Origin of the sequence: Comamonas avium, from assembly GCF_014836675.1 — a bacterium.
Taxonomy (GTDB): Bacteria; Pseudomonadota; Gammaproteobacteria; order Burkholderiales; family Burkholderiaceae_C; genus Comamonas; species Comamonas avium.
Genome location: NZ_JACSQK010000001.1, coordinates 146,663 through 204,333 on the forward strand (window position 1 = coordinate 146,663; position 57,671 = coordinate 204,333).

Sequence of the window (57,671 nt, forward strand, 5' to 3'; positions counted from 1 at the left end):
CAAGTCTTTCAATGACCACTTTAGAGTGGCTCGGCTGTCGGCTCAGGGGGGGCGATCTGCAGCTGTTGCCATCCGGCCCCAGGAGCAGTCGCTAGAACTGTCCCTCACTGTCAGGTGAAGGACAGTAAAAGTAGCCTTAACTGGCGCAGTGGCTCAATCTCATCGCCGCGTTGAGGACCGCAAGCACCGAAGCTTTCACAATATTGGCATCTTTTCCAGCACCGAATCTGGAACCCGCTACACCTGCGCAGCTCGCTTCAACAATCGCCACAGCGCATGCCTGCGCCCCTGTGCCCAAGCTTCGCTCCTCATAGCTGTCGATGCGTATGGGCAGATTCAGCGCTGCAACGGTGGCAGCGATTGGGCCATTGCCAGTACCAATGCTCGTCTGGGGCTGGCCTTGTTCATTCAACCACTGCAGTTCAATCCCTTGCCCGCTAGCATCTTCAAATAGCCGGTGGCTGATGTATTGCATCGACCCAGCGTTCGTGCAGGGTGCCAAATAGGTGCTCTGAAATACATCCCAGATCTGGTGACTGGACAGTTCCGTTTCACTGGCATCAGCCATCGCCTGAACAATGGAGCTGAATTCAATCTGCATACGCCTTGGCATCACAATGCCATGGTCGCGTTGCATAAGGTAGGCAATCCCTCCCTTACCGGACTGGCTGTTGACCCGGACAATGCTGTCGTAAGTACGACCCAGATCTTTGGGATCTACAGGCAGGTAAGGCACCCGCCACAGCGCACCAGGCTTTTGCGCCGCAAAACCTTTGGCAATTGCATCTTGGTGAGAGCCTGAGAACGCTGTGAACACCAGGTCGCCGGCATAGGGATGGCGTGGATGGATTGGCAACGCAGTGCATTCTTCCGCAATGCGTGCCAGGCCGGAAATGTCGGAAAAATCCAACCCTGGCGCAATGCCCTGGGTGTAGAGGTTCAAAGCCAGCGTCACCACATCCAGATTGCCACTTCGCTCGCCGTTTCCAAACAAGCAGCCTTCAACGCGCTGCGCACCAGCCAGTACAGCCTGCTCCGCGCAGGCCACGCCTGTGCCTCGATCATTGTGCGGATGGACCGACAGCACGACGTGTTCGCGCCGAGCCAGGTGCCTGCTCATCCATTCAATTTGGTCTGCAAACACATTGGGAGTAGACACCTCGACGGTGGTTGGCAGGTTGATGATCACTGGCCGCTGCGGCCCCGCATTCCATGCAGCAATGGCTGCGTTGCACACTTGCAGTGATACCTCCAGTTCTGCCATGCAAAAGGTCTCGGGCGAATACTGCAGCACCCATTCGGTTTGCGGGTGCTCTTGTGTCAGCCGTTTAAGCAGCTGAACGTGGTGCTCCACCATCGTGATGATCTGTGGCACCTCCATGCCAAAGACAATTTCTCGAAACGCTGGCGCAATTGCGTTGTACAGATGAACGATTACACGGCGCGCTCCAGCTACGCTTTGCACGGTGGTGGCGATTAGATCTTCACGCAATTGCGTAATAACCATCGGTGTCACGTCATCAGGAATCAAGTGCGCATCGATCAAGTGACGCACGATGTCAAAGTCTGTTTGCGAGGCCGACGGAAAACCTACTTCAATTTCCTTGAAACCTATGCGCACAAGCTCTTGAAACAGCCGCAGCTTGCGCTCGCGGTTCATGGGTTCAAACAATGCCTGGTTGCCATCACGCAAGTCGGTGGATAACCAAGTCGGAGCTTTTGTCAGCGTGCGCGATGGCCATTGGCGATCAGGCAAGTTAACGACAGGAAAGGCGCGGTATTTTTCACAGGGATTAGCCAGCATGGGAGCCTCGATATAGGTGGACTAAGTTGCTGAGTTTCCTGCTCCAAGGAGCTGGCTAATGTCGGGATCTGGGGAACCCAGCTTGGGACGATTCGCAAACGCATGCGGACAGACCCCGATCCAATGACAGGGCTGGTAGGCATAGCGAAAACGTGTGCGAAAAGTTCACTGGAAAAGACTTGTGTAAAGCAATGCCCGCACTTTAGACTTTCTTGAAAGAGGTATCTATCAAAAAATACCCATTCGTTTTATCAATTTGGACATTTAACTTATGGGCTTTGCTTCACCAGATCGCCAGGGACACGCGCTTGAGCCATGCCAAGCACAGACAGCTTCAGACCTGCCTGTCTCGGGTGTCGTGGAGTGCTACCCCGCAGCCCATGTCGTGCCCCCGCATAGCCATCCGCATGGGCACTTAATTTATGCATCTACCGGAGTCTTGCTCGTCAAGGCGGCTACCGGGCAATGGCTGGTCCCACCCACCACCGCGGTGTGGCTGCGCCCCTGCGTTGAACACGAGCTCATGGCAATGACTGCAGTCACCGCACATGGCATCTTCATTGCCGAGCACATCGCAAAAGAGCTGCCGCAGATGGATTGCGTCGTGAACGTATCGCCTCTGATGCGCGAAATCATCTCGGCCCTGGTCAACGGGCCTCTTGAGCCACCTTTGCAGCTGCGTGATGCACTTTTAGGTCAACTGCTTGTGCAAGAGTTGAAAACGGTAGGGCACCTGCCGTTTTATTTGCCGTGGCCCGATGACCAGCAGATGAGTGAAGTTTGCGAATACCTGATGCGACACCCCTCACATGCAAACAATGCCGACAGCATTGCTCAGCGCTATGCAATGACTTCCAAGACCCTGCATCGCCGCTTTTTGAAAAGTACGGGCATGAATTTCGGGCAATGGCGTCAAAAGATGCGCTTAATCAAGTCCATCGAGATGCTGCTGCAGGGAAGGGCAATCATCACTGTCGCAGCCCAAAGCGGCTACGACAGTCATAGCGCCTACTGCGTGGCGTTTAAAAAGACCTTCGGCTGTCCTCCCTCTGAGTTCATCGCAGCGGCGCGAAACATCAAAAACAATGCACAAGAAATGTCCCCCTAGGGCGGCTTTTCATCACTGCATTTGGCAAAAAGCAGCCCTCAAGGGCATCTCTGGAGAGGCGGTTTCCAGGCTGGTTGCAGCCGTTTAACTTCGAAGCGGCCAGTGACTGCGCACGCGCCAGGCAGTCACTGAACCCTGATGTTAGCCAGCAGGCGCTTCACCTCGGCGCATACGTTCGCAGATGTCTGCCAAGACCGTCGGCAAGTCCGCAATACTCCTCACAACGTAATGCGCGCCCGATTTTTGAAGCTTGGCCTCAGCCACAGCCACTCTGGCATTGATTTCAGCGGTTGGAGCCTTCGAGTATTCCTCGGCGCTGTAGCCAACTTCGTTTCCGGACAAGCTTAAGCCAACAGTCCACATGCCAGCATTAAGTCCTTCTTCAATACCGGGGACAGTGTCATCCACCTTCACGCAGGCACGCACATTGCTGATGCCCAAGGCCAGCACATTGGCCAGCGCCATATAGGGGCCGGGGCGGCCACCTGAGGATAGTTCATCACCAGCGACAACATGGTCTGCACAGATGCCGGCCTTGGCGGCCTGGGGCAGCAGCTGATTGAGAACTTCCCGGGGATAGCCAGAGCATGAGCCCACTTTCAGGCCATTGGCACGCAGCCATTGCAGCACTTGCACGGCCCCGTCAATTGGCGCAGAAAACTCTCCCACCTTGGCAATTTGCATGGGCATAAAGCGCGCGTAGATATCGTCCACATCAGCATTGCTTGGATTACGCCCAAACTTGCTGCTCCACTGCGCTGCAATACTAGGGTCTTGCAGCAGTTGATGGATATGGTCCCACTTGGACAAACCCATTGGCCCTCGCGCTTGTGTCAGCGTAATGGTGATACCAAATGTCGAAAATGCTTCTACAAAAATCTGCGTAGGTGCCAGTGAACCAAAATCGACCAGTGTCCCGGCCCAGTCAAAAATGACAGCTTGTAAAGGAGAGAGATCAACCGCTTGTGTGTCGAGCGTTTGAATTTCTGCGGCAGTGATGGCGTTCATGGATGGTTCTCTTGAAAAATCAAATTGTGGTGAAGGCAATAGCTATCAGGCACTTGCCAATCTGCAGATAAAGTTGCGACCTCGCGGGCCGTTTGCGGCTTTGTGGAGCATTTTTTTCCATGCACCCGGCTCGATCCCGTAATGCGTGGGATCTGTTGCAACACCGAGCTTTTGCAAGAAGTTGCACAGGCGTTTTTTGGCAATTGCCGGCTCGATGGTGTTGAAGATGGACAGCAGCGCTGCATCAACCTGCGCATCACTGCCTAAGGCCATCTCCAGCACTAACGGCAAGCTAAATGAGCAAGCGATACCGTGCGGTACACCGTGCTGCAGCGTGATGTCGTAAGACAGTGAATGCGCCAGCGCCGTTTTGGTGTTGGAGAATGCGAGCCCGGCCAGCAAAGCGGCCTGAGCCATGTCGCTTCGAAGCTGCACATTGCACAGATCGTCCATCAAGGCAGGTAGCGTCGCCATCACTTGGCGGGCAGCTTGCACCGCCAGCGATATGGAAACGGGGTTGCGATTGACGTTCCAGATCGACTCCAGTGCATGCGACAGCGCATCCAGCCCCGAGGCCAGGGTCGCACCGGCAGGCAAGCTGCGCATCAACCCAGCATCAATGATGGCGGCCTCAGGCCAGGTGCATGCTTGATGCAGTGAATGCTTGCGCCCGCCTGCTTGGTCCCAGATGGTGGCCCAAGGCGTGACTTCGCTGCCAGTACCTGCCGTTGTCGGGATAGCGATCAATGCCTTGTGTGCATTGGTTTGACTGGTCGCTGGTAATTGGCCTGCCTGTTCAAGCACCTCCAGCAATTGTTCAAACTTGCCGCTGGGGGTTGCGCACAACAATGCCTTCGCAGAGTCAATGGCACTGCCGCCACCTAAGGCCACGATGACAGGTACATCTGCATGCTCACGCTGCACTTGCTCATACAACGGAGCCAGCCATTGGACATCCGGGTTGGGGGCAATGGTGTCGATGACTCCGTGCAATTGCTCGCCGACCAGCTGCTGGGTACGTTCTATCATCCCGAGTTCATGCGCTTCAGGAAACGTCACCAGAATGCAGCTGCGACCTGCAAGCAATGCAGGCAATTTATCCAGGCTGTTGATGCCTGCAGTGACGTTTACGGGGTTGTGATACTTCCACACGGTCAGAGTCTTTTCAAATATTGAGGATGCAATTGGCCCTGTGCGCTGGAGCTGAGTGCACAGAAAGCTAATTTTTTGATGGATTGAATGTGGTGCTTCGATTGCGCACCACTGAATGCGCAGTGGGCCAAATCAGTGGCGTGCGCCTTGCTGAATTCGATTGCGCAGCCAGTTGGATGCCATGTCTGCGGCAATCACCATCACCGTGATCACGATGATGCAGGTCGCTGTTTCCTGATAGCGAAACAGCTTGAGGCTGCTGACCAGCTCAAAGCCCAAGCCACCGGCTCCTACCATGCCGAGCACCGTGGCTGAGCGCAGATTGACCTCGAAGCGGTAGAGCACCACCGCGATCCAAGCGGTAATGACTTGAGGTACGACGCCAAAGGCGATGACCTGAAGCTGGCTGGCACCTGCACTTCGCAGTGCTTGCAGCGGACCGTCGTCAATTTCTTCAATTGCTTCGGCAAAAAATTTACCCAGCATGCCCATGCCGTGCAGGGCCAACGCCAGCACACCTGGAAACGGACCCAACCCCACCGCTGAGACAAACACCAAAGCCAAAATCAGTTCATTGATACTGCGTACCACGTTCATGAATTGGCGAGTTACCCTGCGAAGCCAGTGCCAGCTGTGAAGATTGCTCGCCGCGATAAATGACAGAGGCAAGGCGAGCAATACACTCAGTAAAGTCCCCCAGATGGCAATTTGAATCGTCTCCATGGCTGGGGCCCACAGACGCGGCAAGATGCTCCAGTCAGGCGGCACCGATCGGGACAGAAAGTCCCCAATCTGTGGCATGCCACCAGCCAGTTCGCTCCAGCTCATCTGCGCACCACCTGCGCTCCAGTGCAACAGCCAGCCAATACCCAATGCCAAGGCAGCATAGGTGAGCCAGCTGCCCGTCGTTTCAGGGCGGCCTGCCGTCCAAACCCAGCGGGCATTTGTCTTATGTAAACGTGGCGCTTGCATCACAACGCCCTCTCGGTAGCAGCCACTGCGTGTGCCGCATTGGCAGTGGCGGGCATCCATTTTCCTGCGCAGTAGGCAGGTACGTGTTCGTGAGGATAAGGTCGAGGTTGCACCCCATCCATCGCCGGCATGGAGCTGGATTGCACATCGGTCGTGTGATAAATCGCATCCAATGCAGCCGCATTCAGGGCAGCGGGTACATCGTTAAAGACCATGCGTCCCTGCGCCAGCCCCACAACACGATCACCGAACTCTTTGGCGTAATCGACCTGGTGCAGATTGCAAACCACGGCGATGCCCATTTCTCGTGTGGCATCCCTGAGGTACTGCAAGACGCTGCGGGCTGTCTTTGGGTCCAAGCTTGCCACTGGCTCATCAGCCAAGATCACATTTGGCTGTTGTGCCAGCGCCCGGGCAATGCCTACGCGCTGCATTTGCCCGCCCGATAATGCCTGGGTGCGTTGATCAGCTTTGTTGATCAATCCGACGCGCTCTAAACACTGGTCAGCCAGCACGATATCGCTGTGCCTGAACATCTGCATCATTGAAGCAAACGTGCCAACCTGTCCCAGACGACCCGTCAATACGTTCTTGCGTACCGACAGTCGCGGCACAAGGTTGTGGTGCTGGAAGACCATCGCAACATGACGTGCCAATTCGCGGCGCGAGTGCTTTTGCATCAAGTCAATTCCACCGACTTGCAGCGTACCGCTGTCGGCTCGGTTGAGTCCATTCATACAACGCAGCAGCGTCGATTTACCAGCACCGGAGAGGCCCAGCATGACCACAAACTCACCGGCTTTCACATCCAGGTCGATGCCATGCAGCACGTGGTTGCTGCCATAACTCTTGCGCAAGTTACGGATCGTGATCATTTCATTTTTCCTAGATCCAGATTGAGGGTCTTGGCCGTATCACGTACCACGTTGTAAGCCGCATCGTTGGTAGCTGCAAAACCATTGAGTACGCCCCGGTCACCCCAAGGCAGCCCTTTAATTTCTGCCAGTGCTGCGGCTACTTTTTGCTTGGTCTGTGCATCCAATCCCTTGCGCCACGCCATGGGTGATTCAGGGATGGGCTGAGAAGTCCAGATCACCTGGAAATCTTCTGCCTTCACATGCCCCTTGGCCACTGCCGTCTGAAAAATAGGACTAGCTACTGCTGCCGCATCTACCTTGCCATGGGCCACGGCCATGATGCTTGCATCGTGTGAGCCAGAGAAGATGACGCGCGAGAAATATTTGTCTGCATCAACGCCATCGCCTTTCAAGCCCGCTTTAGGAAACAAGTGACCTGATGCCGAGCTGGGATCGACGAACGCAAAAGTCTTGCCTTGCAACTGCGCCACGCTGCTGGGGCCCTTGTCTTTTTTGCTGATGATGATGCTTTGATAGGAGCTTTGGCCTGATTTTTTTGAAACCGGAATCGCGAACGCTTCGGCGTTGGCCATCTGTGCAGCCAACACGTAGGAGAAGGGGCCAAAGTACGCCACATCAATCTTGCCTGAGCGCATGGCCTCAATGACACCGTTGTAATCGTTGGCGACAAAGGGCTTGACCTTCAAACCAGTTTTCTGCTCCAGCTGCTCCATCACTTGCTGGCTGGCGCGCATCATGGCCTGTGCATCTTCTGACGGAATTAGTCCGACTCGCAATTCGCTGTTCTGTGCCCAAGCTGCGCCGGTAGCCGTCAGCAGCAAAGACGCTATAGATGTTTGTAGCCAAGCTTTACGAGTCATTTTCATGGAAGTCATCCTTTGCATTTGCATCGTTCGCAGCACGGTATGTGGTGCGATGGGTTGAATGCTAGGCAAGACATATGACTGTCATGTGAAGGTTTCAAAATCAGTTTTGACACCTTCTATAGATAAATCCTTGAGATGAGACTTGCATGAGCACTGCCCGTTATCGCGCTTTTATAGCTGTCGCTCAGCATCGCAGCCTCAGTGCTGCAGCCCGCGCTCTGGGAGTGAGCCAGCCGACCATATCCAGTCAAATCACGACGCTTGAGCGGCAAAGCCAGATTGAGCTGTTTCACCGTCAGGGCTATCGAATGTCGCTGACGGGCGCTGGTCACAAGCTGCTGGCTCTGGCTCAGAAAATAGTGGCCATCGAATCTGAGGCAGATTTTTTCCTTCGAGACTCGGGCAAGCTCAATCAGGGGGAGCTGAAAATTGGCGCGGTCGGTCCATTCCATGTCATTGAGATGGTTGCGTCATACCGTGCATGCCATCCTGGCATGCAGTTGTCTATCCGCATGGGGAATTCTCAGCAGGTGCTGCACGACCTGGAGCACTACATCACGGATGTCGCCGTGCTCGCTGGCATGCATGAGCGCCCTGAGTTTCAGGCGTATGAGTACGCACGCCATGCCATCATCTTGTTCGTGCACAAAAGTCATCCTTTTGCACAACGCCGTCAGATAGATATCCAAGAGCTCAATGGTCAGCCGCTGCTGTTGCGTGAACCGGGCTCCACCACCCGTGCCGCCATAGAAAAAGTACTCAGACAGGCTGGTGTCAAAGCACAACTTGGCCTGGAAATTGGTAGCCGTGAAGCCATACGAGAAGGCGTCATTCGAAGGCTTGGTATTGGCGCTGTATCAGAAGCCGAATTCATCGCAGATCCAAATTTGGCACCCGTGCGCATTACTGGCGACCCGGCTCACACCACTACTTACGTGTATTGCATGAAAGAGCGCAGCGATAGTTTGCTGGTTCGCTCGTTTATCAAAACATTTCAGCAGTTGCGGCCTTGAATCTGATTAACCTAGTCGTGCGGAACATCGCTTCGCCTGGCTCAATGACATTGGCCAAACTCCGTAAACAGCTGCCATGACGCAGCGCTCGGCCTTACGGATTGAGGCATGGCCAGCGACCATGGCTTGGGGGTCTTCGGCACCTGCAGATCGGCCATGAGCACGCAAGCATGGTGTTTTTCGTCAAAGTGTCTCGGCTGCGGCACGCTCCAGCGCGTCGATATCGCAGGCACACAGCAGCGGCTGCAGACGCTGGAATTTTTCGGCGGGCCAGTCGTAGATCTTGAGCGCCAGCAGCCGCGCAATCACGCTGTCTGCAAAGCGGTTTTTGATGCACTGGGCTGGATTGCCGCCCACCACGCTATAGGGCGCCACATCGCGGGTGACCACGGAGTTGGCCGCAACCACGGCACCTTCGCCAATGGTCACGCCCGGCATGATCATGGCGCGCATGCCAATCCAGGCGCCGTCACCCAGGGTAGTGGGGCCCTTGCCCTGGTAGGCATTGCTGATGTTGTCGGCAAAGGGGTAGAGGCTGAACCAGTCGGCCCGGTGGGTGTGGTTGCCACCCATCAAAATCACCGCCTCGGCACCTATGCACACATAGTCGCCGATATACAGCGGATCGATCTCCCACTGCGGCTGCCAGTGCTGCAGGCTGTAGGCATCGCCATACAGGTAGCGCACGACGGACTGCTCAAAGCCGCCATCCCAGGCATCGCTGTAATAGCTGTGCTGGCCTTTGATGTGGATGTTGGGGTTGCGTACGGTCTGGTGCAGCATCTCCACGCGGGACCAGTGCTTGGATGGTGGCTGGATAGACATCAGGGCGTTTCTCTACAAAAAAACAAACCTGCTCAGGCAGGGGTGGGGCTCTTGCATCCATGCTAGCGCAAGCAATCTGGCAGGGGTGCACTGCGAACTGCTGAGCCAGCTCAGCACTGTGCATCGCACTTCAGTGCGCCACTGGCTTTGAAGGCGGCGCTGTGCTTGCGTCTTGAATGGATGGCCGGGGATTGCTCCAGATTCGACCTGCTGTCAGGCCGTTTTTACGGCAGGGCATCTCGCGTGGACCACTGTTCAAAAAACCGCTGCCACGGCTCATAAACGCCTATTTTTCCACGTCCGCTGTCGCGGTCATCAAGCATAGGCCGGCAGAAAATTCCAGCGGCCGCTATGGATCGCTGACAGCCGTCCACGTTAGCCCGCAGTTGATAGAGCCTGACAGGCTGCAAGCTGTGGATATATGCTTTTGCGACAGAGCCGGGAGGTATTCAAGACACCCGGCCAATCGAGGAAAGACAGGCGAAGAAAGAGGGTGGTGTGCGCTGCTTTCAGAAAAAACCGCGTGCAGGCTAGCGGGCTGGTTTGTCCAGCCGTTTCAAGAACACGCTCAGCTCTTTGACGACCTGCGCATCGCCGTTGGTCTGGGCGCAGGCCAGACCCTGCGTCCACGCTTGGCGTGCGGCGTCGCTGTCGTCGAGGGCCAGATGGACTCTGCCCAGAAGTTTCCAGGCCACGGAGTACTGCGGCTCCAGCGCCGTGGCCCGCTGCAGGTGGAGCAGCGCAGCAGCGGGTTGTTCGCTGTCGAGGGCGGCCTTTCCCAGGGTATAGCGCAGCAGCGCGGTTTCCTTACCGGTAGCCAGCAGGGCTTCTAGGCGCTCGGTCATGGAGGGCATGCCAATCCTTTGGGGTGCGTCAATGGCGCTATGGTGCCCGGGTCAGAGAAAGCGCATGGCACACAGGTCAATTGTCCCGGGCTTGCAAAGCAGTCCTGAGCCTCAAGGAAAAGCGGCTTAAAGCAAAGGGTGGCAAGCAGGTCGCAGCTCCAAATATGTGCGTTGTAGCTGTCTGATATGGGTGGTGTGCGGCTGTCCATATTGGGCAGCCAGGCGTCCATGAAATTTCAGCAAATTGTTCATGGGGACTGGAATGGGGGGCCAAGAAAAGCTGCAATCTGCGTTGTATAGGTGTGGGCTCAAGCGCAAAAATATCCATCTCTCTCCTTGCGGTGGCACTGGGCGCTGATCAGCACCGCTTTGCGGTTTGGCATGGTCACTCAGCGCTGCCTCCGGGGGCAGGGCGGTGCAGGCAGGCAGCGATGCTCAGGGCTGCAGCCGAGTATTGGCTGCGGTGCATTTGCTGCTATTGGGGAGCGTTAAAACCCGCCAAATTGGGACAACGCCTTGGCCTTGATCTGTGCCATATATCGTTGCCTTCAGGCAACAATAGCAAATCATATTGAGATTGATTCGCTTTTAGAAATGTATCATCGGCACCGCCTTGCGCAGGGCGACTGCAGCCGTTTTCTTGAACCGTGCTGTTCCCGCAAGGCCTTGTGCAGGCTGTGTAAAGGGTGCGTGTTAAGCCCCTTTCATTGTGGGCTGCACCTGAGGTTGCCTGCGCTTTGCGGTGCCAAGTGCGCTGCGGGCGCTGATGGCTGACTTTCAGGTGCGCGGCAGGTTTGGTCCATGGCCGTCTCTGCAAGTCAGTAATTTTCTGATCTGACGAGGACGTCTCTTTCATGCTTTCCCCCTCCTTTAAACCCCGTCGCACCCTGCTGGCGCATGCGAGCATCTGCCTGGGCCTGGCCCTGCAAATGCAGGCTGCCATGGCACAAACTGCGCGTTTTGATATTCCCGCGCAGCCATTGTCCAGCGCGCTGGAGCAGTTGGCCCAGCAGGCCAATCTGAAATTGGTGGCATCCCCGCCGGCAGCGCAGGGGCGTCAAGCGCCTGCTGTGAAGGGGGCGCAGGATGTTGAGCAGGCGCTGCATACGCTGCTGACCGGCTCGGGTCTGCAGGGCAGGGTTGAGGGCGGCATGCTCACCGTGCAGTCTGCCCCTGCTGCGGGCGAGCCTGCGACCTTGTCTGAAGTGACGGTGCGCTCCAACCAGCTGGGCGAAATCACCGAAGGCAGTGGCTCCTATACGCCGGGTGCCATTGCCACGGCCACGCGTCTGGTGCTCACGCCGCGCGAGACTCCACAGTCTGTCAGCGTGGTCACGCGCCAGGTGATGGATGACTTTCAGCTCAACTCGATTGACGACGTGATCAATCACACGCCGGGCGTGAGCATCGTGACGTATGACAGCGAACGCACCGAGTACTACGCGCGCGGTTTTGCCATTCAGAACTTCCAGTACGACGGTATTCCGATGACGCGCAACTCTGCCTATTCCGCAGGCAACACGCAGACGGATATGGCGATTTATGACCGGGTTGAGGTGCTCAAGGGCGCGACCGGTCTGCTCACCGGCAGTGGAGACCCCGGTGCTACCATCAACCTGGTGCGCAAGAAGCCCACACGTGAATTTGCTGGCCACGCCACCCTCAGTGCAGGCAGCTGGCAAAACTACCGGGGTGAGCTGGACATCAGCGGCGCTCTCAACGAAAGCGGCAGCATCCGTGCGCGTGGCGTGGCGACCTATCAGGACAAGCAATCGTTCATGGACAGGTACGAGCGCAAGACGGGTGTGCTGTACGGCATTGTTGAAGTCGATCTGACGCCCGGCACACTGCTGACAGTGGGCGCTGACCGCCAGGACAACAAGCCCACGGCATCGACCTGGGGCGGCATTCCGCTGCTGGACTCCAATGGCAGTTTCAACGCCATGCCCCGTTCGTTCAACAACGGTGCCAACTGGAGCCACTGGGACCAGTACACGCGCACCACCTTTGCCACGCTGGAGCACAACTTTGACAGCGGCTGGGTCACCAAGCTGCAGCTGAACCACCAGATCAATGGTTACAACGCCAATCTGGGCGCTGCCGCAGGCGGCAATCCCAACCCGGTAACGGGTGGCGGGGTGAAAATGTGGCGCGGCCAGTACATTGGCCGCACCACCAGCGATGCCGCTGACGTGTACGCCAGCGGCCCCTTCTCGCTGCTGGGGCGCGAGCATGAGCTGGTGGTGGGCGGTAGTCTGGCCAAGCGCCGCTGGAAAAATGACGGCTACTTCAACGACAACAGCGGTTTCAACGGTGATGTGGACAACTATTACCAGTGGAATGGCAATGTGCCCGCTCCGGTGTGGAACAGCACCCCGGACTACACCGATGACGAGACCACGCACGAAAGCGGTATCTACACCACGGCGCGCTGGAACCTGCGCGATGACCTGAAGCTGATCACCGGTGGGCGTTTTTCCAACTACAAGAACAAGGTGCAGGAGCAAGACGAAAAGAACGTCTTCACGCCCTATCTGGGTGCGGTGTATGACCTGAACGAGAACTATTCGGTCTATGCCAGCTACAGCGGTATCTTCAAACCGCAGTCCGCCCAGAACGAACGGGGGCGCACGCTGGACCCGTTGGAAGGCACGAACTACGAACTGGGTGCTAAGGCGTCATTTTTTGGTGGCCGCCTCAATGCCAGTGCTGCCGTCTTTCAGATAAAGCAGGACAATTTCGCCGTGGAAAGCGGTGGCACCACGCCCAGTGGCAACCCCGCCTACCGCGCCATTCAGGGTGTGAAGACCAAGGGCTGGGAGGCCGAAGTGTCTGGCCAGATCACCCCGGCGTGGCAGATTCAGGCGGGCTACTCACACGGCGTTGCGCGCAAGGGCGATGAGCGTGTATCCACGCTGACGCCTGCCAACCAGTTCAACCTGTACACCAGCTACAAGCTGGGCGGCTCCATGACTGGGCTGACGCTGGGCGGCGGTGCCCGCTGGCAGGACAAAACTTGGGGCACGATCAGCGTGCCTACAGGGGGCAAGACGGTGCACACCGTTCAGGACTACTGGGTGCTGGATGCCATGGCCCGCTATCAGTTCAACAAGCAACTGTCGGCGTCGCTCAACATTAAGAACCTGCTGGACAAGAAGTACTACACCATCTTCAGCCACTACAGCACCTACACATGGGGTGAGCCGCGCAGTGTCAATGTCAGCATGACGTACAAGTTCTGACGCTTCAAAGGCGGCCTCGATGCCGCTTCAATTCTTTGAATACACCACGGGCCAGTGTGGCCCGGCGGTGTTTTTTTATGCCTTGGTGCAGGGCAGGGTGGCTTGCTTCACAGTTGCACCATCCACACGGCAAGTTGCTGGAGCGCGCCAGCAACGGCCACCAACGGCCACCAACGGCCAACTGCTGCCAGCAGCGCAAGCCCGATGCCAGCGCGGGTTTTGGGGGCCGCCTACGATGAGCGCATTCGTTTTTTCTGGACTCTGCCATGACCAGTGCGCCTGTTACCTTGAAGATTGATTTTGTTTCTGACGTCTCCTGCCCGTGGTGCGTGATCGGGCTGAAATCGCTGCAGCAGGCTGCACAGCGTTTACAAGACCAGGTGGCGCTGGAGCTGCACTTTCAACCGTTTGAGCTGAATGCGCAGATGGCCCCTGAGGGACAGGACATGGCGGAGCACCTGATGGAAAAGTACGGCGCCACGCCTGAGCAGTCGCAGCAAAACCGTGATGCCATTACACAGCGCGGTGCGGCGCTGGGCTTTACTTTCAATATGGGTCAGCGCAGCCGTATCTACAACACCTTTGATGCACACCGGCTGTTGCACTGGGCCGGGCAGGAGGGGGCACAGGGGCAGCAACTGGCACTGAAGATGGCGCTGTTTTCAGCCTATTTCACGCATGGCCAAAGCCCGGCAGACCATGCGGTGCTGTTGCGTGCAGCCGAGTTCGCAGGGCTGAACGTGGAGCGCGCCCGCGAGGTGCTGGACACGAACATGTTTGCCGACGCAGTGCGTGAGCGCGAAGCGTTTTACCAGCAGCACGACATTCACTCGGTGCCAGCCGTCATCATCAATGACCGCCACCTGATTCAGGGCGGGCAGCCGGTCGAAGTGTTCGAGCAGGCCCTGCGTCAACTGGCCGCAGATGCCTGATGGTGCTTGATAGCGCTTGAGGGTGCTATGAGTAGTAGAGCTGCTAACGCTTGTTTGTATTGGTTTTTAGATATAAAAGTATCTGAAAATCAATCAGGTCAAGCGCTGGCAGCTATCTTATTGAATTCTTGGTTTATTCAGTGCTTGGTGCGCCCAGTGGATTGGCTCAGCCCGTGATGCAATCCCACGCAGTGCATGCACCACAGCGCTGTGGTGCTGGGGCAATGGCTCAAGTGGCCGTCGCTACAGAGCCCATCTGCTTTGAGTGCACAGCGCAATGCAGGGTGCGCGCACTGTCGCTGCTGCTTCACCGGTGCGGTGCAGCGGACTTGGATTAAAAGCTCAGCCATTGCAGCAACGTGCCCAGCCAGCGCAGCAGGGCCAAAATGGCTTCCAGAAAATTGGTTGGGGCAGGGTCGGCACTTGCAAACATGGTGGCGCCATTGTGCAGTGCCCGCAGTTTCCACGTTCAGGCAAACGCCTATGATGGCGGGCTGAGCGCTGCGCACACGTACTCCAAAAATGCCCTTGTCTGGCCTGCCGCATGCACCGCATCGGCTTGCTGCGGTGGCACTTTGGCTGCCCACCGTCACTGACAGAGGTGCGTGCGCTGTGGCTGCAAAGGGTAGCGCGGCTGCCGTTTCGTTGATTGAACACAAGATTTTTATGCCAAGCAGCAAATTTACATGGGCGCTCAAGTTGAGCGCATTGGGTGCGGTGGTTCTGACTTCGGGCTGCACCTATGTCAAAGGCTTGTATGGTGGAAAAACCGCCCCTGCGCCGGCAGCTACGGCCACTACCTCGCAAGTGATGTATGCGCCCGAGCGCCACTACGCCGGCGATATCAGTGCTGCACGTGCCTATATCGGCACGCAATTGCCAGTCAGCCAGAGGATGGCTCTGCTGGATGTGCGTGATGCCACGGAATACCGCCTGGGCCACCCCGAAGGTGCACGCCACCTGCCGTATCCGCGCATGTACCAGCAATGCCAGCCGCACCCCAGTGGCGCTCCTGAGGCGCAGATTCGCTCGGATGACGGCAGCCAATGCCGCTATGGCGTGGTGCAGGGCAGTGAAGTGCGCACCAGCGCAGAAAGCTTCTGGCAGGCGGTACAGGCGGTGCTGCCGTACAAAGACGCACCGGTAGCCATTCTGTGCCGCACAGGAGCTTGTGCAGTCGATGCCGCCAATGTGATGGCACGCCCAGATGTGTTCGTCGACAAACGTTTTGCGGGTCAGGGCTATACCGAGGTGTACGTCATCAAGGAAGGTTTTGTGGGCGAGCCCATGGCCGCCATTGATGCACCAACGGGCAAACTGCTCAGTACCGATAAAAAAGGCGAAAAACTCAAACTGGCCACCTCCAGCCACACCTTCTACGGCACAGCCCCTGTGGCCCTGGATGTGAACAAGGATGGAAAAATCACACAGGCGGACTGGAGCGGCTGGCGCAACTTCCTGGGTTTGCCTTATGGCGTGAGCATGCAGCCCAATTTGCTCAGCGAGTCAGCGCACAACTATTACGACAAGCCCTGAACACGTGCGCTTTCTGCCTTCTTCCTACACGCAGGTTGAGGGTGCACCGATCAAGATAACGCTTTCTTTCGCAAGGACATGAGCATGGCTGGTGGTGGACTTTTAATGCTTCTCGATGACATCGCCGCACTGCTCGACGATGTGGCGCTGATGACCAAGGTGGCGGCACGCAAATCCGCCACCATGGCCGATGATGTAGCCGGAATGACCAAGGTGGCCATGCAAAAGACGGCGGGTGTGCTGGGCGACGATCTGGCACTCAATGCCGAGCAAGTCTCTGGTGTGCGCTCCAACCGCGAGTTACCCGTGGTCTGGGGGGTGGCCAAGGGTTCGCTGGTCAACAAGGTGATCTTGGTACCGGCGTTCTTGCTCATCAGCGCTTTTGCCTCCTGGCTGATTACCCCGCTCTTGATGATTGGCGGGGCATTTTTGTGCTTTGAAGGGGTAGAAAAAATTGTGCACTCCCTGCACAAGCGCAGCAAAACGCACGACCCCGTACAAGAAGCCCTTGAGGCCCAGGCACAGGGCCTGGCTCCGTCTTCTGTGCGCCAGAGCAAAGAGCTGGGCATTGACCCTGCCACTTACGAAAAGCAAAAAATCGGCGGCGCTATTCGAACCGACTTTATTTTGTCGGCAGAAATTCTGGCCATTGCGCTGAGCACCATTGCTGATGAACCACTGCCCAAGCAGGTGGCGGTGCTGGTGGCAGTCTCGATTGCCATCACCGTGTTTGTGTACGGCTTGGTGGCCGGCATTGTGCGGATGGACGACGTGGGCAACTGGCTCATGCGCCAGCACAGCAGCGCGGTGCAGGCCATGGGCCGAGGCTTGATTGCGTTTACCCCGTGGCTGATGAAAGGCCTGTCGATCGTCGGCACAGCGGCCATGTTTCTGGTTGGAGGCAGCTTGCTGGTGCACGGCATCGGCCCCATTCAGGGCTGGATTGAAAGTGCGGTGATACCCCAGGGTGGTGTGGTGCAGGCCGTCGTACCCCTGCTGGTACACGTGGTGGTGGGCGCCGCCATTGGTGGCGTCATCGTGCTTTTGGTCACGCTGTGGCAGCGCCTGCGAGGCTCGGCTGCGGCCCACTGAATACGGCGTGTTGCGAAATTCCAACATTTCTGAAAGCACTGAAATGTGCCTTGGTGGTGGATTGATATAAGGCAAACCCTTGGGTGGGGCGCAGTGATGCAATGGGTTTCACGGGGGTTGTCCCCGGACTTTTACTGATCACCCATTATGAAAAAGACTCTGCTGGCTGTGGCCGCTCTGTGTGCGTTGACTTCCGGTGCTGCAATGGCGCAGCAGCAAGATGGCAAGTGGCAAGTGCGCCTGCGCGCTGTGAACATTGATGCAGCCAATAAAGGCTCGGCGGCTGACGCACTGGGTTTGAGCATCAATGACAAAGTGATTCCTGAAGTGGACATCAGCTACTACTTCACGCCTAACTTTGCTGCCGAACTGATCTTGACTTACCCTCAAAAGCACAATGTGCGCTCCACGGTTGTCGGTGGCAAGATTGGTACGCTGAAGCACTTGCCTCCCACTCTGCTGGCCCAGTACCACTTCACCAACTTTGGTGCATTCAAGCCTTATGTGGGCGCTGGTGTTAACTACACACGTTTTTCGGGCGTGGATTTGCTGGATGGTGCTGCTGATGTGAAGCGCAACAGCTTTGGCGGCGCACTGCAAGTGGGCTTTGACTACGCACTGGACAAGAACTGGTCGCTGAACTTTGACATCAAGAAGGTTTACATCGATACGGACGTGTCTTTGGCCGGTAACAAAGTTGGCAAGTTCAAAGTTGACCCAGTGCTGGTCGGCGTGGGCGTTGGCTACCGCTTCTAATTTCCAACTCTCCTCCTCCAAGGGGCTTTTAAACCGCTGTGCTTCACAGCGGTTTTTTTTCGTCTGCTCTTTGTGTTTGTCGAAGGCATGAAAGAAGCCCGCACAAGGCGGGCTGCTGGTGGGGCTGAGCAGATTAAACCTTGGACAAGGCCTGCTCCAGATCTGCCTGCAAGTCATCGATGTGTTCAATGCCCACAGACAGGCGCACCATGCCTTCCGTGACACCAGCCTTGGCCAGCTCTGCGGCATCCAGCTGGCGGTGGGTGGTGGAGGCCGGGTGTGTGGCCAGCGACTTGGCATCTCCAATATTGACCAGCCGCGTAAACAGCTGCAGCGCATCCAGAAAACGCGCACCTGCGGCGCGTGCATCGCCTGCCGTGCTTTTAAGGCTGAACGACAAGATGCCAGAGGCACGGCCACCGGATTGCTTTTGCACAATCGCATGGTCGGGGTGGTCTTGAAGGCCCGCGTAGCGCACCCATTCCACCTTGGGGTGCTTTTGCAGCGTTTCGGCGATCTTTTGCGTGTTCTCGCAGATGCGGTCCATGCGCAGCGCCAGCGTTTCAATGCCTTGAAGAATCTGGAATGCATTCTGCGGCGAGATGGCGGCGCCCATATTGCGCAGCGGCACCACGCGGGCGCGGCCAATGTAGGCAGCTTCGCCCAGTGCTTCGGTATAGACCACGCCGTGGTAGCTCACATCGGGCTCGTTGAGGCGATTGAAGCGTTGCTTGTGCTGTGCCCAGGGGAATTTGCCGCTGTCCACAATCGCACCGCCCACACTGGTGCCGTGGCCACCCAGGTACTTGGTCAGCGAGTGCACAACAATGTCTGCGCCGTGTTCAATGGGGCGCAGCAGATAAGGCGATGGGACGGTGTTGTCCACAATCAGCGGCACACCATGGGCATGGGCCACATCGGCCAGTGCACGGATATCGGTCACATTGCCCAGTGGGTTGCCGATAGATTCAATAAAGATGGCTTTGGTTCTGGCATCAATCAGCTTGCCAAAGCTGGCCGGATCGCGGGCATCGGCAAAACGCACTTCGATGCCTTGCTGCGGGAAAGTGTGTGCAAACAGGTTGTAGGTGCCGCCATACAGGGTGCTGGCGCTGACGATGTTGTCACCTGATTCCGCGATGGTCTGGATGGCCGCCGTGATAGCGGCCATGCCCGATGCCAGTGCCAGCGCTGCAATGCCGCCTTCCAGTGCAGCCACCCGTTTTTCCAGCACGTCGGTGGTTGGATTCATGATGCGGGTGTAGATATTGCCCGCTACCTTCAGGTCAAACAGGTCCGCACCATGCTGTGCACTGTCAAAGGCGTAGGCCACCGTTTGGTAAATAGGCACAGCCACAGCTTTGGTCGTGGGGTCTGGGCTATAGCCCGCGTGGACAGCCAAGGTTTCCAGGCGCATGTTCTTGTCTCCGATGGTTGGTTTTGATTGCCAGCCATTGTGAGAACAAAAAACGGTTGCGCCAACTACGCAAATGCTATGTGCTTATGTCACATCAAACAAAAGCAGCCATTGTTGGACATGGGCTGCTGATGCCTGCAAGACAAGCGTTTAGCCAGTGTTTTTCTTGCCTTCTGGGGCGCGCAGCAAGGCAGCGCGGTGTGGCCGGTGCGTGGGTTCAGTCGATGTCTGGCGCGGCACACGCGGTGCACGCTGGGGTTGCGGTGCAGCGGCAGGTTGTGCCGCTTCCCACGTGGGTAAGGCGGCATAGACCATGGCTGGACCATGGGCGTCATTGGCCGCATAACGGATCTGCGCGTCGTTCAAGGTCTTGACGGACCAGTTGCTGGTGGATTGCTTTTTGGATTTGTGAAAGTTCTGTCCCAGCACCAGCGCAACTGCTGCACGAACACCGGTGGATGCCCCAAAACCGTAGCGCTTGAACACGCGGTCGAGGTCGAGGATGTTGGCCAGCTCTGCCCCCAGACGTTTGGGCAGGGTGGATTTGTCATTATCCAGCCCAAAACCTACCTTGCAGATGCCCGGATGGGCGACGATTTCGCGTGCCAGCGCCATGGCTTGCGGGTGGTGCAATTGCAAGATCCAGGCGGCGGTGGGTGTGGCCAGCTGCACCACATGGGGTCCGGTATCTACCTGAGCCACATGAAAAAGTGGCTTGCTTTCCGTGTCAAATCCCAGGGCTGTCTGCGCCAGCAATTGCGCCCGTGCCGCATCAAACTGCTCAGCGGTGGCTGGAATGAAAATGGCAGCATCAGGCAGTGCTGCATAGGAGGGCAGCAGCAGACTTTCTTCTTTGGATGGTGGTTTGCGGCGCGACATGTGCAAAAGGTACAGCGTTCAACGAAGCTGCCATAGTCAGGCAGGTATCGTTTTTTATTTCAATCAGACGGTTTGCCAACGTCAAGCCTGCAGCGGCTGGGAGTGCACCAGTGCTTTTTCTCCCGCCATCACTACAGAATCACGCTTTGGCTTGCGGCGGTGCAGGGCGTGTGCGGTAAAACTGCATGGGAGACTCTTGCATCTCTTTGGCATGCTGGTTCAGTACCGAACGCTTCATCTTGCCAACAACGTGCATTTCGCAGGGTTTGCAGTCAAAGCGCAGGGTCAGTTTTTCTTTGCCATTGATCAGTTGCAGCGGCTCTGCCTTGATGGTGCCCTTCACGCCAATCACTCCCTTGGCCTGTTTGGGGCACAGACTCATGGAAAAACGCACGCAGTGCTTGGTGATCATCAGGCTGACTTCACCTTCTTCTTCCTTGCTCTCGTACGCAGCATCAATCACCTTGACGCCATGCTTGACATAGAAGTCATGGGCTTTCTGGTTGAAAACGTTGGCCAGGTAGGTCAATGTTTCCTCAGGGAAAGCCACAGGCGGCTCGACGGGCTTGGCGCGGGGCAGGCGCACAAGGCCTGAGAGGCGGGCTTGCTCCAGTGCGTCCAGCGCGTCACGGCGCAGCTGGTTCAGTGCCGAGGCCGGCACGAACCATGGCTGGCTGATGGCCAGCGAAATATCGTGGACCGTAAAAATAGATGCGCCAAAACGGCCCAGCTGCTCACGCAACGTGTCCTGTGCCTTGCTGGGATCTGTTGCGGGCTGGTGCTGCTGGGCAATCGACGATGTGCCCACAAAACCGTCTTCGTCTGTCAGCGTCAGCGCAAAACCGTTCACGGTTTCCATGAACTGCGCCCACAGACCAATGCGGCGGTCACTGGATTTTTTGTCCAGCATGCGCACCCAGTTCATGTCTCGATTGCGGTTGACTTCCAGTCCCTTGCGCAAGTCTTTGAACTCGGTAATTGCGTTCTTGGGGAATACGCGCCAGATACCTTTTTTGGCATGCATGCACTCGGCACGGTTGATGTGTACGCCCACCAGTTCTTTTTGCAGGTCGTAGTAGCACAGACCGTCGCCGTTGTTGATGATGGCGCTCTTGTCATTGATCTCAAACTCAAACCACTTGTCACCCACCTGCGTGACCCAGCCAATGGCCCGCCCGGGCGTCTTGGGGGAGTCAAAAGCACCGATGTCGTCCTTGCGGCCGTTGACGAAGTAGTCGGTGAACTCGCGGTTGAAATTCTGGTCAGGATCGGGGGTGAAGGTGAACGTAGTGGTGCCAGAGGACGAACGTGCCAGCGGCATGTCAGAGAACTCGCGCTCTTGCATGATGCCGTCCAGCAGCTTGCGGTAATGCGCCGTAATGTTCTTGACGTAACCCAGATCCTTGTAGCGGCCCTCGATCTTGAAACTGCGCACACCGGCATCTACCAAGGCACGCATGTTGTCGGACTGGTTGTTGTCCTTCATCGACAGCACGTGTTTTTCGTGCGCGATGATGCGCCCGCTTTGATCCAGCACTTCGTAGGGCAGGCGGCAGGCCTGGTTGCAGTCACCCCGGTTGGCGCTGCGCCCCGTGTGGGCATGGGTGATGTAGCACTGGCCCGAATACGCAACGCACAGCGCGCCGTGGATGAAGTATTCAATGGTGGTGCTGGGGTCGATGGCCTGGTGAACGGCCTTGATCTGCTGCAGATCCAGCTCCCGCGCCAGCACAATCTGGCTCAAACCCGCGTCTTGCAGAAAACGGGCTTTTTCGGGTGTGCGGATATCGTTTTGTGTGGAGGCGTGCAACTGGATGGGGGGTAAATCCAGCTCCAGCAAACCCATGTCTTGAATGATCAGCGCATCGGCACCAATGTTGTAGACATCCCAAGCCATCTGGCGTGCGCCTTGTAGCTCATCGTCGCGCAAAATAGTGTTGAGCGTGATGAAGATGCGGCTGCCAAAGCGGTGGGCATGTTTTACCAGCCGTTCCAGATCGCGGATCTCATTGCCCGCAGTGGCGCGTGCGCCAAAGCCCGTGCCGCCGATGTAGACGGCATCTGCTCCGTGGTTGATGGCTTCAATGCCAATATCGGCATCGCGGGCCGGGGACAGGAGTTCGAGCTGGTGGGGCAGGAGAGACATAGGGGGCGAATTATCCCAGCGTCGACTGCTTTTGTGGAGACCGGGGGATATTGCAAGTGCTGGCCGCTGTGTTGGGGCTTGACCTGCAGCTGGCTGCGTGCTGGCTTCGTTTTTGTCCTATAGCTATTTCAAGTGTTTCAGGCAGGGTAAAGAGTTCGCTCATGCCATGTTGGACTTCAGGCAGGAATTTATGGATATTCAATTCAACACCTACTACACCCTGATCTGGGCGGCTTTGGTCTTGTTGCTGGGAAAGTTTCTGGTCAGCCGCATACGCTGGCTGCGGGACTTCAATATTCCGGAGCCCGTGGCTGGAGGCTTGATCGCAGCTACGGGTTGCTACGTGCTGTACGCGGTCATGGGCTACCGCTTGAGTTTTGATGGAGAGCTGCAAACAGCGTTCATGCTGGTGTTTTTCTCCTCGATCGGTCTGAGCGCCAACTTCGCCAAACTCAAGGCTGGGGGGCGCTCTCTGTTTGTCTTTTTGCTGGTGATTGCAGTGTTTATCGGCCTGCAAAATGCGGTGGGTATCAGCATGGCGAGCTTGCTGGGACTGGATCCGCTGATTGGGTTGATTGCGGGGTCCATGACGCTGCTCGGTGGCCACGGAACAGCGGGCGCCTGGGGCAGCATTTTGGAGTATGAGCATGGTGTGCAGGGTGCCATGACGCTGGGCATGGCGTGTGCAACCTTTGGGCTGGTGATCGGTGGACTGGTCGGAGGGCCTTTGGCCAAATGGCTGATCCGGCGCAATCAGCTGCAGGGGCCTGAAGGTAACAGCGAAGACATGGTGGACGCGGCCTCACCCAATTTTGAGTCACCGCGCAAAACGCGTCTGATAACTACCGATGCCACCATTGAAACCTTGGCACTCTTTGCAGGGTGCCTGGCTTTTGCACAATTGATGACAGAGTTGACGGCAGGAGCCAGTTTTCAGTTGCCCACCTTTGTATGGGCGCTGGGGGCAGGCGTGCTGATCCGCAATGCACTGGACTATGTGTTTCACTTTGAGGTGTTTGATCGCGCCATCGATGTGTTTGGCAGCGCCGCATTGTCTATTTATCTGGCCATTGCGCTGCTGTCGCTCAAGCTGTGGGAGCTGGCGGGGCTTGCTGGTCCCTTGGTGATTATTCTGGCTGTGCAGGCGGTGGTGATGGTGCTGTATGTGGCGCTGGTGACGTTTCGTGTCATGGGCCGCGACTACGACGCTGCAGTACTGAGCGCAGGCAACTGTGGTTTTGGCATGGGCGCTACCCCGACGGCGGTGGCCAATATGCAGGCTATTACCAACCAGTACGGCCCTTCGCACAAGGCGTTCTTGATCGTGCCCATGGTGGGAGCTTTCTTCATTGATTTGCTCAACGCCATCTTTCTGCAGTTCTTTATCAAGCTGCTGGCGTAAATGGCATGGCACATGCCACGGGATAATGTGCGGTTATGAGTGTTGCAAGCCCTGATCATGACCACTGGATGCGCCATGCCTTGCGCCTGGCCCAGCAAGCTGCTGGCGCAGGTGAGGTGCCTGTGGGCGCTGTGGTGGTCAAAGATGGACAAGTTGTGGGGCAGGGAGCGAACGCTCCACTGGCAAGCCAAGACCCAACAGCCCATGCGGAAGTTGTGGCGCTGCGTGCTGCCGCACGACAGCTGGGCAACTATCGGCTGGATGGATGCACTCTCTATGTGACGCTCGAGCCGTGCACCATGTGCAGCGGAGCCATGCTGCACGCGCGCCTAGATACGGTGGTTTATGGAGCTGCTGAACCCAAGACGGGGGCCGCAGGCTCTGTGCTGGACGTTTTCAGCTATCCGCAGATCAACCACCAGACGCAAGTTGTACGCGGGGTGCTGGCCGAGGAATGTGCTGCAATACTGGCTCAATTTTTTCAGCAGCGACGTGCCGCCAACAAAACGCTGGCACTGGCCAATCACCCTTTGAAAGACACTGCGCTGCGCAATCCAGACAGCGCTTTTTGTGATCTGCCCAGTTGGCCGTACCAGCCGCAATGGCACAGTGGCTGGCCCGTGCTGGCTGGGCTGCGCATGGCCGTGGTTGATGAGGGCCCCCGCCACGCTCCCATCACATGGCTATGTTTGCACGGTGCCGCCAGCTGGGGTTATGCCTTTTGCCATTGGTTGTCGCCATTGCAGCAGGCGGGGCACCGCGTGGTGGTGCCGGATTTGCCTGGCTTTGGCCGCAGCGACCAGCCCAAGCGCGATAAGGCGCACAGTGCACAGTGGCATATACAGGTGCTGCAAACACTGGTGCAGCACCTTGATCTGAACAACGTAGTGCTGATCGGTGAAGGCGATGGCGCGCGGCTGGGCCTTGCGGTGGCGCAGGCCATGCCTGAGCGCTTTGCAGGGGGCTGGCTCATGGATGCATGGCCAGATGCCAATTTGCCAAAGCCGTTGGCACAATGGCTGCATGCAGCGGCCAGCAAGCCGCGCTGGGATGTGGCGCAAGGTTTCAATCAAGCAGGTTTGTGGCCTGTAGGGAAAGCGGAAAAAGCGCCCATAGCGATACCTTTTGAAAACGCAGGCCATCGTGCAGCCCTCAAAGCCTGGCCTTCGGTACAGGCGCAACTGCCACCGGTTGCGCAGACGTTATTGGGCGATTGGCTCCAGCAAGGGCGCTGCCTGATTACGCGCAGTGCCAGCAACACCTTGATGCCAGCGGCCGCGTGGTACAGCGCGTGGCTGGCAGCAGTACCTGCTTTGGCGCAGCACCCTCAAGCATTGCAACAGACCCCAATGCCTCCTCTGGTTCCGGAGCAGGCGGCAGCCAGCGTGCGCCAGGCTATGGAATACTTTGCGCCATTCGCTAAGGTTTAGGCCTTAGCCACACAGACACCATCACATACGGAGCATGCCGCACAGTTGCGGCATGGAGCGCTTTGGCCAATTCCACTAAAAAAACAAGTCCTGCGGCTGTGCAAGACCAGGCCCCCATGCACCCTGTGCATAGCGGCTGTCAGCACGACCATGACCACGCAGCCCATGATTGCGGGCACAGCCATGTGCATGACGCGCACTGCAGCCACGATCACAGTCACGCCCATGCACACGGTGACGCTTGCTGTGGTCATGACCATAGCCATGGGCCCAAACACATCTATGTGTACTCGCCGGCGGGTGCCGTGCGCGACAAGGCTGCATTCAAGCGCGCTGTCAAACGGCTGCAGGGCATGGGCCACCAGGTGGAAATCGATGGTGATGCGCTGAGCAGCCACCAGCGCTTTGCCGGTGATGACGCCACGCGCATTGCCGCCATTCACCGGGCAGCGGCAAGTGGTGCTGATGTGGCCCTGATCAGCCGCGGTGGCTATGGCCTGACACGCATCTTGCCGGGCATCGACTACGCAGCAGTCACCACCGCTATTGAGAGTGGTACCCGCTTTGTCGGTTTGAGCGATTTCACGGCCTTTCAAAATGCCTTATTGGCCCAAACCGGAGCCACCAGCTGGGCGGGCCCGGCGTTGATTGCCGACTTTGGGCAAAAACAAGAGGTGGACGACATCATGCTCGACTGCTTTGAAGATCTGATCTACGGCCATGGTGAAGGCGCTGGCTGGCGCATGCCCAAGCAGCCAGCAGGGGCCGTGCCCGACGATTTCTATATTGAAGGCGGTGCCACGCTGTGGGGCAGCAACTTGGCCGTACTGGTGTCGTTGCTGGGCACGCCCTACTTTCCGCAAGTGGACGGTGGCATTTTGTTCTTGGAAGACGTCGGCGAGCACCCCTATAAGATCGAACGCATGCTCACTCAGCTGCTGCATGCAGGCGTGCTGGTCAAACAAAAAGCCATCGTTTTTGGTCAGTTCACCGAAATTAAGCTCACCCCCCATGACAAGGGCTACAAGCTGCAAAGCGTGATTGACTGGCTGCGCACCCAGCTCACCATTCCGGTGCTGCAGGGCCTGCCTTACGGGCACGTGGCCACCAAGGTGATGCTGCCTGTTGGCGCGCAAGTTTCACTGTCGGTGGAAGGGCGCGATGCGCTCATTTACTGGGGACATACGCACTGATGAAATCATGTGCTTTTAACGCTTGTTACATGGGCGGTAGAAGCTAATTTGTTTCATAGGATTTTTAAAAGGCATACGCATGGGCAAAGCCGCCTTGGAATGGACCGATGAAATGCTGGCCCTGCTGGGGCAGGAAAAAGATGCCGTACTGGCTGAGCGCTGGGGGACATCGGCCAAGACCGTGAACCTCAAGCGCAATGCGCTGGGCATTGCTGCCTGTGGACTGGTGCACTGGACACCCGAGATGCAGGCGCAGCTGGGTACAGACAGCGATGCCGAGCTTGCCAAGCGCTGGGGCATCAGCAAAGCCAGTGTGGTGGCGCAGCGCAAAGTTCTGGGCATTGCCTCGCGAACCGAAAAGCACGGTAGCGTGTTTGTCTGGACGCCTGAAGCTGTCGCGCTACTCGGTAGTGCGTCTGATGCCAAGGTGGCCGAACAGCTGGGCCTGACACGGCTGACGGTTTACAACGCCCGCCAGGCGCGTGGCATTGCCCCCGCAGCGCGGGGTAAAGCATCGTCGATGGAAAATCCCGAGCAGCAATAAAACGGCAGTGGGAATGTATCAGGCTAAGCATTCTCAGCGCAGTGAGCCTGCTGGGGGCGTCTAAAGCGCCGCGCACGTAACCTAAGACGGGGTCTTTTGACCAAAAATGATGCCTATTTGTGCGCGTGTCAGCTCTGCAGCATTGGCTCCGGGGTAGGTGCCGTCGGCACTCAATGCGTCGTGTACCAGTGAGATCCAAAACGGTGCCGCCAGCAGCTGTGAAGCCACAGCCGGGGTGATGCCTTGCAGCTCCCCCTCTTTTTTGGCTATGGCGAACAGCTTTTCAAAATGCTGGTGCCAGGGGGCAAACACCTGCTGGTAGTAAAGCTGCATCAGCGATGGGTGGCTGCGTGCCTCGCCCAGCACCAGGCGCGCCAAAGAGGCCCGAGCTGGAAGGTGAAAATGCTCCATCGGAGGCACTGCCAGCCGAGTGATGTACTCCTTCATGGACTCTTTGGGCATGCGTGGGGTTTGTATGGATGCCAGGGCCGAATGCGCAATCGTCGCTTGCAAGGCCCCTTGCAGCAGGGCCTCCTTGTTAGCAAAGTGCAGATACAAAGTGCCTTTGGCCAGTTTGGCGCGTTTGGCAATCTTGTCCATGGTGGCTTTGGCAATACCTACTTCGGTGAACTCATCCAGTGCTGCACTCAAAATTTCTTGGCGGGTGAGCTCGGTTTTCTGTGGACTGGGTCCGCGTGTGCGGCGCAGTACAGGCGCAACCGCGCTGGGGTGGGGTGTGGGTTTTTTATTGGGTGTGGGTTTCATGCGCGGCCAAAGCGGGTGGGCGTTAGCCATGCACTTTAATCTCAAGTGTCTGGGCTGCACAAAAGGCGCTATTGCAGCATCTTTGCCGACACGAATGTAAGTGCTTGTCTCGGCAAGACCTGCTCGCCGCGCCTCTAGGCTCAATGCCATGTTCCAAGATGCAGGAGCTTTTGTGGCACAAGGCATGCATTTCAATGTTTCGGGCAGCACATGGCGAACACCATGCAAGACGATCGCTCTTGCAGCGGCTGTGATGGCTGCTGGGTGCGCAGTTTCTGTCCCCGCACATATTCAACCCATCAGTAATTTCGATGCTGCCAGGTACGCAGGCACTTGGTATGAAATTGCGCGCATTGATCACCGGTTTGAAAAGGGCTTGATCAACACCAGCGCCAGCTATGCCCTCAATGGAGATGGCACCTTGAAAGTCATCAATCGTGGCTTTAACCCTGAGACAAAAGAATGGAAACAAGTCGAAGGTAAAGCCCGGTTTTTAGGCGACTCAAGCGTTGCCGCATTGAAAGTGTCGTTCTTTGGTCCGTTTTACGGTGGCTACAACGTGGTGAGTCTGGATGAGCAGTACCAGACGGCTGTGGTGATTGGTCAGGATGCCCGCTACTTTTGGCTGCTTTCTCGCAGCAAAACCATGCCGGCTGAGCAAATGCACCGGTTATTGCAAAAGGCGCAAGCCATGCAGGTGGATTTGAACAGAGTCATCTTGGTGCAGCAGGATTAACGGCATGTGTATCAGCCACTGCTTGCGTTCAAGAAGCGTGCACTTGACTGATGGGCCGCAACGCTTAGTTCACTGTAATTTCAGTAATTTCTGAAAACTTGGGTACACACGGAGAAGCTATGGACTTTATTTCTCATAAACAATGGACTTTCTTTCTCATAAAAAATAAAGGCTGGCTGTCGCAGTGATCGTGCATGCGCAGGGGCCGGCTCGTGTTCGAGGATTCGATATGCAACATCAACAACCTGTGCAGTCAGTGGCTGCACGTGTCTGGCTTGGGGTTTTAGGGGCAGTACTGGCGCTGGCCGGGCTGTTCTTCCTGATCGGCGGCGGCAAGCTCATCAGCTTGGGTGGCAGCTGGTACTTTTTGCTGGCGGGCATGGCCCTGCTGGCTTCTGGCGTGCAATTTGTGCGCCGTCGTCCTTCCGGGGCCTGGATCTATCTGGCGGCCTTTGCCGCCACGGTGGTCTGGGCGCTGAGTGAAGTAGGGCTGGATTACTGGAGCCTTGTTTCGCGCTTGCTGGCCATGACGTTTGGCGCTGTGGCAGTGGCCGCTAGCTTGCCACTGCTGCGCAAGGCCAGTGGGCAAACGGCTGCTTGCAAGGGGGCATTCACTGCCGCCGGCGTATTGCTGGTGGCTGGCCTGGTGGGTTTTGTCTCCATGTTCCAGATCCATCCTGAAGTGCAAGCGCAGGCAGCGGCCGCGACCCGCAAACCTGTGGATGCTGCGAGCGAGCAAAAAAACTGGAACAACTACGGCAGCAGCAGCAAGAACGACCGCTTTGCCGCCCTGGACCAGATCAATGTGGACAACGTCAACCAGCTACAAGTGGCATGGACGTACCAGACCGGTGACGTACCCAAATCTACGGGTGCCGGAGCAGAAGACCAGACCACCCCTTTGCAAGTGGGTGACAAGGTGTTTATATGCACGCCCAGCAATAACGTGATCGCACTGGATGCTGATTCTGGCAAGGAGCTGTGGCGCCACGATGTCAATGCCCATGTGGGTGGCGTGTGGGAGCGCTGCCGTGGGCTGGCGTACTTTGATGCGACAGCACCGCTGGATCAGCCGACAGTGCCTGGCTCGACAGCGGTGCAAAAGGTGTCTTTGCCAGCAGGTGCCAGCTGTGAACGCCGCATTTTGATGAACTCCATCGACGCTCGCCTGTTTGCTATCAATGCCGATAACGGTGAGCTGTGCGGCGAGTTTGGCAAAGACGGTGTGGTGGACCTCAAGGAAGGCATTGGCGCTGTGGCCAACCCTGCTTACTACACTTTGACGTCTGCCCCCACCGTTGCGGGCACTACGGTGGTGATTGGTGGCCGCGTAGCCGACAACGTGCAAGTCGATATGCCTGGTGGTGTGATTCGAGGTTTTGACGTCATCACTGGCGCACAGCGCTGGGCGTTTGACGCGGGCTCGAGCACCCCTAACGAAATCTTGAAGCCTGGTGAAACCTACACCCGTTCGTCTGCGAACGTGTGGGCCGGAACCACATACGATGCCAGCTCCAACACGGTGTATCTGCCCATGGGTTCGGCTTCGGTTGACCTGTATGGCGCAACTCGCAGCGCGATGGACCGTAAGTACGGTGCATCTGTGCTGGCTCTGGATGCCGCTACCGGCAAGGAAAAATGGCTGTACCAGACCGTGCGCAATGATCTTTGGGACTTTGACATTCCCATGGCTCCGACGCTGATCGATTTCCCCCATGCCGATGGCACAACGACGCCAGCCGTGCTGGTGGGGACCAAGGCTGGCCAGATCTTTGTGCTCGACCGTCAAAACGGCCAGCCGTTGACTAAGGTGCAAGAGGTGGCCGTCAAGCCCGGCACCATTCCTGGTGAGTTCTACCCTGCGACGCAGCCTCTGTCTGTTGGCATGCCACAGATCGGAACGAAGACGCTGACCGAAGCCGACATGTGGGGTGCCACCCCCATTGACCAGCTCATCTGCCGCATCAAGTTCAAGTCCATGCGTTATGACGGTCTGTATACCGTACCGGATACCGATGTGTCGCTGAGTTTTCCTGGCTCTTTGGGCGGCATGAACTGGGGCGGCGTGTCCGCTGATCCCACTAACAATCTGATTTTTGTGAACGACATGCGTCTGGGCCTGTGGGTGCAGATGATGCCGCAACAGCAAAAATCGGCACTGTCGGATGGCAGCGAAGCGCCTAATGCGGGCATGGGGCAGGTTCCTCTGGGTGGCACGCCTTACGCGGTGATCAAAGATCGCTTCATGTCGCCTCTGGGCATTCCTTGCCAAAAGCCTCCATTCGGAACGCTGACTGCGATCGATATGAAAACGCAGCAGATCGCGTGGCAGGTGCCTGTGGGCACCGTGCAAGACCAGGGCCCCATGGGCATCAAGATGCGCTTGCCATTGCCTGTGGGTCTGCCTACGCTGGGCGGCTCGCTGGCCACACAAGGAGGCCTGGTGTTTTTTGCTGGCACGCAAGACTACTACCTGCGTGCCTGGGATAGCGCTACAGGCAAGGAAATCTGGAAGGCTCGCCTGCCCGTGGGCAGCCAGGGTGGTCCGATGAGCTACAAGTCACCCAAAACGGGCAAGCAGTATGTGGTGATCAGCGCCGGTGGCGCGCGTCAATCGCCTGACCGTGGTGACTATGTGATTGCCTACGCCTTGCCTGACCGTGCCAAGTAAGGCGATTAGCCCAAGTTGAGCCAGGCCAGTAATGGCTAAAAGCCACGGGGCACTCCGGTGCCCCGTGGCTTTTTTCATGCCTGCTGCACATGTAGTGCTCTGTACCTGGAGGGCGTGGCTTGCGTGTTAGGCTTTGTGCCCCAGAAATAAGGAGTTGGGCCGTGAGCCAGCCGCAAGTTTTGAAAGCCCCCATCGTTGAAGCTGTAGACAAAGCGGCGGCAGACATGCGCCAGGCATTGCTGGATGCCGGCAAAACAGAGTTCGCCAACTACGGCTACGACGGCGCGCGTCTGGAGCGCATCGCAGCCAAGGTTGGCTGTGCCAAACGCATGCTGTATTACTACTTTGGTAATAAAAAAGACGTGTACCTGGCCGTGATCGAGCAAAGCTACAGCGATATACGAGCCTCTGAGGAACAGCTGAACCTGGATGCTTTAGAGCCTTTGCAAGCGCTGCATACACTGGCCCGGAAAAGCTTTGACTACCACGAGCACAACCAGGAATTTACCCGTCTGGTGCTGCAGGAGAACTTTCAGGGTGGCGAAATGCTGGGGCAAATCTCCACGATCGATGCTTTGCGCAAAGCAGCGTTTGAACCCTTGGGGCGTATTTTGCAGCGTGGCGTGGCACAAGGCTTGTTTAAAGAGGGCATCACCGCTGTAGATGTGCACTATTTGATCTCCGCGCTTTCCAGTTTTCGGGTGGATCACAGTGCAACGTGGCGCAGCTTGCTCCAGGTCGATTTGATGGGTGCAGCCCTGCGAGAGCGCCATCAGCAGATGCTGCAAGACCAGTTGACCGCACTGGTATGTAAAGAAGCTGCCGCGCAAGATTGAATAAAAACGATGTAATTGCAAAAATGGATGCTGCAAAAAATATAGCTTTTAATGCTTTTGGAATAAGGGCTTGATACCTTTTTCAGTAAACTTTAAGAGGGCAGTTCGTGCGCTGACGCAGCAGTTAAAGCGCGCAAGATGGGTGAGCCGGGATAAGCTTGTTCAAAGAAAGGGCAGCGCTGCAAGGCGAATCCTGTTAAAGTTGCTGCCGCTGCTACAACGCAACGCTAGCCAGCAGCCATCCCATCGTGCGGTTTGATTGATTAAGTCACGCGCGCCCGCGATCGCTTCAGACGATTTTTCAAGTTTTCCCCCCCTCCGGTTTTCTGTTCGCCGTTGGAACCATCCCAAGCAGCTTGTGCGTGCATGGGGTTTTCTTTTACGTTTTTTTAAAAGCGTTGAGCGGCTTGCTTTTGAGCCACCTTTTCTAGCGCATGCCCAAGAGCATGGCGCATCTTTGTTGAAACATATCTCGCATCTTGCGCAGATTGTGGGCAAGTACCAGCTCACACCATCTGCAGAAATTACTACCAGCGGCTCCTACACCGCATCGCTTTCCATTCGCAGCGGTTGCGGCACAGGCACTCACGACAGAGTGTTTCGTTTCCTGCCCCGTTTTGGCACTGCCGCCGCTGCCAAGCACTACGCCATCGAACAAGGCAAAAGCTATGTACAGCAGCCTGCTTTGCCAGCCTGATGGCCTTTCCCCAATTTAATACTGAAGGATCCCAATATGTCTAAAGAAGATCTCGTGGAAATGCGCGGGCAGGTCATGGAAGTACTGCCCGATTCGCGCTTCCGCGTGACACTGGACAACGGCCATCAACTTATTGCCTATACCGGTGGCAAAATGCGCAAATTTCGTATTCGCATCTTGGCCGGTGACAAGGTTTCCTTGGAAATGTCGCCCTATGATTTGACCAAGGGCCGTATTACCTTTCGCCATATTGAGACGCGTTCTGGCGCTGCACCATCGGCAGCCAAGCGTCGTCCTCCAGCCCGTTAACCCCCAGGGGCATTTGCCCCTATCTTTTTGAATACAGCCTCAGGCTGTGCTCAGTTACTTTGAGAGTTTCACTATGAACAACAAACTGTACGTTGGCAATCTGGCCTATTCCGTTCGCGACAACGATCTGGAACAAGCATTCTCCGAATTCGGTAACGTCGTGTCCGCCAAGGTCATGATGGAGCGTGATACAGGTCGCTCCAAGGGCTTCGGCTTTGTGGAAATGTCTTCGGAAGCAGAAGCTCAAGCCGCAATCAACGGCCTGAACGAGCAACAGCTGGGCGGCCGTAACCTGATGGTGAACGTTGCTCGTCCCCGTGAAGAAAACGGCGGCGGTTTCCGTGGCGGCAATGGCGGCGGTTTCCGTGGTAACAACGGCGGCGGCTTCGGCGGCGGCAATGGTGGTGGCTACGGCGGTGGCCGTGACCGTTACTAAATAGTCGTTTTCCGCAGCATTCAGGCTTGCCTGGATGCTGCTGGCTGACGCAAAAGCCTGGCCCACCTTGTGTGGGCCAGGCTTTTTTTTGGGGTGCGTATTGCAGCCGCTGGAGTTAGCGGGCCCCAGTGCCGGCAGGCGCGGATATGACGCACGCTCTCATGCAACAAAGAAAGCCCAATTTCGGGCTTTCTTTGTTTGCTCAGAGCTGCTGAGTGGGGCAGACAAAACAGGCTCTACATTGCTTGGCAGATGCAGTTGAGCTTTAGTGGGGAGACTGTAGAAGCGCCTGTGTGTTCGCCGCCATGCTTTTTCTGGGCTGTGTGTGCTGTGCGGCATAGCCCGTGGTGGCTATCGCTTGCTGGCCGACGCCTTGGGGGAGCCGGAAAACCGCTACCGCGTTCACCAGCTGTGTGGCTTGGCCATTGAGGCTGCCTGCAGCTGCGGCACTTTCCTCGACCAGCGCTGCATTTTGCTGGGTGGCCTGGTCCATTTGCATGACGGCTTCACCGACCTGGGCTACGCCTTGGCTTTGCTCGGTGCTGGCAGCGCTGATCTCGCCCATGATGTCTGTGACACGGCGGATGGCACGTACCACTTCGCTCATGGTGGTGCCTGCCTGGTCCACCAAGTGTGTGCCTTGCTCTACCTGCTGCACGCTGGCAGAGATCAATTGCTTGATTTCCTTGGCGGCCTCGGCACTGCGCTGCGCCAGACTGCGCACTTCACTGGCCACAACGGCAAAGCCACGGCCTTGTTCTCCAGCACGGGCGGCTTCTACCGCTGCATTCAGGGCCAGGATGTTGGTTTGGAAGGCGATTCCATCGATGACGCCAATGATGTCTGCAATCTTTCGGCTGCTGTCGTTGATGCCCTGCATGGTGTTCACGACCTGAGACACAACGTCACCGCCTTGCGCGGCGACGGTGGACGCTTCCAATGCCAGCTGGTTGGCCTGATGTGCATTGGAGGCGTTCTGGCGCACGGTGGAGCCCAGCTGCTCCATGGAGGCAGCGGTTTCTTCCAGTGCGCTGGCCTGGCTTTCGGTGCGGCTGGATAAATCGCTGTTGCCTTGTGCAATCTGTGCGCTGGCAGAGGCCACGCTTTCTGCATTGGTGCGCACACCTGCGACCACGTCAGCCAGCTTGCCTTGCATATTTTTCAGTGCAGCCAGCAGCGTCGCCATTTCGTCGCGACCTTCCACATGAATGGCTTGTGTCAAATCGCCATCAGCAATGCCGCTGGCGCTGCGCACAGCCAGCTGCAAAGGTCTCGTCACAGAGCGGCTCAAAAGCCAGGCCGACCATGCGCCGGCAAGCAGTGCCAGCACAGCGCAGACAGCAATGATGAGCTGGCCTTGTTTGGCCTGTGCGGCAGCTTCATCGCGGGTTTTTTCATACAGCTCTTTTTGCCGCTGCTCAAAGTCTCGCACGGACTGGTTGTAGGCTTGTGCCAGCGGTGTCAGCTGCTGGCGCAGCGCAGATGACACGTCTTCGCCGCTGGCTTTGCGTTGAAGCAAGGCCGCTCTGGGGGCCCGGTAAGCCTCGCGCGCCTTGTCAATATTGGTGATGAGCTGGCGGCCCGTATCGCTGGTGATCAAGCGCTCGACAGTGCTGCGTGTGGTGTTGACCGCAGCTGAGGTCGCCTCCATTTCGGCTTGCAGTTCAGCGAAATGGCCGCTGTCTGCCGACAGCACTGCGGCGCGTGTGCGCATCCAGTTCAACTCAATGTTCTGTCGCCACTCCATGGTGGCCTGCAGGCGCTCGTTATCTACCTGGGTGAGCTGCTGGGTGGTGCGCGCCAATGTTTCCAAACGCCAGGCACCAATACCGGCAATCACCGCGGTGATGAGCAAAACCAGGCCAAAGGACAATGCCAGACGGCGTCCTATTTTGATGTTGTTGAGTTGCATGAATGCTAGCCTCCCTGTTGATTTATCCATCTGATTATGAAATTGATAGTTCTTTCAGAAGGGCTGGAGAAATAAGGGTTTGAACGGCCTGATCAGCCTGCTAGTGGGTGCGGCTGATTGCAGCATGCCAGCGCAGATAAAGCGTGTCACAGCAGGCTTCGCACCGGCAAAGCCACGATTGCTCAAGGCGTGTGTGGAGGGTATGTGCTTATTTTGATAGCTGTTATCGCTTATAAGGCAAAGACTTCAGATATAAAACTATCTGAAGTCTTTGCCTTATAAGCGATGGCAGCTCTTATTTTATTTTTCAGATACTTGAGAGCCTGTGCTTAGAGTGCTGGCTGCAGAGCTTGTTCGTCGCCTGCAAAGAACGCCTGGTCAATTTTGTAGTCCTGCATTTTGGGGTGCTGCTGCAGGTAATGCAGGATTTCTGCTCGGCTGTTTAATGGCGTGTGGCCAAACAGGATATCCAGTTTGGCCAGCGTATTCATGATGGGCTTGTTCTTGCAGTACTCATGAATTTTTGGGTGGGCATCAAAGTGATCGAGCTGGCATTGTGCAATCACCAGTAACGAGGGGCGCCACCAGTCATAGGCAAAGTCGACGTGTTTGACCACCTCAATCGCTGATTCGCGCTGTGCCAGCATGGCAAAGAAATTCAGAACATCGTCCAGTTTGAGGCGGTCATCGCGCTCGATTTTGGAAAAATCCATGCTTTTCAAGCGCTCTTTATTGCCCTCCAGTGCTTCGATGGTCTGTGTAATTTGCTGATTATCTGGAAATTTCTGCTGCTCTACCGCATACAGCCTGCTTGCGACAAACATGGCATATTTTTTGTGCTGAATGGCGGGTATCAGCACGCGGAATGCAGCATCTTTGGTTTTCTGAAAATCGCTGCTGGTAAATACCTGAAACATTTCCAGAATGGATTTTTCCATCGATTCCTGGTGTGCGGCTTCGGCTTGGTAGTTCTGATAAATCAGCGTAATAATTACCCCGCTGAAAGCCAGTGCAGTAAATAGCACATTCAGCACACCATACAAAGAATTCAAAGGTTCTTTGAATACGGTGGATGGCAGATTAGATGCCACTGGGTAAGCCAGCGCCCAGATGGCAACAATAAACACCATGGTGAAAATGGCGGTACTTTTTATTTTTTGGTGTTTGTATTTCATATGCTTTGCTTTACTTAATCCACGTTTTGATCAAATCCAGCGTTTGAGGCAGTGCCTGCTTGTGGGGCACATGGCCGCAATCGGCAAGCAGATGCAGGCTGCTAGGCCCTTGCACCAGAGCGGCAATGGTCTGTGGGTGAATGGCAGTGCCATATTCATCCAGTTCACCGTGCAGGGCCAGCGTGGGGCATTGCACTTGCTGCAAAAAGGGGTCCAGCCGCCAGTGGGCAAACGCTTGAGACAGCCAGGTGTCTGTCCATGCGTGCAGCACCCAGTGGGCTTTGGCACCGTGGTATCTGGCCAGGCGATCCATGGCGCCGGGCTGGGCAAACTCTGCCTGGGCCTGGCGGATGCCTGTGAGGGTGCGCTTTTGTACAAACGTCTGGGCTGCGATGGTGATCAGCGCCTGACACTGGCGGGGGTAGGTGGCCGCGCAGCACACGGCCATGCCACCACCTACGCTGTGCCCCAGCGCCACAAAGGTCTGCAGACCAAAATGCGCCAGCACCGCTGCAAAGCCTTGGCGAGCTTCGTCGGCCACAAAGCTGGTGGGCAGGGTGCTGGGGTGGGCCGCAGATGCGCCAAAGCCCAGTCGGTCATAGGCAATGACGGTACGCCCGGTGGCCTGTGCCAGCTGCAGGGGAAAGTCACGCCACAGCGCCACGCAGCCCAAAGAGTCGTGCAGCAGCACCAAGGCTGCCCCGTGGGGTTGCTCGGGTGTCCAGCTTTGTGCAAACAGCAAGCCCTGGGGCGTGGCAATGTGGTGACTTTGAAGGTGCACGTCAGTCATGGGGCCGTGGGGGGATGGTTGAAACAACCCTGCATCGTCGTCGCCCGGAGGGTGTCAGCGCCAGTGCGCGCAGCGCGGCGATTGATGCATAGGTGACTTTCATTGGCGAATTTATGAGCTGTGGGCGCTTGTGCATCAAGGACCGTGGCGCTGTTTGGCAGTCAACGTTAAGTCGGGCCAATGGTGGCGGCGGTCTGTATATGTCGGGGAAATGCGGGCTGGATCATTGGCTTGCATCACCCCATCGTTTTGCAGCGACCGCCTTGCGCCACATGGGGCCGTGTCTACAGCGCAGGCTGCCCCAGCCATTGCTGTGCAAAGGCGGCCCTGAATTCCAGAATCCACGCCAAGCGCTCCTGCCCCAGGCGCTTGCCTGCGGTGGTTTGCATGCTGGCGGGCAGGGTTGCCAGTTTGACGGCAATGTGATCCAGGCTATAGCGGCCATCGTCCAGCGGGCGGGCGCTGGCCAGCGGATCGCCCGGGTGTGCCAGTGGGCGCCCGAGCTGTCCGCCCACGCTGAACATGCGCGCAATGCCCACGGGGCCCAGGGCATCCAGCCGGTCTGCGTCTTGCACGATCTGGGCTTCGATAGTTTGCGGCGCAATACCGGCAGAAAAACTGTGCGCCTCAATCGCATGGGCTACGGCAGGCAGTTTTGCCTCAGGAAAGCCTTCGCTGCGCAAAATGCCCAGTGCTTTTTCTGCAGCCATGCGTGAGGCCTGGTGGCGCTGCGCATGGTTCTTGGGCAGATTGACGCAGTCGTGCAACCGGCATGCGGCCTCTACCACCTGGGCATCGGCCTGCGGGTAATCGCGCAGCAGGGTTTGCGCAGTGGCCCATACGCGGGTGAGGTGCGAAATATCGTGAGCGGGGTCGTTATCAATAGACATTGAATGGCTTGAATAAAACTGTTATTTATATTTGAATGGTTCTGGTTATTAATAAATATTTAATCTATTAATTTGAAATCTATTAATTTGATTTGGCAATTTGCCTGAGCAGCAGCGCCATTTTTTGGCAGCCTGCTGTTTCATCGACCATCGACACCGGTAATCGCAACATGGTGGAAGGCTGCTGGTTGGCCGAGAACAGCACGCCCGGTGCCAGCAGCACACCCTGCGCTGCGGCCTTGCGTGCCAGCACTTCGGTATCTTGCTGGGCATCTACCCACACAAACATGCCTGCCAGTGGCTCCTGGTGCACTTTCAGACCCATGCTTTCCACCATCTTCAGGCAGCGGTGGCGGGTTTCATCCAGACGCTCGCGCAGGCGCAGCACGTGTTTGCGGTATTGACCGTCGGCCAGAATGCGGTGCACCACGCGCTCGCCCAGTTCGGGGCTGGTCAGGCCGCTGAGCAGTTTGGCATCGGTCAGCGCGCGAATGCGCTCGGGCTTGGCCGCGATATAGCCCACGCGCAGGCTGCCAGCCAGTGTTTTGGAGAAACCACCCAGCAAGATGACGCGCCGCAGCCGGTCCAGCGTGGACAGCCGCATGGGGTGTTGCGGGGCAAAGTCAGCGTAGGTGTCGTCTTCCAGCACCAGAAAGTCGTGCTGCTCGGCCAGGCGCAGCACGTCATAGGCCACGGGCAGCGACAGGCCAAAGCCCGTCGGGTTGTGCACCACCGTGTTGGTGATGAACATTTTGGGCCTGTGGGTGGCGGCCAGATGTTCCAGCACTGCCAGATCAGGCCCATCGCGCAGGCGTGGCACGGCCAGCATCTGCACGCCCAGGGCGCGCAGCATGCCAAACACCATGAACCAGGTCGGGTCCTCGACCAAAACCGTATCGCCGGGGCGCAGCGTGCTGCGCAGCACCAGGTCCATGCCCTGGGTGACGCCGGTGACCGTCATCAACTCTTGCTCGGGGTCTACCGTCAGCCCTTGCGCCAGCAGGTGGGCCGACAGTTGCTGGCGCAAGGGCGCGTAGCCTTGGGGTGCGCCATAGCCCAGCAGTTGCACGCCTGCGCTGCGTCCCACACTGCGTACGGCGGCGTTGAGCATGTCGTGGTCCATCCAGTTGGCAGGCAAGATGCCGGTGCTGCCATCGAGCTGCGTACCTTCGGTGGGACGGAACATGCTGCGCAGCAAAAAAGGCGTATCAAACGCCGCATCGGCAGAGAGGATGGGGGTTTTGAGTGATTTTCCCGTTTGCACAAGGTGTGGGCTGCGCTGCGCGCTGACAAAAAAACCGGCTCCCGGACGTGAATGGGCCACGCCTTGGGCAACCAGCCGGTCATAGGCCTGCACCACGGTGTCGCGGCTGACGCCGGCACTGTCAGACAGCTCGCGTACTGAGGGCAGGCGCGTGCCCGCACGCAGGCTGTGATGGTGCAGCAATTGCAGGCAGTGCTGCACCAGTTGCTCCACCAAAGGGGGCATGCCGGGTGCGCGCTGTGCTTGCCAGCCCAGCGCATTGCTGGCAACTGTTCGGGTATTTTGAGCCATACAGCAGGTAAATCGACTTGTGAAACTGTATTGGTACTGTACGGTTAAACGCCTCTAGCATGCAAGCACTGATGACCCGGAGCTTGCCATGAACCTGCCACTCGAACTGTCCACCCTGTCTGCCAATCCCGTGCTGTTGCCGCTGGCGACGTTTATTTTTGTCAGCTCCATCACCCCCGGCCCCAACAACGTGATGCTGACGGCCTCGGGTGCCAACTTTGGCTACAAACGCAGCGTGCCGCACATGCTGGGTATTACTGTGGGAGGCACCATCATGCTGCTGCTGGTGGGGGCGGGGCTGGGGGCGTTGTTTGAGCAAGTGCCCCAGCTGTACACCGTGCTGCAGTACATAGGTGCCGCCTACCTGATCTGGCTGGCATGGAAGATTGCCACTTCAGGCCGTGCGCAAGTGGCCGATGCCCGGCCCAAGCCGTTTAATTTCTGGCAGGCCGCGGCTTTCCAATGGGTGAACCCCAAGGCGTGGCTGATGTCTGTGGGCGTGGTGGCTGCGTATACCTCGCCCAGCGCGTACTGGGCCAGTTTGGCGGTGGGCGCGGTGGTGATGCTGATCGTGAACTACCCCTGCATCAGCGCCTGGACTTTGTTTGGCAGTGCCATTGGCCGCTGGCTGCAGTCACCGCGTGCACTGCAAATTTTTAATGGAGTGATGGCGTTGCTGCTGCTGCTGTCGCTGTACCCACTGTTTGCCGGGGTGCATTGAAAGCACAAAAACCGCATGAACTGCGGTTTTTGTGGGGTGCAAAGCGCTGGTGCCAAATCGGCTGGCGCTGCGGCTGCTGATGCAGCCACCAGCTCTTTGGGGCAGTGGCTGGCTCGCCACTTTGGCTTGGTCTGCGCGCTAGCCGTGCAGAACGGCTCTTAAGAATGTGTGGAGGCAGCGCTCCAGCCACCGCCCAGCGCTTTATACAGCTGCACGCGGTTGTCCAGCTCTGCCTGACGCAGTCTGACCACTTCAAGCTGTGCAGCGTACAGGTTGCGCTGTGCATCCAGCTCTTCAAGGTAGGAGGCGTAGCCTGCCTCATAGCGGTCGTGCGCAAAGCCCAGCGATTGCTGCAGCACATCACGGCGCTCGGTGGCAAATTGCGATTGCTGGGCCAGACGGCGGGTGCCGGTCAGTGCATTTTCTACATCGGCAAAGGCGCTGAGTACAGCAGCGCGGTAGGCGTAAGCGGCCTGATCGCGCTGCGCGGCAGCGGCATCGAGCTGTGCATGCAGGCGACCACCATTGAACAGCGGGGCCAGCAGGCTGCCACCCAGCCCCCACAGCGTCAGCGGGTTGTAGTCCAGGCTGTTGATCAGCAGGCTGCCCACGTTGGCGCTGAGGCTGACCTGTGGCAAAAAGGCCGCGCGCTGGGCGCTGAGGCTGTGGTCGCTGGCAGCCAGTGTGTGGGCAGCGCGGGCGATGTCAGGGCGCCGCTGCAGCAGTTGCGAGGGCAGGCTGGCGGGCACAGGGGGCAGTTGCAGGTCTTGCCAGTCGGTAGTGGCAGCAGGCGGTGTGCCGCCTCCGGCCTGTCCCAGCAGCAGGTGCAGGGTGCTGCGCTGCTTGTCGATCTGCCACAGTAACTGCTGCACCTGTTGCTGCACGCTGGCGTATTCCGATTGCGCCTGCGTCAGCTGCAACTGCGAGCTGTAGCCCACGCGCACCTGGTCTTGCGCCAGTTCAAGGGCTTGCGCACGCGATTGCACCGTGGCCTGGCTGATAGCCAGCTGGGTCTGCAGCGCCCGCAGGCCCACATAGGTTTGCACCGTAGTGGCAGCCACGCTCAGTGCCATGGCATCACGGTCTGCCTGACTGGCCTGTACGCGCGCGCTGGCAGCCTGGCTTTGCGCGGACAGGCGGCCCCAAACATCCAGCTCCCAGCTGGCTTGCAGGCCGGGCTGAAAGCTGCGGCTGTGCGTGGGGCCCGCAGCTGCCAGGCTGCGCGCTGCCTGTGCTGTGAGCGTGGCGTTGACTTGCGGGCTGCGTGCGCCATCGGTGAAGGCCAGGTTGGCCTGTGCTTCCTGCACGCGGGCCATGGCACTGAGTACATCGGTGTTGTTGGCCAGCGCCTGAGCGACCAGGGCATTGAGCTGGGCATCGCCCAGTTGTGTCCACCAATCGGTAGCAACAGCTCGAGATTGCTCGGTGCCTGCGGCCAGAGGTTCACTCCATTGCGCGGGTAGCACGGCCCGTGCGTTGTCAGGCATGGCGGCAGGCATGGGCGCGCAAGCACTCAGGCTGAGGGCGGCGGCCAGCAAAGTGCCGGCGGTGGCAATGCGGCGCGGCATCATGGCTGCAGTCCCTGACTGCCCGTATCCACGTGGGCGACGACGGACATGCCCGCACGCAGGCGCTGGGCCAGGGCCTGATCGGCATCAATCGCAATTTTGACGGGCAGGCGCTGTACCACCTTGGTGAAGTTGCCGGTGGCGTTGTCGGCCTTCAGTACGGTGAACTCTGAACCTGTGGCCGGCGCAATCTCCTGCACTTTGCCGGTAAGTTCTGCGCTGTCCAGCCCATCGACGGTGAAATGGGCGCTCTGGCCAATGCGCACGTGTGCTGTTTGGGTTTCCTTGAAGTTGGCAACGACCCACAACTGGGGTGGAACAACATAGAGCAACTGGCTGCCCGCTGCGACGTACTGGCCCTGGCGTGCAGAGACCTCGCTGACTTGCCCATCGCTGGGGGCGTGCACGGTGGTGTTGTCCAGGTTGATCTGTGCCTGGTGTACCTGGGCCTGTGCCATTTGCACGGCAGCTTGGAGCGCTGCGCGGTTCACAGCTGTGGCTTTGATGGTCTCTTGCCCAATGGTGATGTCAGCCCGGGCTTTGTCGGTGTTGGCACTGGCCAGGCGTGCGGTTGCACGGACCTTGTCGCGCTCGTTGAGGGAGACGGAGCCTCGCTGGGCCAGATCTTGCACACGGTGCAGCTCTGCCTGGGCGCGCTCAGATTCTGCCTGGGTGGCGCTGAGCGTCGCCTGCCTGGCTTTGAGGCTGGCGTGATTTTGTGCCTGCGTCTGCGTGGCATTGGCCAGCTGGGCCTGGGCGCTGGCCAGTTGCGCCTGTGCCTGTGCCAAAGCGGCTTCGTAGGTGCGGCTGTCAATCTTGACCAGCGGCTGGCCAGCACGCACATGTTCGTAGTCTTTGACCAGCACTTCGGTCACATAGCCATTGACCTGGGGGGCCAGCACCGTGATCTGGCCACGCACATATGCGTTGTTGGTGGAGATGTCTGCGCTCTGGAATGGGCCAAGATGCCATGCGCGCAGCACCAGCACGATACCAAGCAGGGCCACCACTGCCATGAGCAGGGCGCTGCGTACAGTCGGGCGCTCTTTCTTGGGCGTGGGTGATGGCGAGGGTGCCGCAGCAGTGGCTGCTGGAGAGGGTGAAGCAGATGTTGTGCTCATACGAATGCAATGTTGTTGGTTTTATCGGGAAGGCGGTGTGCTGGTGCTGACCGGGGGGGCGCCCCCTTCGTCATCAGGCTCCATGGCAGCGTCAGTCCCCATGTCGTGGGTGGTGCTGGCTGCGCGGCGCGCCGCTTGAGATGCGGCCAGCTTGGCGCGGCCCAGCAGCAGTACCGACCACAGCAGATAGCTCAGAGCCGCCATGGCAATCACACGAAAGACGTCATTGAAAGCCTGTACATGGGCCTCGCGCCGCACAATCTGAGCAAGCTGTGCGCTGGCTTGTGCGGCACGCTGGGCACTGTCTGTGATGTAAGGGGCCAGTGCCTGCTGCTGCAGTTGCAGGCGCTGTGCCACCAGCGGGTGGGTGGGGTCGATCTGCTCGACCAAGGCCACGGAATACGCTTGCTCGCGGTAGGTCTGGTAGGTGCCCAGCAAGGCAGAGCCCATCAAGCCGCCCAGCGTTTGCGTCAAAGAGATGGTCACGATGGCGGTCAGCATGAAATGGGGGCCGTTTTTAAGGCCCTGGGCAATGCCTTGCAGCATCAACGGGCCCATGAACATGCCTGAACCCATGGCCAGAAAAAACTGGCTGACATAAAAATTGGCAGGTCTGTCCAGACTGCTGCGGTCAAAGTCCATGATGGCTGCCACGCCCAGCAAGACAATCGCCGCCAGCAATTGCTTGCCCGCGGTTTCAAGGCCGAACGTCAGCGCCGAAGCTCCAATGCCAAGCACGGTGCCGATCAAAATGACGATGAACAGTGGCTGCATCTGCTCGGCCGTCATGCCCAGTGTGCGCATCAGGCCGACCACTCCGTAGCTTTGCTCTGTCGTCAAGAAACGCAGCACGATGGCGCCAATCACAAAGCGGATGGTGGCCCCCTGTGCAAACCAGCGTGTGTGCAGCAGCGGGTTGGGGCGGTGGTGCTCCAGATACAGGCCGGCACAGATCAGACTGATGGCTGCCATCAGCATCCAGGCCAGCTCAGGTGCGTTGAACCACCAGCGGGTGGTGCCCTGCACCAGAACCGCCACCAGCAAGCCCACGCCGGGAATGAGCAGGCCCATGGTGAGAAAGTCGCGTGGCTCAAAGGCTTTGAGGTGCACACCCGCAGGCAGTTTGAGCATGACTACGGCTGCAAACGCCAGCAAGGCCAGACCAGCTTCAAGCATGTAGAGGTTTTGCCACTGCCCGTGATTGAGCAGGCTGGGTGACAGGATCCAGGCCAGTGGCGTGGCCAGCTGGCTGATGCCCACGCCCAGCACCAGCATCTTGAGCACGTAAGTGCGTGGCAGGGCCTGCAGCATGTACAGCGTACCCAGCGAAGTGCAGGCAGCGGCAGCCAGGCCACTGGCCGCACGCAGCCACAGCAGGCTGGCGCTGCTGCCCAGCACCAGATGCAGCAGACACAGCAATGCATAAGCGCCGAGACTGATTTCTGTGAACAGGCGCATGCCGTATTGCTGGCGAAACTTGTAGATCAGCAAGTTGGCCGTGACATTGAACGTCACAAAGGCACCGGTCAGCCACGCCGCTTCGCTGCTGGTCAGCCCCATCTGCCCTTGAATGGTGGGCAGATTGGCTGTGAACAGTGCGTTGCCCAAACCTCCAGTAATGCCCACCAGTATGGCAACCAGGGCATAACACACGCGTTCCCAGGCCGCGTGCGAGAGCATGGCCGGTGAGCCGGGCAAGGCCGGTTTTTCGTGCTCTTCCCAGTCTGGTGGGCGGCGCAGGTAGACGGTTTCAGTCATCGAGCGGGTCGGGGCGCAGGCCACGGCGTAGCAGGCCCAGTGCCTGATTGGCAAGACGGCGGCGGTCGGCATCGGTGTTGCCGCGCAAGGCGGCCCCCAGCATGCCAGACAGCAAGGCGATGTCCTGCGGCTGCACATCGCAGCGCACCAGACCATGGGCCTGGGCTTTTTTCAGCGCCGGCGCAAAGCTTTCCTTGAAGCGCTGGCGTGCGTGTGTAAAGCGGGGGTCATTCAGACCCGTGGTGCGCCAGTAGTCCGACAGAGCAGGCGAGCGCACGATGCGCTCGGCCAGGTGTTCCAGCAAGATAAAGAAGGCCTCGGGCTGCGCGCTCAAACTCTGTGCTTTTTCATACAGACGCTCGCAGGAGCGTTCCAGCAGTGCCAGCAAGATGGCATGGCGGTCCGGGAACTGGCGGTACAGCGTGGCTCTGCCAACGCCGGCATGCGCCACCACCAGCTCCAGCGGGGCGTTGACGCCATGGGTGGTAAAGACGGCGTCTGCCGCATCTAGCAATTGCACACGGCGGGTTTCGGCATCAGGCCGTTTGGTGGGGGATGGCATAGGGGAAGTATTTTCGGACAATTTTGTCCGTTATGGGGTCGGCCGTAATTACCCATGCGGCAGGGCTGGTTTCCAGCAGGCAGGACAACAGCTATCTGTATGGCTTGGGCAACTGCTGACGCAGGCGCTCAAGGGGCAGCCTGTTTGTTCCCGGGGCCTGCCAGCGCCATGCTAGATACATCGTTACTTGGCCGTGCCGTACTTTTGTACGGTTGACGGCTTTGCCGGGTGCTGCTGGCAGCGCTTAGTGAAATACGCTGACGGCTTCGACCAGACGCTGGGTCTGGTTTTCCAGGCTTTGCGCTGCTGCGGCACTTTGTTCAACCAAGGCAGCGTTTTGCTGGGTGATGGAATCCATCTGACCGACGGACTGGTTGGCCTCCAAAATGCCGTCGCGCTGCTCGCGTGTGGCGGCGCTGATGTCGGTAATCAACACCGATACCTGCTGCACCTGCTGCACGATGGATTCAATCTCAGCCTGTGTGCTGGCAACCAAGGCGGTGCCGCTTTGCACTTTGTTGACGCAAGTGCCAATCAGTGTCTTGATTTCTTTGGCTGCTGAGGCGCTGCGCTGGGCCAGAGCGCGTACTTCGGAGGCAACGACCGCAAAACCGCGCCCTTGCTCGCCTGCGCGGGCCGCTTCAACGGCGGCATTGAGCGCCAGAATATTGGTTTGAAAAGCGATGGAGTCGATGGCGCCGATGATGTCGTTCATGCGGTTGGAGCTGGCAGAAATCTCTGCCATCACCTCTGAAACCTTGTGCATGGCCTGACCGCCCTGATTGGCTGTGGTGGATGACTTTTGCGCCAGTTGTGTGGCCTGTGCCGAGGTGCCCGCGTTGTTTTCGACCGTGCTGGTCATTTGCTCCATGAACGACGCGGTTTGCTGCACGCTGGCAGCCGATCGCTCGGTGCGTTCGCTCAAATCGAGATTGCCCTTGGCAATTTCTTCAACGGCTGTGCGCACATTCATCACTTGCTGGCTGACATCGTCGATCAGCCAGCGAAACATCAGGCCCAGCTGGCTGATGGTGCGCATGGTGGTGCCGATCTCGTCCACACGGTCCACGTTCAGTGCAGCACGGTTACTGCCCGTGGCGACATCCAGCGCTTGCTGGCGCAGTTGCTCGATAGGGCGCGCAAATTGCATCTCCAGCAGCACATTGCCCATGGCAAAAATCAGCGTCAGCAAACCTGCCAGGCTGTACCCCGCAGGGTTGATGCCTTGCACTGCCAGTACCCCAGCAAGCGCCAGCAGCCATAGCCCCAGCATGTTGAGCCGCACCCGCGCGCGCACAGACATGAGTTTGCCGGCAGACACAATCTTCAACAGCCCCTTGCGCACCACAATGCCTTTGTAAATGCGTGTGCCTGTGGCTTTGCCTGCACACATGGCCGCGTACAGGGCGCCAGCGGCCTGTGTTTCTTGTGCAGTGGGTTTGGTGCGCACGGACATGAAGCCTTTGACCGCACCATTGCGCATGATGGGAATGGCGTTGGCGCGTACCCAATAAAAGTCACCGTTTTGGCGGCGGTTTTTGACCAGCGCGCTCCAGGGCTCGCCAGCTTTGAGGGTGGCCCACATGTCGGCAAATGCCTCGGGTGGCATATCGGGGTGGCGCACGATGTTGTGCGGCTGGCCTTGCAGCTCTTCCAGCGTATAGCCGCTGGCGCTGACAAAGGCGGCATTGGCATAGCTGATGTGGCTGTGTGGATCGGTGGTGGACATCAACGTTGCGTTGTCTGCCATCACATATTCATTGCTGGTAACTGGCTGGTTGTTGCGCATGGATGTCTCTAGTCCTCACTTCGAGCCTGATGGCCGCATGGTCAGTGCAAGAGTTGCAAACAACCACAGGGTGGTGCTTGATGGGCTCCGTCACAGAGCGAGCGGGCTGGGTTTTCGCAGGACGGCAAACGGAGATGCCCGCGCTACGAAAAATGCAGCGTATTTGCGAGTTGTTACATCCAGCGTAGGAAATTTACCCTATGGATTTAAAGCAATTGCTGACTTGAGGCGCTGCGGAACGGATATACGGCGTGCAGTCAATCCCCGTAGGGAGGTGTTTTCCGGCTCGACCGGGGCCGCAATCCCTGAACCGCCGCGCCTTATTTACTGCGCCACAACCGTTGTGCAGTAACGGCGTACCTGGGCCAGCAATTGGTTGGGCGAGTAGGGCTTGGTCAGAAATGCCTGAGCGCCCAGATCCAGCGCTTTTTGGCTGACGGGGCCTGCAATGTGCGCAGTCAGCATGACGATGGGCAATTGCTTGAAGCGGGCCTCTGCCCTCACACGGCGCAGCAGCTCCATGCCGTCCATGTTGGGCATTTCCACATCGGCAATTAACAGCGCGGGGGCATTGTCTGCTTGCAGCCACTGCAGTGCTTCCAGTCCATCGGCGGCAGTGGCGACACGGTAGCCATTGGTTTGCAGCAAATGCTGGGCCAGGCGGCGCACGCTCAGTGAGTCATCGGCCAGCAGTATCAGGGGACGATCGGGTGCATTGTCTGCAGCAATGGGCACATTTTCTGCCGCATCGTGCCGTGCCAGCAAGCGTGCTTCGTGGGCGCTGAGCACGGCTGCAGGCTCATACACCTGCAGCACCTGCCCAGACGGCTGCGCGGCCGTACCCAGCAGGCCAGGTACGGGCACTTCCATATCTGTGGGGGGCTGCAGCGTCACTTCCTGCGTGCCCAGTACCTCATCGACCACCAGGCCCCAGCGTGCGCTGTCGCTGCGCACGATCAGCAGGCTGCGCTGGCCGTCCAGTGTGGGCTCCATGCTGTGCGCCGATTGCTGCCACACGGCACCTGCCCAGTACACCGGCAAAGGGCCGGATGCATCGTCTTGCAAGACCCCTTGTGACAGGGCTTGCGTGGCGGTGTCCACAGCAATGCGGCGCACGGTCTCAAGGCTGCGCGCCGGCAAGGCAACGCGCCAGCTGCCTGCGCGCAAAGCCACCACCTGCTCCACCTGCGGAGGGGCAGGCAAGGTAATGTCAAACCGGCAGCCTTGCCCTGCAGCACTGGTAATGCGCAGTTTCCCGCCCAGACTGGCAATGGTGTCAGCCACCACATCCATCCCGATGCCGCGGCCAGCCAGTTCGGTGACGGCCGTGGCTGTGCTCAGACCCGGCTGCAAGATCAGCTGTGCTGCGCGGGCGTTGTCTCTGGTCTCGTCTGCAGCGATCAGCCCTAATGCCAGGGCCTTGCTGCAAATGGCCGCAACGTTCAGCCCCGCTCCATCGTCTTGCAGACTGAGCAGCTGTTGCTGGCCGGCATTGTGCAGACGGATGTGAATTTTTCCTGTTTCAGCTTTTTGGGCGCTTTGGCGGGCCTGCGCGGCTTCAATACCGTGTGCTACGCAGTTGCGCAGCAGGTGCTCCAGCGCTGGCGTCAGGGCATCCAGCACGCTGTGCTCCATCTGGGTGTCTATGCCTTGCCAGACCAGCTCCACAGGTTTGCCTGTGTCCTGTGCTGCCAGCTGTGCGCAGTGGGTCAGCCGCTCCTGAATGTGAGCCAGAGGTCGCAAACGTGCGTAGAGCAAGGTGTGTTGCAAAGCGCGCAGGTGGCCCGCATGGGTGCTGAGCGCGTTGTGGGTATCAGCCACGCCATGCTGCAGCTGCTGCTGGGCGGTGCCTAAATCGTCGGTGCAGTCATTGAGGCCATGCACCAGGGCATGCAGCTCTTCATGCCATTCATACGGCAGCTCTACATCGCCATGCAGCATGAGTGAATCGGCCCAGGCAGCACAGTCTTTGATGTGCGTACGCAGTTTTTGCAAGCCTGCGGCAATTTCGTTCAAAGACAGCTGGCTGGCCGTCAGTGCCTGCTGGCCAGCGTCTTGGGTGCTCCACAAGGCCTGTGCATGGCGGCCCACGGTCTCCAGCGGGTTCTGGTTCAGACGGCTTTGCAGGTGATCCGGATGGCGGTCGGCCATCTCTTGCTGCAACGCGACAAAGGCAATGCGCAAGGCCTCCAGAGGCTGCGGCAATGATGCCGGGCCACGTGGCCCGTGATGGGGCTGCACATCCAGGGCCAAGCCTTCCAGCGCGTGCACCTGGCTGGCCCAGGCCATGACACCTGCCAGACGTGCACTGCCTTTGAGGGTGTGCAGGCTGCGCAGCAAGATTTGTCGTGCGCTCTGGTCCTGGGGAGATTGTTGCCACTGTTTGAGCGCGCTTTGCAGTCTGGGCCAGACGCTGAGCATTTCTTCTTCAAAAACAGAAAAATGCATGGCATCCAGCACAGGCGCTGGTGCGGGTGGCTCAGCCTCCAGGGCCAGTGCGGCTTCGTCCTGCGCTGGTTCAGCTGCAACTGGGTTGCCGGTTAAGGCGTCCACAGCCTTGCCATCGTGTGGCGTGGGGTCTGACTCAGGCAGGTCTTGAACAGGGGGAGGGGCAGTTGTCTCTGGCAGCTGTGCGCACAGGCTGTACAGCGCCTCCATCACCTGAGGGTGCGCGCGGCGCATAAAACCTGCGGCGAACTGGTGCAGCAGGCGGTGAATTTCTTCGCTGGCGTGCTGGCAGGTTTGGCGCTGTGCCGGGTGCGAATCTGCGCGCATGCGCTGCAGGCAGCGCTGCAGCAAGTGAGACAGGGTGGCAATCTCTGTGCAGCCTGATGCCCAGGCCAGACGCGACAGCTCTGCTGCTTGCTCGACAGCTTCTTGCGGCAAGACTGCGCTTTCATCGGTCAGCCACGCGGCGATGCTGGACTCCAGTTGCTGCGACAGCAGTTCGGCCGCATGCAAAAAATCAAGGTCTGGTGCAAGCTGCGCTGTGGTGGCAAGGCCTTGCAAAAGGGTCTCGGTAGGCTGAATTTCTGGAGCCGCTTGAAAGGCAGGCAGTGCTGCAAGGCTCTGAGGTGCAGCGGGCGGCTGGTGCAGCGCTACGCGGCCTTCTGGCGTATCCAGCATGAATGTTTCAGTGGCTGTCTCCGCTTGCAGGGCAGCCTTTGCGGCTGCTATGGGCTGGCAATGCTGGTGCACCACTGCCAGTGCAGCAGGCAGGCTTTGCTGGCGCTGCATGGCAGCATCGGTGGCTTGTGCACAGAAGAACAGCAAGTCACGCGCCAGTGCGGGTGCTGGTACTTCCTGCCCTTTGGCAAAGCTGGCGTAGTGCGCAAGCAGGCGCGAGGCCAGACGTTTGGCGTAAAGGTCCAGCTCCAGCAGGCCGTATTCCAGCGCTTGCAGCCATGCCGCAGCCAGATGCCAGGTGGTGGCATCTGCCGCATGGGCAGACAGACCCAGACTCAGCTGCTGCAGCGTGGTGCAAAACGCGGGGTTGCCGGTCTGCAGCAGCGCCAGCACATGCTGGTCAAGCAGGGCGCGCAGCTCAGCGCAGGGCGGGGTGGCTTCAACGCCCTGGGGTGCTGTGAGTGTGGGCGTGGGCCAGGGGCTATCCCACAGGTCGGCGGGATGGGCGATGTCTTTGCCGCTGAGTTTGGTCAGTGCGCGGTAGCTGGCAAAAAGGTCCTGCGGGCAGGTGGGCTCCCCGCGTTGCATTGCCTGTAAAAAAGCATGGGCATCGCGGGCGGCCAGCTGCAGCAGTTCGCCCGTTTTATCTGCCGGCACCTCGCCAGTTGTGGCGTAGTGCAGCAGGGGCACTTCCATGGCCTGCATGAGGGTGGCCAGACTGTTGAGCTGCACCACTTGCAAGGCATTGACCATTTGCTGCAGCAGTTGCTTGGCTTGCAGCGCTTGCACCACGCTGGCGGGCGGCAGCATGTGCGTCAGATCCTGCACCATGGCGGTCACGGAGGGCAAGAGCAGCTGGCGGGGGTCTAGCGGGGCAGTGTCTGTGGACGGCTGCGCGGTCTCAGTCATGGGCAAGCGTTGTGGCGGATAAGGACTGGCGTGGACTATAGGGTGCATTGGCCCCAAGGCCCTGTTTATTCGACAAACTTGCCGTTTTCTTTGCGCCGCTGGCGCACGCCTTTGCGGATAAACATGTCAATGCCGGGAAAAGAGATGAAAGGCTGGCTCATGTCGCCGTGGACATGGGTGTTGAGTCGCAGGGGCAGATCGGCCAGCAGCGCCTGCACGGTCTGCACTTCGGGCGTGACCGTGCCTTTTTGCGTGCTGATGAAGTCTTGCAGATAGCGGCGCACTTCCACTTCAAGCTGCTCCAGGGTGGCGGGTGCACCGATGTACTCGGGCTTGGCAGCGCCAGCCACTTCGGTGCCAAAGAGGTAGCAGCCTATGTAGTCGCGGAAGGTTTCGCCCACGTTGGGGCCTTTGGTGAGTTTGCGCAGCAAGTCGGTGAGCCACATGGCAGCAGGCTTTCATAACAGCAGGCGCAAAAACAAGAGCTGCTTGCGCATGCAAATCAAGGGTTATAGGTTGAAATGTACCGCAAAGCCTTGAAATGAAAGCGCTAACTGCTTCTGATTTGATTTACTCAGTGCTGCGCGTGGGCTCAGGCTGGCAGAAGTCTTCAATCATCTGCGCCACTCGCTGGGGCTGGTCGTGGTGCAGCATGTGGCCTGCATCATCGAGCTGGGCAATGCGGCAGTGGGGTACGGCTTTCAGGCGTTCGTGGTACTGGGCCAGACTGTACCGGTCTTTCCACCACTGACCCAGACTGTCAGCCGTGGCCTCCACGGCCAGCACGGGTGCGGTGATGGCTGCGTAATGTGCCAGGGTTTCGTCCAGCCGGAACAGCTGGGGGTTGACGATCTTGTGCGCGGCATCACCCAAAATGGCCCAGCGGCCCTGCGCATTGGGGGCCGCCCATTCACCGGCCAGCCACAGCGCTTTGTCTGCGCTCAGGCGGTGGTTGGTTTTTTGCAGGCGTGCTGCCACGGCCTGCACGCTGTCGTAGGTTTTGAGCTCAATTGCACCGCTGTGCAAGGCTTTGAGCTCATCGAGCCACTGGGCCATGCGTTCAGGCGCTTGCGCGGGCTGGGTGGCAGGCAGGCCAAAGCCTTCCAGATTGATCACACGGCGAATGCGTGCAGGGCGAGCCCCTGCGTACAGCATGACCACGTTGCCGCCCATGCTGTGCCCCACCAGATCCACCATTTGCCCTTCGGGGGCGTAATGCTCCAGCAGGGCGTCCAGATCACCCAGGTAGTCAGCAAAGCTGTAGCTGTCGCTGGGTGAGGGGGGCATGCTGTGGCCAAAGCCACGCCAGTCAGGGGCAATGATGTGGCGACCGGTAAAAAAGGCTTCACTCAAGGCGTCCACCACAAACTGGTAGGACGCGCCCACATCCATCCAGCCATGCAGTAACACCAGCGGCGGCACATCAGCGCGAGGCTGGCCCCACGTGCGCACCCGGTAGGTCATGTGGCGAATGGGCAGGTCTTGGGTGGTGCTGGGGCGCAAAGGGGTATACATGCGGTGCATTATTTGTGCAGTCGGTACTGACCACAGTCAAGATGGCGACGCAGCGCTCTACACTTGCTGGCTATGAATAGCCCAATGATGAACCCCGTGCGGCTGGGCCGCAGTGATTTGATGGTCAGCCCCATTTGCCTGGGCACCATGACTTTTGGCGAGCAGGTCAGCGAGCGCGAAGCCTTCGCCATCATGGACCGCGCGCTGGAGCGTGGCGTGAATTTCTGGGATACGGCCGAGATGTATGCCGTACCTGCACGCGCTGAAACCTTCGGTGCGACGGAGACCATCATTGGCAACTGGCTGGCAGCGCGCCCCGGTGTGCGCGAAAAGATCGTGCTGGCAACCAAGGTGGCGGGCCCCTCGCGAGGCATGCCCTGGATTCGCGAAGGCGCAGGCATGACAGCGGCGGACATTGTGGCCTCGTGCGAGGGCAGCTTGCGCCGTCTGCAAACCGATGTGATTGATCTCTACCAGATTCACTGGCCCGAGCGGCATGCCCCGGCCTTTGGCAACCTGTATTACGACCCTGCCAAGGAAGTGACGCAGACGTCCATCCATACGCAGCTGGAGACGCTCGCTCAGCTGGTACAGCAGGGCAAGATTCGCAACGTGGGCTTGTCCAACGAAACGCCTTATGGCGTGCATGAGTTTGTGCGTCTGGCCGAGCAATACGGCCTGCCACGCGTGGCCAGCGTGCAAAACCCGTACTGCCTGATTAACCGCAGCTGGGACAACGCCATGGATGAAAGCTGCGACCGTCTGGGCGTGAGCTTGCTGGCATATTCGCCGCTGGGCGTGGGTTTGCTGACGGGCAAATACGACGCATCGGGCACCACCGGTCCTGACGCCCCGCAAGGCACGCGGCTGGCTTATCCCTCGGTACAAAAGCAGCGCTGGGGCCGCCCAGAAGCGCTGGAGACGGCGCGCCTGTACAACGCCTTGGCGCGCGAGCATGGCCTGACTGCAACTCAGCTGGCACTGGCCTTTTGCTACCGCAGCTGGCGCGTGGCCAGCACCATCATTGGTGTGACCAGTCTGGCGCAGCTGGATGAAAATCTGGATGCCTGGAGCGTGCAGCTGACACCAGAGCTGTTGAGCCAGGTGGATGCACTGCGCTGGAAATTTCGCGACCCAGGGCAGTAATAAGCCGCCCACCCAACGTTCTTCTAGCCAATGGCAAAAAAAGACAAAGTCCATGTGAGCGAAACGCCGGCTACGCACATGCTCAAAGCCCATAAAGTGGTGTTTACCGAACATCCTTATGAGTATGTGGAGCACGGCGGCACTTCAGAATCTGCCAAGCAACTGGGGCTCGATGAGCACGCCGTGGTGAAAACCCTGGTCATGCAAGACCAGGATGCCAAGCCGCTGATTGTGCTGATGCACGGTGACTGCACCGTCTCCACCAAAAATCTGGCGCGCCAGATCGGTGCCAAGAGCGTAGAGCCCTGCAAGCCTGAGGTAGCCAGTCGCCACAGTGGCTATCTGGTGGGGGGCACTTCGCCGTTTGGGCTGCGCAAGCCCATGCCGGTGTATATCGAGCAATCCATTTTGGAGCTGCCGCGCATTGCCATCAATGGTGGGCGGCGCGGTTTTCTGGTGCAGCTGGATCCAAGGGTTTGTGTGGACTTGCTGGGTGCCAGGCCCGTGCAGTGCGCGCTGGCACAATAAGCACTTTGGCACCTGGTGCTGTAGAAACCCACATAACAAAAGTCTGCCCTGAAGGCAGGCAAGGATTGCAGTTTTGAATTCCGTATTACCTGTATTGGCCACCGTGGTGGCCTATTTGATTGGATCGCTGTCGTTTGCGGTCATTGTCAGCTCTGTCATGGGGCTCAATGACCCGCGCTCCTACGGCAGTGGCAACCCTGGCGCAACCAATGTGCTGCGCTCAGGCAGCAAAACCGCCGCAGCACTGACGCTGCTGCTGGATGCCGTCAAGGGTCTGGTGCCCGTGCTGCTGGTGAAGTACTGGGGTCCTGAATATGGCCTGCACGAAGGTACGTTGGCACTGGTGGCCATTGCAGCTTTTCTGGGACACCTGTTCCCGATCTTCTTCAAATTCAAGGGTGGCAAAGGCGTTGCCACTGCGCTGGGCGTGCTGCTGGGCCTGAGCGGCTGGCTGGGTCTGCTGGTGTTGCTGACATGGTTGGCGGTAGCTGTTGTCACGCGCTATTCATCACTGTCGGCACTGCTGGCTGCCGTGCTTGCACCGGTGTATTACGTGCTGTTTGGCGCAAGCCTTTGGGATTATGAAAAACCGGTGCTGCTGGCAGTGATTGCCATGTCGGCATTGCTGCTGTGGCGCCATGCAGAGAACATCAGCCGCTTGCTCAAAGGTCAGGAAAGCAAGATCGGCAGCAAGAAAGACAAGGCGGCGGTTGCTCCCGCTGTGAAAAAGTCCAGGCCTAAACGCTAAGCTTTGTGGTCTTCTGTGCCATCCATGCCCGCCCTGTGCGGGCATTTTTCATGGTGTGGCCCTTGGCTGGGGGCATGCCACAGGCCGCAGTCTGAACCGTAGCAATTGGTACTGCGCCTTGTGGGGCATGTCAGATGGAGATGCCTTGGTGTCAAAAAAGATACTGAAAATTCAAATTCAGCACTTAATTGCGGGAAGTACGTATCTTTTTTGAGATTAGCATGTGTCCTTAGCAACCCTGAAAGCCTGTACGCACGTTGGAGTGCAGGCATGTTGATATGGAACTGCAGTCTTTACAGCCCCTTGCACAGCAATTGTTTGCGGATGTCCGTGCGCTGACATTTGATGGCGTCGGTGTCACCCGTGCCAGCTATGGTGAAGGCGAGAACGCCTGCGCCGCCTACCTCGATACCTTCGCGCGCAAAGAAGGTCTGGAGGTTGCTACCGACCGCGCGGGCAATTTCATTTATTTTGACCCTGCAGACACCCGCACCACACCGGCCATCTGGTCGGGCTCGCACCTGGATTCAGTGCCCCAGGGCGGCAACTATGATGGTTTGGCTGGTGTGGTGGCAGGCTTGCTGGTGCTGATTGCCGCCAAGCGCGCTGGCACGACGCTGCCCGCGCCACTGAAAGTGATTGGTTTTCGCGGTGAAGAAAGTGCGTGGTTTGGCAAGGCCTACATGGGCTCAGGCGCGTTGTGGGGCAAGTTGTCGTCCGCTGATCTGGAGCTGCAGCGCCGTGGCGATGCCATCAGCCTGCGCGATGCCTTCAAGGCCTGCGGCGCTGATGTCGACGCCATCAGCCGCCAGGAAAAACTCTTCAACCCAGCCGATGTGCTGGCCTACGTAGAGCTGCACATTGAGCAAGGCCCGGTGATGGTGGCGCGCGAAATCCCGGTGGGTGTCGTCAGCGGCATTCGCGGCAATGTGCGTCACAACAAGATTGAGTGCTTTGGCGAGGCCCAGCACTCGGGCGTGGTGCCCCGCTGGCTGCGAAAGGATGCGGTGTTTGCCGTATCAGATCTGATTGTGCGCGTAGACAACCACTGGCGCGCACTGCTGGAGCGCGGCACCGATCTGGTGGTCACTTGCGGTGTGGTGCAGACCAACCCGGCCGAGCATTCCATCTCGCGTGTGCCTGGCTACGCCCACTTCAGTTTTGAAGCACGCAGCAAGAGCAGCGACACGCTGGAGGCCTTCTACCAGCTGGTGCAGGCCGAGATGAACTCCATTGAGCGTGAGCGCGGCGTGCAGTTCAAGGCTGACCGCCGTTTGCTCAGCGAGCCTGCCATCACTGATCCGCATTTGTGCGACCTGATGGCCAAGGCCTGCCGTGACCGCGGTATTGCGCATGAGCGCATTCCCAGTGGCGCAGGCCATGATGCGGCCTTGTTTGCCAACGGCGGCATCCCTTCGGCCATGGTGTTTGTACGCAACCAAAATGGCTCGCACAACCCATATGAAGCCATGGAGCTGTCGGACTTTATGCTTGGCACGCAGGTGATGGCAGATACGATTGCCGCCATCACCCCACGCGCTGCATCGCACTAGTGGTCCCAGCTTTTTATGCCAGCTTCTGCCTTTACCTCCCACATTGACTACGCTGCCATGGGCGACCGGCTGCGCGCCTACCGCATGGGCGCGGGCCTGCAAGCCGATGAAGTGGCGCAGCAACTGGGAGTATCGCGTGCGGTGGTCTACCGCATGGAAAAAGGCGAAATTGTCAAAATCGACACGCTGGAGCGTCTGGCGCATTTGCTGGGCACCAGCCTGGCATCGCTGCTGGGCGTGGAGGCGGAGTACTACGCCTCAGCCTTGGCACTGTTTGAGCGCATGCGCCAGATTGAGCAAACCTCAGAGCGCATCCTGGCGCACTTTGAGCCGATCTCGGTGCTGCTCATGTCTGAGCAGTATCTGGGCTATCTGGCCTTGATGCTGGAGGAAGCCTTGCCGCAAGGCACGGATGCCAGCGCCCAAGCCCAGCAAACGCACCAGATCATGGACATTTTGCGCGAGCGCAAGCTCAACTTTGAGCGGCGCAAGCCCCACATCGTCAGCTTGATTGGCCTGCGCGAGCTAGAGCGTTTTGTGCAAACCGGGTTGATTGGCCGCATGGACATGCCCGCCCAGGTGCGCCGCGAGCGCAGGCAGGCGGCGCACCATGAAGTGCTGCGCATTGCCGAGCTGATGGACAGCGAGCCCTGGTATGCGCAAGTAGGGCTGGTGGATGACGCCATGCCCTCGGCCACCTACCAGGTGCTGATCGGAGCCGGCCACCGGGTGCTGATGCACAGCCCATTTCGCCTGGGCGAGTTGCCCAACGTGCGCAACGGCATGGCCATGGTTACCGCCTCGCAAGAAGCCGT

General features: G+C 58.4%; 49 protein-coding genes and 1 pseudogene (1 of these 50 cut by a window edge). 25 read left to right on the forward strand and 25 right to left on the reverse strand.

From position 1 onward, the window contains the following. Positions 1–136 precede the first annotated feature (136 nt). Positions 137–1,804, reverse strand: a complete 1,668-nt coding sequence (locus H9646_RS00695) for a 2-isopropylmalate synthase (RefSeq protein WP_191721412.1) — start codon at positions 1,802–1,804, stop codon at positions 137–139. Between the two features lie 271 nt (positions 1,805–2,075). On the opposite strand from H9646_RS00695, the pseudogene H9646_RS18315 reads away from it, so the two are divergent. Next, positions 2,076–2,315, forward strand: a pseudogene (locus H9646_RS18315) (AraC family ligand binding domain-containing protein); the annotation flags it as partial. 18 nt (positions 2,316–2,333) lie between these two features. Then, positions 2,334–2,912 (forward strand): AraC family transcriptional regulator, encoded by a 579-nt coding sequence (locus H9646_RS00700; RefSeq protein ID WP_225213938.1) that lies wholly within the window; start codon positions 2,334–2,336, stop codon positions 2,910–2,912. A gap of 141 nt (positions 2,913–3,053) precedes the next feature. Here the strand turns inward: H9646_RS00700 and phnX are convergent, their stop codons facing one another. The 5 genes from phnX to phnD form a co-directional block, all read right to left on the reverse strand. After that, positions 3,054–3,920, reverse strand: a complete 867-nt coding sequence (gene phnX, locus H9646_RS00705) for a phosphonoacetaldehyde hydrolase (protein ID WP_191721414.1) — start codon at positions 3,918–3,920, stop codon at positions 3,054–3,056. Between the two features lie 45 nt (positions 3,921–3,965). After that, a complete protein-coding gene (gene psrA / locus H9646_RS00710; protein WP_191721415.1) occupies positions 3,966–5,072 on the reverse strand; it encodes an iron-containing alcohol dehydrogenase PsrA in 1,107 nt (368 codons plus the stop codon). Positions 5,073–5,204: 132 nt separating this feature from the next. Further along, positions 5,205–6,044, reverse strand: a complete 840-nt coding sequence (phnE, locus tag H9646_RS00715; RefSeq protein ID WP_191721416.1) for a phosphonate ABC transporter, permease protein PhnE — start codon at positions 6,042–6,044, stop codon at positions 5,205–5,207. Next, positions 6,044–6,919 carry a phosphonate ABC transporter ATP-binding protein gene (gene phnC, locus H9646_RS00720; protein ID WP_191721417.1) on the reverse strand — a complete coding sequence of 292 codons (876 nt, stop codon included), beginning with the start codon at positions 6,917–6,919 and terminating at the stop codon, positions 6,044–6,046. The genes phnE and phnC overlap by 1 nt, the downstream gene beginning before the upstream one ends. After that, positions 6,916–7,788 (reverse strand): phosphonate ABC transporter substrate-binding protein, encoded by an 873-nt coding sequence (gene phnD / locus H9646_RS00725; protein ID WP_191721418.1) that lies wholly within the window; start codon positions 7,786–7,788, stop codon positions 6,916–6,918. The genes phnC and phnD overlap by 4 nt, the downstream gene beginning before the upstream one ends. A gap of 146 nt (positions 7,789–7,934) precedes the next feature. Between phnD and H9646_RS00730 the strand changes: the two genes are divergently transcribed. After that, positions 7,935–8,801, forward strand: coding sequence for a LysR substrate-binding domain-containing protein (locus H9646_RS00730; protein WP_191721419.1), 867 nt, complete (start codon positions 7,935–7,937; stop codon positions 8,799–8,801). A 183-nt stretch (positions 8,802–8,984) separates the two neighbouring features. Here H9646_RS00730 and H9646_RS00735 read toward each other — a convergent pair whose 3' ends face one another. Both H9646_RS00735 and H9646_RS00740 read right to left on the reverse strand, forming a co-directional pair. Further along, entirely contained in the window at positions 8,985–9,626 is a 642-nt protein-coding gene (locus tag H9646_RS00735; protein ID WP_191721420.1) for a CatB-related O-acetyltransferase, read from the reverse strand. Positions 9,627–10,156: 530 nt separating this feature from the next. Continuing rightward, the gene (locus tag H9646_RS00740; RefSeq protein ID WP_191721421.1) at positions 10,157–10,480 is read right to left on the reverse strand and encodes a tetratricopeptide repeat protein; all 324 of its coding nucleotides are present in this window, start codon (positions 10,478–10,480) and stop codon (positions 10,157–10,159) included. Positions 10,481–11,325: 845 nt separating this feature from the next. Here H9646_RS00740 and H9646_RS00745 point away from each other — a divergent pair. The 5 genes from H9646_RS00745 (at position 11,326) to H9646_RS00765 (ending at position 18,029) form a co-directional block, all read left to right on the forward strand. Then, positions 11,326–13,713 (forward strand): TonB-dependent siderophore receptor, encoded by a 2,388-nt coding sequence (locus H9646_RS00745; RefSeq protein ID WP_191721422.1) that lies wholly within the window; start codon positions 11,326–11,328, stop codon positions 13,711–13,713. Between the two features lie 266 nt (positions 13,714–13,979). Continuing rightward, positions 13,980–14,645 carry a DsbA family oxidoreductase gene (locus H9646_RS00750; RefSeq protein ID WP_191721423.1) on the forward strand — a complete coding sequence of 222 codons (666 nt, stop codon included), beginning with the start codon at positions 13,980–13,982 and terminating at the stop codon, positions 14,643–14,645. A gap of 666 nt (positions 14,646–15,311) precedes the next feature. Next, complete coding sequence (locus tag H9646_RS00755; protein WP_191721424.1) at positions 15,312–16,181, forward strand: rhodanese-like domain-containing protein; 870 nt, start codon at positions 15,312–15,314, stop codon at positions 16,179–16,181. Between the two features lie 84 nt (positions 16,182–16,265). Continuing rightward, positions 16,266–17,273: a DUF808 domain-containing protein gene (locus tag H9646_RS00760; protein WP_191721425.1), complete on the forward strand. Its 1,008-nt coding sequence runs from the start codon at positions 16,266–16,268 to the stop codon at positions 17,271–17,273. 147 nt (positions 17,274–17,420) lie between these two features. Then, positions 17,421–18,029 carry an OmpW/AlkL family protein gene (locus H9646_RS00765; RefSeq protein WP_191721426.1) on the forward strand — a complete coding sequence of 203 codons (609 nt, stop codon included), beginning with the start codon at positions 17,421–17,423 and terminating at the stop codon, positions 18,027–18,029. A 133-nt stretch (positions 18,030–18,162) separates the two neighbouring features. On the opposite strand, the gene H9646_RS00770 is transcribed toward H9646_RS00765, so the two are convergent. The 3 genes from H9646_RS00770 to H9646_RS00780 all read right to left on the reverse strand — a co-directional run bounded on the left by H9646_RS00770 (position 18,163) and on the right by H9646_RS00780 (position 22,471). Further along, positions 18,163–19,446 carry an O-acetylhomoserine aminocarboxypropyltransferase/cysteine synthase family protein gene (locus tag H9646_RS00770; RefSeq protein WP_191721427.1) on the reverse strand — a complete coding sequence of 428 codons (1,284 nt, stop codon included), beginning with the start codon at positions 19,444–19,446 and terminating at the stop codon, positions 18,163–18,165. A gap of 150 nt (positions 19,447–19,596) precedes the next feature. Then, a complete protein-coding gene (locus tag H9646_RS00775) occupies positions 19,597–20,325 on the reverse strand; it encodes a 3'-5' exonuclease (protein ID WP_191721428.1) in 729 nt (242 codons plus the stop codon). A gap of 139 nt (positions 20,326–20,464) precedes the next feature. Continuing rightward, positions 20,465–22,471, reverse strand: coding sequence for a peptidase U32 family protein (locus tag H9646_RS00780; RefSeq protein ID WP_191721429.1), 2,007 nt, complete (start codon positions 22,469–22,471; stop codon positions 20,465–20,467). A gap of 190 nt (positions 22,472–22,661) precedes the next feature. Here H9646_RS00780 and gltS point away from each other — a divergent pair, with 190 nt between their 5' ends. From gltS to H9646_RS00800, 4 genes are all read left to right on the forward strand, one after another. Then, complete coding sequence (gltS, locus tag H9646_RS00785; RefSeq protein ID WP_191721430.1) at positions 22,662–23,873, forward strand: sodium/glutamate symporter; 1,212 nt, start codon at positions 22,662–22,664, stop codon at positions 23,871–23,873. 35 nt (positions 23,874–23,908) lie between these two features. Continuing rightward, a complete protein-coding gene (tadA, locus tag H9646_RS00790; RefSeq protein WP_191721431.1) occupies positions 23,909–25,303 on the forward strand; it encodes a tRNA adenosine(34) deaminase TadA in 1,395 nt (464 codons plus the stop codon). A gap of 116 nt (positions 25,304–25,419) precedes the next feature. Further along, entirely contained in the window at positions 25,420–26,496 is a 1,077-nt protein-coding gene (locus H9646_RS00795; protein WP_191721432.1) for an LD-carboxypeptidase, read from the forward strand. Between the two features lie 79 nt (positions 26,497–26,575). Continuing rightward, on the forward strand, positions 26,576–27,040 hold the full coding sequence (locus tag H9646_RS00800; RefSeq protein ID WP_191721433.1) for a hypothetical protein: 465 nt from the start codon (positions 26,576–26,578) through the stop codon (positions 27,038–27,040). 81 nt (positions 27,041–27,121) lie between these two features. Here the strand turns inward: H9646_RS00800 and H9646_RS00805 are convergent, their stop codons facing one another. Beyond that, on the reverse strand, positions 27,122–27,805 hold the full coding sequence (locus H9646_RS00805) for a TetR/AcrR family transcriptional regulator (protein WP_191721434.1): 684 nt from the start codon (positions 27,803–27,805) through the stop codon (positions 27,122–27,124). A gap of 148 nt (positions 27,806–27,953) precedes the next feature. On the opposite strand from H9646_RS00805, the gene H9646_RS00810 reads away from it, so the two are divergent. From H9646_RS00810 to H9646_RS00835, 6 genes are all read left to right on the forward strand, one after another. Then, complete coding sequence (locus H9646_RS00810) at positions 27,954–28,541, forward strand: lipocalin family protein (RefSeq protein ID WP_304515610.1); 588 nt, start codon at positions 27,954–27,956, stop codon at positions 28,539–28,541. Positions 28,542–28,770: 229 nt separating this feature from the next. Beyond that, entirely contained in the window at positions 28,771–31,212 is a 2,442-nt protein-coding gene (locus tag H9646_RS00815; RefSeq protein ID WP_191721435.1) for a membrane-bound PQQ-dependent dehydrogenase, glucose/quinate/shikimate family, read from the forward strand. A 161-nt stretch (positions 31,213–31,373) separates the two neighbouring features. Continuing rightward, positions 31,374–32,048, forward strand: a complete 675-nt coding sequence (locus H9646_RS00820) for a TetR/AcrR family transcriptional regulator (RefSeq protein WP_287914185.1) — start codon at positions 31,374–31,376, stop codon at positions 32,046–32,048. Between the two features lie 460 nt (positions 32,049–32,508). Then, complete coding sequence (locus H9646_RS00825) at positions 32,509–32,745, forward strand: hypothetical protein (RefSeq protein ID WP_225213907.1); 237 nt, start codon at positions 32,509–32,511, stop codon at positions 32,743–32,745. A 36-nt stretch (positions 32,746–32,781) separates the two neighbouring features. Continuing rightward, a complete protein-coding gene (gene infA / locus H9646_RS00830; RefSeq protein ID WP_191721436.1) occupies positions 32,782–33,054 on the forward strand; it encodes a translation initiation factor IF-1 in 273 nt (90 codons plus the stop codon). A gap of 73 nt (positions 33,055–33,127) precedes the next feature. After that, complete coding sequence (locus H9646_RS00835; RefSeq protein WP_191721437.1) at positions 33,128–33,490, forward strand: RNA recognition motif domain-containing protein; 363 nt, start codon at positions 33,128–33,130, stop codon at positions 33,488–33,490. A 265-nt stretch (positions 33,491–33,755) separates the two neighbouring features. Here the strand turns inward: H9646_RS00835 and H9646_RS00840 are convergent, their stop codons facing one another. The 5 genes from H9646_RS00840 to H9646_RS00860 all read right to left on the reverse strand — a co-directional run bounded on the left by H9646_RS00840 (position 33,756) and on the right by H9646_RS00860 (position 39,812). Further along, positions 33,756–35,402 (reverse strand): methyl-accepting chemotaxis protein, encoded by a 1,647-nt coding sequence (locus tag H9646_RS00840; RefSeq protein WP_191721438.1) that lies wholly within the window; start codon positions 35,400–35,402, stop codon positions 33,756–33,758. Positions 35,403–35,731: 329 nt separating this feature from the next. Continuing rightward, on the reverse strand, positions 35,732–36,577 hold the full coding sequence (locus tag H9646_RS00845) for a hypothetical protein (RefSeq protein ID WP_191721439.1): 846 nt from the start codon (positions 36,575–36,577) through the stop codon (positions 35,732–35,734). A gap of 10 nt (positions 36,578–36,587) precedes the next feature. Then, positions 36,588–37,367: an alpha/beta fold hydrolase gene (locus H9646_RS00850; protein ID WP_191721440.1), complete on the reverse strand. Its 780-nt coding sequence runs from the start codon at positions 37,365–37,367 to the stop codon at positions 36,588–36,590. Positions 37,368–37,651: 284 nt separating this feature from the next. Continuing rightward, positions 37,652–38,257 (reverse strand): HD domain-containing protein, encoded by a 606-nt coding sequence (locus H9646_RS00855; protein WP_191721441.1) that lies wholly within the window; start codon positions 38,255–38,257, stop codon positions 37,652–37,654. Between the two features lie 82 nt (positions 38,258–38,339). Continuing rightward, on the reverse strand, positions 38,340–39,812 hold the full coding sequence (locus H9646_RS00860) for an aminotransferase-like domain-containing protein (protein ID WP_191721442.1): 1,473 nt from the start codon (positions 39,810–39,812) through the stop codon (positions 38,340–38,342). Positions 39,813–39,900: 88 nt separating this feature from the next. Between H9646_RS00860 and H9646_RS00865 the strand changes: the two genes are divergently transcribed. Together H9646_RS00865 and H9646_RS00870 are read left to right on the forward strand one after the other, a co-directional pair. Next, the gene (locus H9646_RS00865) at positions 39,901–40,533 is read left to right on the forward strand and encodes a LysE family translocator (RefSeq protein WP_191721443.1); all 633 of its coding nucleotides are present in this window, start codon (positions 39,901–39,903) and stop codon (positions 40,531–40,533) included. Between the two features lie 15 nt (positions 40,534–40,548). Further along, a complete protein-coding gene (locus tag H9646_RS00870) occupies positions 40,549–40,695 on the forward strand; it encodes a hypothetical protein (protein WP_191721444.1) in 147 nt (48 codons plus the stop codon). On the opposite strand, the gene H9646_RS00875 is transcribed toward H9646_RS00870, so the two are convergent. From H9646_RS00875 to H9646_RS00910, 8 genes are all read right to left on the reverse strand, one after another. Next, positions 40,692–42,104: an efflux transporter outer membrane subunit gene (locus H9646_RS00875; protein WP_191721445.1), complete on the reverse strand. Its 1,413-nt coding sequence runs from the start codon at positions 42,102–42,104 to the stop codon at positions 40,692–40,694. The two genes, H9646_RS00870 and H9646_RS00875, sit on opposite strands and share 4 nt — an antisense overlap. Then, positions 42,101–43,222, reverse strand: coding sequence for an HlyD family secretion protein (locus tag H9646_RS00880; protein ID WP_191721446.1), 1,122 nt, complete (start codon positions 43,220–43,222; stop codon positions 42,101–42,103). Before H9646_RS00880 ends, H9646_RS00875 begins: the two co-directional genes overlap by 4 nt. A gap of 21 nt (positions 43,223–43,243) precedes the next feature. Further along, positions 43,244–44,980, reverse strand: coding sequence for an MFS transporter (locus tag H9646_RS00885; protein ID WP_191721447.1), 1,737 nt, complete (start codon positions 44,978–44,980; stop codon positions 43,244–43,246). Continuing rightward, complete coding sequence (locus H9646_RS00890; RefSeq protein ID WP_191721448.1) at positions 44,973–45,542, reverse strand: TetR/AcrR family transcriptional regulator; 570 nt, start codon at positions 45,540–45,542, stop codon at positions 44,973–44,975. Before H9646_RS00890 ends, H9646_RS00885 begins: the two co-directional genes overlap by 8 nt. A gap of 244 nt (positions 45,543–45,786) precedes the next feature. Beyond that, positions 45,787–47,331, reverse strand: coding sequence for a methyl-accepting chemotaxis protein (locus tag H9646_RS00895; RefSeq protein ID WP_191721449.1), 1,545 nt, complete (start codon positions 47,329–47,331; stop codon positions 45,787–45,789). Positions 47,332–47,655: 324 nt separating this feature from the next. Then, positions 47,656–51,366, reverse strand: coding sequence for a hybrid sensor histidine kinase/response regulator (locus H9646_RS00900; RefSeq protein ID WP_191721450.1), 3,711 nt, complete (start codon positions 51,364–51,366; stop codon positions 47,656–47,658). 65 nt (positions 51,367–51,431) lie between these two features. Next, positions 51,432–51,812, reverse strand: a complete 381-nt coding sequence (locus H9646_RS00905) for a hypothetical protein (protein ID WP_191721451.1) — start codon at positions 51,810–51,812, stop codon at positions 51,432–51,434. 124 nt (positions 51,813–51,936) lie between these two features. Beyond that, positions 51,937–52,881 (reverse strand): alpha/beta fold hydrolase, encoded by a 945-nt coding sequence (locus tag H9646_RS00910; protein WP_191721452.1) that lies wholly within the window; start codon positions 52,879–52,881, stop codon positions 51,937–51,939. 87 nt (positions 52,882–52,968) lie between these two features. On the opposite strand from H9646_RS00910, the gene H9646_RS00915 reads away from it, so the two are divergent. The 5 genes from H9646_RS00915 to H9646_RS00935 form a co-directional block, all read left to right on the forward strand. Further along, complete coding sequence (locus H9646_RS00915; protein ID WP_191721773.1) at positions 52,969–54,027, forward strand: aldo/keto reductase; 1,059 nt, start codon at positions 52,969–52,971, stop codon at positions 54,025–54,027. A 30-nt stretch (positions 54,028–54,057) separates the two neighbouring features. Then, on the forward strand, positions 54,058–54,555 hold the full coding sequence (locus H9646_RS00920) for an aminoacyl-tRNA deacylase (RefSeq protein WP_191721453.1): 498 nt from the start codon (positions 54,058–54,060) through the stop codon (positions 54,553–54,555). 73 nt (positions 54,556–54,628) lie between these two features. Continuing rightward, positions 54,629–55,303: a glycerol-3-phosphate 1-O-acyltransferase PlsY gene (gene plsY / locus H9646_RS00925; protein WP_191721454.1), complete on the forward strand. Its 675-nt coding sequence runs from the start codon at positions 54,629–54,631 to the stop codon at positions 55,301–55,303. A gap of 278 nt (positions 55,304–55,581) precedes the next feature. Then, positions 55,582–56,856, forward strand: a complete 1,275-nt coding sequence (locus tag H9646_RS00930; protein ID WP_191721455.1) for a hydantoinase/carbamoylase family amidase — start codon at positions 55,582–55,584, stop codon at positions 56,854–56,856. A 15-nt stretch (positions 56,857–56,871) separates the two neighbouring features. Next, positions 56,872–57,671, forward strand: the 5' portion of a protein-coding gene (locus H9646_RS00935) for a helix-turn-helix domain-containing protein (RefSeq protein WP_191721456.1). It continues 106 nt past the right edge of the window; 800 of the gene's 906 nt are visible here — the first part of the coding sequence; it begins with the start codon at positions 56,872–56,874; its stop codon lies beyond the right edge, outside the window.

Excerpts from the sequence above, each read along its gene's own strand:
- H9646_RS00695 (WP_191721412.1), bottom strand. The coding sequence starts at position 1,804 with ATGCTGGCTAATCCCTGTGAAAAATACCGCGCCTTTCCTGTCGTTAAC.
- H9646_RS00700 (WP_225213938.1), top strand. The coding sequence starts at position 2,334 with ATGACTGCAGTCACCGCACATGGCATCTTCATTGCCGAGCACATCGCA.
- phnX (WP_191721414.1), bottom strand. The coding sequence starts at position 3,920 with ATGAACGCCATCACTGCCGCAGAAATTCAAACGCTCGACACACAAGCG.
- phnE (WP_191721416.1), bottom strand. The coding sequence starts at position 6,044 with ATGCAAGCGCCACGTTTACATAAGACAAATGCCCGCTGGGTTTGGACG.
- phnC (WP_191721417.1), bottom strand. The coding sequence starts at position 6,919 with ATGATCACGATCCGTAACTTGCGCAAGAGTTATGGCAGCAACCACGTG.
- phnD (WP_191721418.1), bottom strand. The coding sequence starts at position 7,788 with ATGAAAATGACTCGTAAAGCTTGGCTACAAACATCTATAGCGTCTTTG.
- H9646_RS00730 (WP_191721419.1), top strand. The coding sequence starts at position 7,935 with ATGAGCACTGCCCGTTATCGCGCTTTTATAGCTGTCGCTCAGCATCGC.
- H9646_RS00735 (WP_191721420.1), bottom strand. The coding sequence starts at position 9,626 with ATGTCTATCCAGCCACCATCCAAGCACTGGTCCCGCGTGGAGATGCTG.
- H9646_RS00740 (WP_191721421.1), bottom strand. The coding sequence starts at position 10,480 with ATGCCCTCCATGACCGAGCGCCTAGAAGCCCTGCTGGCTACCGGTAAG.
- H9646_RS00745 (WP_191721422.1), top strand. The coding sequence starts at position 11,326 with ATGCTTTCCCCCTCCTTTAAACCCCGTCGCACCCTGCTGGCGCATGCG.
- H9646_RS00750 (WP_191721423.1), top strand. The coding sequence starts at position 13,980 with ATGACCAGTGCGCCTGTTACCTTGAAGATTGATTTTGTTTCTGACGTC.
- H9646_RS00755 (WP_191721424.1), top strand. The coding sequence starts at position 15,312 with ATGCCAAGCAGCAAATTTACATGGGCGCTCAAGTTGAGCGCATTGGGT.
- H9646_RS00760 (WP_191721425.1), top strand. The coding sequence starts at position 16,266 with ATGGCTGGTGGTGGACTTTTAATGCTTCTCGATGACATCGCCGCACTG.
- H9646_RS00765 (WP_191721426.1), top strand. The coding sequence starts at position 17,421 with ATGAAAAAGACTCTGCTGGCTGTGGCCGCTCTGTGTGCGTTGACTTCC.
- H9646_RS00770 (WP_191721427.1), bottom strand. The coding sequence starts at position 19,446 with ATGCGCCTGGAAACCTTGGCTGTCCACGCGGGCTATAGCCCAGACCCC.
- H9646_RS00775 (WP_191721428.1), bottom strand. The coding sequence starts at position 20,325 with ATGTCGCGCCGCAAACCACCATCCAAAGAAGAAAGTCTGCTGCTGCCC.
- H9646_RS00780 (WP_191721429.1), bottom strand. The coding sequence starts at position 22,471 with ATGTCTCTCCTGCCCCACCAGCTCGAACTCCTGTCCCCGGCCCGCGAT.
- gltS (WP_191721430.1), top strand. The coding sequence starts at position 22,662 with ATGGATATTCAATTCAACACCTACTACACCCTGATCTGGGCGGCTTTG.
- tadA (WP_191721431.1), top strand. The coding sequence starts at position 23,909 with ATGAGTGTTGCAAGCCCTGATCATGACCACTGGATGCGCCATGCCTTG.
- H9646_RS00795 (WP_191721432.1), top strand. The coding sequence starts at position 25,420 with ATGCACCCTGTGCATAGCGGCTGTCAGCACGACCATGACCACGCAGCC.
- H9646_RS00800 (WP_191721433.1), top strand. The coding sequence starts at position 26,576 with ATGGGCAAAGCCGCCTTGGAATGGACCGATGAAATGCTGGCCCTGCTG.
- H9646_RS00805 (WP_191721434.1), bottom strand. The coding sequence starts at position 27,805 with ATGAAACCCACACCCAATAAAAAACCCACACCCCACCCCAGCGCGGTT.
- H9646_RS00810 (WP_304515610.1), top strand. The coding sequence starts at position 27,954 with ATGTTCCAAGATGCAGGAGCTTTTGTGGCACAAGGCATGCATTTCAAT.
- H9646_RS00815 (WP_191721435.1), top strand. The coding sequence starts at position 28,771 with ATGCAACATCAACAACCTGTGCAGTCAGTGGCTGCACGTGTCTGGCTT.
- infA (WP_191721436.1), top strand. The coding sequence starts at position 32,782 with ATGTCTAAAGAAGATCTCGTGGAAATGCGCGGGCAGGTCATGGAAGTA.
- H9646_RS00835 (WP_191721437.1), top strand. The coding sequence starts at position 33,128 with ATGAACAACAAACTGTACGTTGGCAATCTGGCCTATTCCGTTCGCGAC.
- H9646_RS00840 (WP_191721438.1), bottom strand. The coding sequence starts at position 35,402 with ATGCAACTCAACAACATCAAAATAGGACGCCGTCTGGCATTGTCCTTT.
- H9646_RS00845 (WP_191721439.1), bottom strand. The coding sequence starts at position 36,577 with ATGAAATACAAACACCAAAAAATAAAAAGTACCGCCATTTTCACCATG.
- H9646_RS00850 (WP_191721440.1), bottom strand. The coding sequence starts at position 37,367 with ATGACTGACGTGCACCTTCAAAGTCACCACATTGCCACGCCCCAGGGC.
- H9646_RS00855 (WP_191721441.1), bottom strand. The coding sequence starts at position 38,257 with ATGTCTATTGATAACGACCCCGCTCACGATATTTCGCACCTCACCCGC.
- H9646_RS00860 (WP_191721442.1), bottom strand. The coding sequence starts at position 39,812 with ATGGCTCAAAATACCCGAACAGTTGCCAGCAATGCGCTGGGCTGGCAA.
- H9646_RS00865 (WP_191721443.1), top strand. The coding sequence starts at position 39,901 with ATGAACCTGCCACTCGAACTGTCCACCCTGTCTGCCAATCCCGTGCTG.
- H9646_RS00870 (WP_191721444.1), top strand. The coding sequence starts at position 40,549 with ATGAACTGCGGTTTTTGTGGGGTGCAAAGCGCTGGTGCCAAATCGGCT.
- H9646_RS00875 (WP_191721445.1), bottom strand. The coding sequence starts at position 42,104 with ATGATGCCGCGCCGCATTGCCACCGCCGGCACTTTGCTGGCCGCCGCC.
- H9646_RS00880 (WP_191721446.1), bottom strand. The coding sequence starts at position 43,222 with ATGAGCACAACATCTGCTTCACCCTCTCCAGCAGCCACTGCTGCGGCA.
- H9646_RS00885 (WP_191721447.1), bottom strand. The coding sequence starts at position 44,980 with ATGACTGAAACCGTCTACCTGCGCCGCCCACCAGACTGGGAAGAGCAC.
- H9646_RS00890 (WP_191721448.1), bottom strand. The coding sequence starts at position 45,542 with ATGCCATCCCCCACCAAACGGCCTGATGCCGAAACCCGCCGTGTGCAA.
- H9646_RS00895 (WP_191721449.1), bottom strand. The coding sequence starts at position 47,331 with ATGCGCAACAACCAGCCAGTTACCAGCAATGAATATGTGATGGCAGAC.
- H9646_RS00900 (WP_191721450.1), bottom strand. The coding sequence starts at position 51,366 with ATGACTGAGACCGCGCAGCCGTCCACAGACACTGCCCCGCTAGACCCC.
- H9646_RS00905 (WP_191721451.1), bottom strand. The coding sequence starts at position 51,812 with ATGTGGCTCACCGACTTGCTGCGCAAACTCACCAAAGGCCCCAACGTG.
- H9646_RS00910 (WP_191721452.1), bottom strand. The coding sequence starts at position 52,881 with ATGTATACCCCTTTGCGCCCCAGCACCACCCAAGACCTGCCCATTCGC.
- H9646_RS00915 (WP_191721773.1), top strand. The coding sequence starts at position 52,969 with ATGAACCCCGTGCGGCTGGGCCGCAGTGATTTGATGGTCAGCCCCATT.
- H9646_RS00920 (WP_191721453.1), top strand. The coding sequence starts at position 54,058 with ATGGCAAAAAAAGACAAAGTCCATGTGAGCGAAACGCCGGCTACGCAC.
- H9646_RS00930 (WP_191721455.1), top strand. The coding sequence starts at position 55,582 with ATGGAACTGCAGTCTTTACAGCCCCTTGCACAGCAATTGTTTGCGGAT.